This is a genomic window from Enterococcus sp. BWB1-3, from assembly GCF_016745275.1.
In the GTDB taxonomy this organism is placed as follows: Bacteria; Bacillota; Bacilli; order Lactobacillales; family Enterococcaceae; genus Enterococcus_L.
In genome coordinates this window covers 1-49,592 of the sequence record NZ_JADOEP010000030.1, presented here as the reverse complement: position 1 = coordinate 49,592, position 49,592 = coordinate 1, and the positions used below count along the sequence as shown (strand labels likewise).

The following is a 49,592-nucleotide window of genomic DNA, read 5'->3' as shown; positions in this document are numbered from 1 at the left end:
AAGGATACAGAACCGATCCAAGTGGGGCGCAACATGTCTGGTGGGACGCGGGTGCTCTTAGCCGTTTTAATGCTTATTACTCTGTTCCTGTGTATGGTTAGTTTCAGTGGCCGGGCTATTTCCTATGTAGTGATGCACCCCTTTGAAACGATTTTGAATAAGCCGAGTGAACCGGAAAAATCGAAACTTAAGGAGCCAAAAGCTTCTTCTACGCTTGAGACGCATTCCAGCACTCCAGCCAGCACACACAAGGCGACCCAATCTAGTAAGCCTACATCGCCAGCGCAGTCAACTGAGCCAGATGCATCAAGAGGTGTAACGGAAACTGTTTCTTTGTCGGAAGCGCCTCTCACCACTGAAAGCAGCATCACTTCCGAAGGCACCTATACGGTGCAAGAAGGTGACACGCTGGATGGCCTAGCTATGCAGTATCAGACAACAATTGATGCACTGATGTTGGCAAATGGATTGGAATCGACTGCTATCAATGTGGGACAGGTACTGACTATCCCACAAGGGTACTGACAGAAGGAGTAGGGTATGAAAGAAGTAGTCATTATTATCAAAGAACAATTGAATAATCTGGGCATCATATTTCGCATGTCTAAGTACGAAGAGAAAGCCACCTACCAAAGCCATTATCTTGGGCTTATGTGGCAAATTCTCAATCCGATGATTCAAATTGGCATTTACTACATGATTTTTGGGTTGGGTGTCAACGGTGGTCGTCAGATCAGTGGGGTTCCATTCATTGTCTGGATGCTTGTGGGGATAACCGCATGGTTTTTCATAAGTAGAGCCATTTTAGGGGCCTCTAACAGTATCTACCGCAATGTAGGGTTGGTTGCTAAGATGAAGTTTCCAGTTAGCGCATTGCCTTCCATTTCGATGGTCAGTGGCCTAACCAACTTTTTTTGGATGTTGCTTATTACATTTCTATTTTTACTTAGTGCCGGCATCTATCCAACCTTGTATTGGCTGCAAAGCTTATACTACTTTGCGGCAATGATCATCTTTATTTTTTCATTCAGTATCTTAAATGCCACTTTAACAACCTTGGTTCGTGATTACCAAATCATGTTGCAATCGATCTTCCGAGTGTTGTTTTATGTATCAGGTCCTATTTGGAACATTGAAAACCGTAATTTGCCTCTTGGGTTGATCAGAATTATGAAACTGAATCCTTTTTATTATATCATTGAGGGATTTCGCGATAGTTTCCTATCGAGAGGGTGGTTTTGGGAAAAGGGCAATTACACGATGATTTTCTGGCTGATGGCTTTAGTCCTATTGATTGTCGGTTCCCACCTTCACTTGAAGTTTAGAGCCAAGTTCGTTGATTACATTTAAAAGGATGAACGCACATTGAAAAAGATTATTGAGGCAGTCTATCACACCATTGTTGAAATTTTATTTTCAATTCTAGGCTACTTTCCAAAAAAGAACCTGTTTTTCTTTGAAAGCTTTCATGGGAAGCAATACAGCGATAATCCCAGAGCCATTTATGAATATATACAAAAGGCACATCCAGAGTATCATTGTGTCTGGGCGGTGAAAAAAGGCTATGAACAGCCCTTTATCGACGCCAATGTTCCTTATGTTTCTCGTTTAGGTATCCGATGGCTGTGCACCATGCCTAGAGCCCAATATTGGGTTTTTAATACAAGAATGCCTTTGTGGATGAAGAAAGGGAAAGGAACCACGTATATTCAAACGTGGCATGGCACACCGCTAAAAAAATTGGGACTGGATATACAGTCCGTCAAAATGCCAGGTATAGAGACGGAGACCTATAAGGAGGCTTTTGTTAAGGAAACGCAGCGCTGGAATTATTTAATTTCTCCTAATTCGTACAGCAGCAACATTTTTCAAGGAGCTTTTGGCTTTGAAGGAACGATACTTGAAACAGGATACCCAAGAAATGATCTACTGGTAGATGAGAAGAATCTGGAAGAGAATCGTCGGGAAATAAAAAAGAAGCTGAAGATTGATCAACATAAGAAAATTGTTCTCTATGCACCAACTTGGAGGGATGACCACTATTTTGTCAAAGGAGCGTACCGCTTTGACAATCGCTTTCCATTCGAAGAGCTGCTTCAAACAGATGAAAATCTAGTGATTTTGGTACGGTTGCATTACTTGGTGGCTGAGACCTTGGATTTGTCTCAATATGGTGAACGGGTACTTGATTGCTCTTCGTATGAAGATGTTAAGGAACTCCTTGTTATCGCTGATCTCCTGATCACTGATTATTCATCAGTGCTGTTCGACTATGCGATTACAGACAAGCCAATGATTTTTTACATGTATGATTACCAAAAATATAGAGAAGAGATACGGGGGTTCTATTTTGATCCGGTACCCGTTCTGCCGGGACCTGTGGTGAAAACAGAAGTGGAATTAGTAAGTCGAGTTAGCTATTTTCTAAGCACCGGTCACTTGGATTATCTTCAGAGATATATGGCATTCAAAAAGGAGTTTGTCCATCTTTCAGAAGCCGGGGCTTCTCAGGAAATATTGAATAAAATTGCTGATAAAACTTGAGTTCTTTATCAGTTGCTTAGCTGATTCAAAATATAGTTTTTGTAAAGGGGCTTTGTCATTTCAGTTTTAGGTGGTGCTGGATATATGATGTATAGGGTTCCATACCATGTGGTAGCTGGTCAAAAAAGGCTACGAAGTGGTAGTAGTGGATAATCTAGCATTAGGCCACAGGAAAGCTGTTTCATTGGTGCTCACTTTTTACACAGTAGATATAAGGGATCAAGAATGTTTAAGAGGTGTGTTTCAAAAATAAACGATCGATAGTGTGATTCATTTTGCTATCAATTCGTTAGTGGGTGAGTCTTTTGAATACCCATTGAAATATTTCAACAATAATGTGTACGGTATGTAGCTTCTTTTGGAAGTCATGCAGGAATTTCAAGTGAAGAAACTGGTCTTTTCAAGTACTGCAGACATCTATGGCAAACCGGAAGTAACACCAATCCTTTGGATTCCAATGTACACAGATATCAAGCAGATTATGGAACTGGCACAGTTCCCCTGGAGGGTACGAAGACCGAGGATAAGCCTCAGTAAGTAGCGTTCGGATGGGAATTGTCAGGTAATCAATAGAACGGACTGGAATTTTGTAAAGTCAAAAAGAAGGAAGTTGAACGATGAAACGTGTAATTACTTATGGAACATTCGATCTGCTTCATTACGGGCATATTAATTTGTTGCGAAGAGCCAAAGAACAAGGTGAGTATCTGATTGTTGCCCTTTCCACAGATGAGTTTAATTGGAGTGAGAAACAGAAAAAGTGCTACTTTCCCTATGATAAGCGCAAGCACCTTTTGGAAGCCATCCGCTATGTGGATCTGGTGATTCCTGAAAATAGTTGGGAACAAAAGATTACAGATATTAAGGAGTACCATGTAGATACCTTTGTGATGGGGGATGATTGGGCAGGGAAGTTTGACTTTATTGAGGAACAGACAACTGCCCAGGTGATTTATCTACCTAGAACCCCAGAGGTGTCAACGACACAGATAAAAAGGGATTTGACACACTAATTATAGTTTAACCCTGCAGTATAGAACATTTAAATGGAGGAACAAAGTTGGAAAAAGATGTTAGCATTAGAGATGAGTTCAAGGAATATCAGTATCTTTTAGATGACGTTTCATGGAAGGAAGAGCTTCCAGGATTTAAGTTATACGCTTCTAAGATCACTGTCTCCAAGCCGAAAGTTTCAGTGATTATTGCCAATTATAATAACGAGCCTTACTTGGCTAGAATGATGGACTCACTGATGAATCAGACCTTGGGAATTAATAACATACAAGTGATGTTTATTGACGATCGCTCGACAGACAATTCTTTGGCTGTAGTCAAACCTTACGCAGAAAGATACCCTAATGTGGAAATCTATCATTTGTCGAAAAATACTGGTGGAGCCCATGGACCAAGAAATGTAGGTCTGTTGAATGCGCGTGGTGAATATCTTGTTTTCCTGGATGCAGACGATTGGTATGCGCTCGATGGGCTGGAAATGTTGGCGAATCTTCTGGATAAATCAGGGGATGGCATTGCTTTTGGTGGGATTATGCGAAGCACAAATGGGGAATTGTTCCGCGGCGATCCGTCGTATATTGAACTGGATACAATGAATCGCTCCATCGAAGACCTTCCGTATGATTTCTATAGTTGGCTTGGGCCGCAGGCGAACATGGTTCGAGCATCCATAGTTTATGGCAACAACCTTCATTTTATCAATCAGCGTGTGGCGGATGATGTGACATTTTTTCTTCAAGTGTTGCGTTTTTCTAAAACAGTTTCTCAAACAAAGGCCCTCATTACCTATTTGAATCGTGATGATGACAATATGAGTTTGAGTAAGTCGGTGAACGAAACCTTTATGATTTCTTGGTTACGTGCTCTGTCTTATTTGAAGAACACCTATGCAATGGATACTTCTATGGAGAAGTTCATGGCAAGGCGGTTGGAATGGCTAGTTCTGGACTTTGCTCTTCGCTGGGATACAGGCTACGGGTTTAACAAGGAAAAAGTTGCTCACTTTGCTGATATGATTCAAAAATATCTAGGTGAGCTGAGTTTTGATCCTGTAGATTATTTCAAAACAAATGCGCGTAAAATCGTTTGGCAAGCTCTTCAAACACGCGATTTTGATTTTTTAGTTCGTTTTTATGAATGGTATTCCCTTCCATTCTTTGATAAAAGGCTGGAGTTAATTGATGATCATTATTACTATGTTCCCGATAACGCTGACCTTCCCAAGGTTGAAGTTAATACCCGGATTGAAGGTAGCGATGTTTTGGTGGATGATCAGCAGATCATTTTGGATTTTAACATATACACAAATGAACACATGAACTTCTGTGAATTGAGAAGTCTGCACAATCCTTGGGACAGCAGAACTGTTCCTATTCAACACTTGGAGGGAACACATTATCAAGTTGCCATCAGCCGTGAGTTTTATGAGGAACTAGATTATGATGCATATGAAGTGTTTATCCGATCGAATAACTATCATGATAACCCGATCTTGATTAATCAAGTTGAGCAGTTGACAGACAAAGATACGGTTATCCGCAATATCAATAATAGTGTCGCTATCGAAAGAATAAAGGTCGATACAGGTAATTATCTGATTACCAAGGAACTCACCGGAGATCTGATAGACAGTAGTAAAGCTTTCGCAATCGGAGAAGTTGTGACGGTTGTTGACTCATCCTTTTTAACGGGTGGGGAGTATGCCTTCTTGTTGGAAAACGGAGATCGTTTAACAATTGATTTAAAATACACACAGAAATTACCTGCATATGTGAACAACGAGATGGTCAAACGCTTATCCAAAGAGTACCATCTGAAAACGGGGTACCTACGTGTTCTTGACGCAGTGGATATTTATAAATCACCAGAGTTGTTAAAGAACGATAAATTTGACTTTGGCTATGTTAAGGATCAGGTGGTGTTATCGGACCGCATTGTATTTTCAGAAAAACTTCTTCCAGCTTTAGGTGTGGAAGGAGACAAGTTCATCTCTGCATCTATTGATGGAGTTATGCCGGTCACCATCCAACAAGAGGAAGACTATATCTTTGATCTGGGCGCCTATTATGTTATTGTGCGGGAGTTGCCAGTGTATGAAACTCCTTCGTTTAGTAGTTCGGTAACCAAGGTGTTGAATTATCGCGATATTTTGATAGTGGAAATGGTGTTGATGACCGATGACAATCGCTTCATGCTTCAAATAGGTGAGAATCAATACATCTCTGGTATTCGTTCCAATATTCAAAAATATGATGAGCTGCCTGATGATGAGTACTACCATATCGGAAAGAACTTCATTGTCGTAGCAGATGAATTACCAGTATACACATCAGAGGAGATGACGGATGAGATAAAGACGGATGTTGTATTAGCGAAAGGAACGTTATTAGTAGCGACAAGCTTTGATATTTCAAGTTCAGGTGATTACAGTATTGCTATCGCCAAAGACCGATATGTCTCTGCTAAAAAAGCAGGTGTTACTTTATTGAATGATGAGTTGAATATTTCAAGCTATTGCGTGCGTTCAGGCAAGTACCTCGTGATGAGCAAGCAAGAGAAAGGGTATCGTTCACCGAATTTTGGCAATCGCTTTAAGTCAAGAACCTACAAGAAGGAAACAGTGTTAAATGCTGTGGGATTTGCTATCTCAGAAAAAGGTTATCCTCGATTGAAACTTGATGACGGCAATTACGTAACATCAAATCAGAAGTACATCAAATTTAAAGGAGAATAGCTGTGAAAAAAGTTTATGAATTAATCCCTATCCAAATGCCTGTTTTTACTGAGCAAACCATTGAACTCGAATTGCGTGAACCGATCACTGTGTTGGCTATGGGGCTGTATAACTTTGCAAATGAATGTGTTCAAAAAATTGAGCAGACATGTTATAAAATAGAAGGAAACATGGTTCAATTGTTTCCTGGGAAATTGGATGTACCTGCGTTGTCAGAGCTAATTCTAGGCGTTACTACAGAGAGCGGATTGGGTTACTTCCACTTTGCCCAGCGTCAGTCAAAACACCTGTGGGAATGCTATGCTGATTTTGGTATTCCAGAGGGTAGTTTGTTGAATACCTATGGTTTTCTGAATCTAGGGGGAAAGCTAATGTTAATATCTGCTGCAAAGTTTGAAGTGGACACCCATACTTTGAGAATCCCTTATAGCGCAGTTATGAATCAAATTGAGCTTTCAAGAAAAGGATTGCTGTTTTCGATGGATATTACCTTCGATTCAAATCGGTTTGCTCCTGATGACAGTAGCATCAGTCCCTATTTATTTTTGGTAGATCGCGAAAAACAAAACAACCTTGCAATTGACAGCTATAAAGTTGAAAAAGTCGGAGAGCACTTTACAATAAGCGGAACAGTGAATCTGCAAAATATTACGGTGTTCGGAAACTATTGCTTTGGGGTTGAGGTGAACAATCAGCAGCGATGCTACCATCTCGATTGTTATAAAATTTCTGAAGCTCTTTTCATGGATATACACCCCTACACCAATGATCGCTTTGTATACCAATTCTATGATTGCGAGCTGTTCTGGTTTGACCGTGAAGGTGTGATTTTGCGCATTGGTGACGAATCTGAGAAGAAGACGACACTTCCGCTGTTTGGAAACTACTCATTTAGCAAACGTCTTTCAGAAAAGGACAAGAAGAATTGGCTAGAAAGCTACAACCAGTTCAAAAAGGATTGGCTGCACCGCTCTTCGTATAGGGTGTTTGAATAGACGAAATAAATTCGAAAACAGCGAGGTAGGAAAGTGATGAACAAGGATTATGATATCGGTGTACTAGGTTGGTGGTATGGAGAAAACTATGGCTCTATGCTAACCTACTATGCACTTAACCAGACACTTAAAAAAATGGGTTATTCAGTACTGATGATTCACGAAGCACTTGGATACAACGGATGGCGAGTTCACTGGGAAGAGGACATAGCTCCGTTGGAATTTGCACGTCGTGTGGGGTATGACTTCACAGAACAGGTTCACTACTCAGAAATGGGAAAGTTGAACGAAGTTTGTCGTAATTTTATGGTTGGCTCAGACCAACTATGGAATCCATTGATTGGTCGTGTGAACGATGATTTGTTTTTAGATTTTGTCTCTGATGGAAACGGAAGATTTGCGTACGGTACCTCATTTGGAAACAGAGACACGGACAAGTTCTCGTCTGATTTTATTGAGCGTCATCAAAAGGATTTGAGTAAATTTAATGCACTTTCGGTTCGTGAGGATTATGCAGTAGATATCGCTCGAGATATTTTCCATGTTGAAGCGAAACAGGTTGTCGATCCAGTCTTTCTTTTGGAACAAGTTGATTATGTCAAATTAGCAGAAAAATCTGAGTTTAAACTTCCTGAAAAATATTTACTAGCGTTCATCCTAGATCCCAATGAAGGAAAACGGTCAGCAATTGAAGCAGCAGCTAAAAAGCTTAACTTTGATAAGATTGTTGTGCTGGCAAATCCAGAGGATAGAGGGACATCTGAAAAGATATTCGGCGGTGATACGTTTACGATTGTAGAGAACAATATGCCAGAAAATTGGCTGAATGCTTATAAGAATGCAGGCTACGTTATCACAGATAGTTTTCACGGTTCATGTTTTGCATTTATTTTTGAACGTCCGTTTTCAGCATTTTATAACCTGGTTCGAGGAGCTGATCGCTTTGTCAATCTAATGAATCTATTTGGGTTGGGCGAACAGCGAAGGATCTACGAAACAGATACATTGGATGACTTGAATGCAAATAGCAACGTTTCTTTACAAATAGATTTTGAACAAGGCAAAAATAATGTAAGCAAGAGGAAGACAGCATCATTAACATGGTTTGAAAAAGTACTCTCAGAAGCTGTGCCGATAGTTAGCTTGGAGGATCAGGTTGAGGCGTTGAAAAAAGAGAATGAAATTTTGAAACAGACCATTGCGATCTTAAGTCGAGACATTCTAAAATAGGAGGAACCTTTTATGGCAAAAAAGTATGATGTTGGAATTTTGGGATGGTGGTATGGGCAGAACTATGGCTCTATGTTAACCTACTATTCCTTTAATAAGGCCGTGACAAACATGGGTTATTCAGTTGTGATGATTCACGAGGCACTGGGGTACAATGGCTGGCGTGTTAAATGGGGCACAGATATTGAGCCGATGAACTTCGCTCGACGTCAAGGATACAACTTCACTGAACAGCAGCATTTTTCAGAAAATAAAAATTTAAATGAGCTGGCTGACACCTTTATGGTCGGAAGCGATCAGCTGTGGAATCCTCATATCGGACGCGTGAATGATGATCTCTTTTTAGACTTCACCGATGACGATAAGAAAAGAATCGCATACGCGACTTCTTTCGGAAACGCGAACAAAGATAAATTCAAACCAGAATTCATTTCAAAACACAAAGCCAATTTGGAACGATTTGATGCTATTTCCGTACGGGAAAATTACGCTGTTGATATCGCTGAAAATGTTTTTGGTGTCTATACTGATCAAGTTTTAGATCCAGTGTTTCTATTAGACCAGAGTGAATTTAGCCAGTTGGCTGAAGGAGCAACGACTAGACCTGAGGGCGATTACCTTTTGTCATTCATCCTAGATCCGACCGAAGAGAAGAAACGTGTCATAAATGCAAGTGCTTCTAAGCTTGGAATCACAAAAGTTGTAGTTATTACGGATGCCAGTGAGCAGAGCTTGGCTATTGCTAGGAAAGTATTTAACGAAGAGATGTTTGAAGTCATTTCAGAAGTCAAACCAGAAAACTATTTATATGCCTATAAGAATGCAAAGTATGTGATTACAGACAGTTTCCACGGCTCTTGTTTTTCATTTATCTTTAGAAAACCTTTTTCAGTTTTCTTTAATAATAAACGAGGAGCTGACCGCTTTAAAAATTTGATGGATCTCTTTGGCTTAGGTGATTCACGCAGAATTTATGAGACGGCTACGGACGAGGAAATCCAAAAGAATGAGAATGTCAGCTATAGCATTGACTACACTAAAGCTGTAGGACAAGTGGCTGTTGAACGAGAAAAATCATTGAACTGGCTTAAGTTAGCATTAAGTGAACCGAAGAAAAAAGAAAAAATATTGCCAACAAGTTCTACTGCCTCCATCCCGACAACAAAAGCACCTGCTGCAACAAAGGATGTTGTTCAAGAAGATATGGTTGCCAAAGTTTTGAAAAATCCAGATACTGTTAAAGCAAGAATACTTGTTTCATTATTGCACGAATATGGGATAAAGCATATTGTGCTTTCACCGGGGGGACGTGATTTAACGCTGGTTCGTCTTGTGGAAAACAATACAAAACTATTCAAGAGTTATCATGTAACGGATGAACGAAGTGCAGGCTATTTTGCACTGGGACTTGCTGTGAAGCTGGGTGAGCCCGTAGCGATGATCTGCACGAGTGGGACAGCAGCCAGTAATTACCTGCCGGCTATTACCGAAGCATTTTTCCAAGGGGTTCCATTAATTGCAATCACCGCAGATAGATACCCTATGTGGGCATTTCAAGGGGAGGATCAAACGATTCCTCAGAATGATATGTATGGAAAGGTTGTTAAAAAATCAGTTACTACGCCTGTGACCGAAGGTCCAAGAAGCGAGTGGGAAACAAGAAGACTGGTTTCTGAAGCCATTCTGGAAGCTACTCATAACGGCTCTGGACCCGTGCATATTAATATGCCTTTTGACAAAGTTGAAAACATTGCACCTCCAAAAGAAGTTTATGTACTTCCAAAAGTGAAAATGATTCGAAGAGTCACCAGAAATGATGCTGATACAAAATGGCAAGAGTACGTGACTCACTTGAAGAAGAGCAAGCGAATTTTGATTCTTTACGGACAAAATTTCAAGCCGACAGTGAAGCAGCAGGAAAAGATTGATGCTTTTGCTTCAAAATATAATTGTGTGATCTTGGCAGATTGGCTCTCAAACCTTTGGGGTGAAAATGTGGTCCATTCATTCAATTCTTTAAGAGCAATGCAACAGCTTGAGTTTAATAAGGAGCTGCTACCTGATATTGTCATCACAGTTGGTGGTAAGTCAGTGATGAATCATCCAATTAACTTTAAGCTTAGAAGAGCGCCACAATCAATGAGACATTGGAGAGTAGCGCCTGATGGAAACATAGCAGATCTATACTTCCACTTGACGTCTGTTTTGGAATGTACGCAGGATTGGTTCTTTGAATATTTCTCTGATCATACGGGAGATATTTCAAACAACAAAGAGTATTTGAATAAGTGGAAGGAACTGGATCTTAAACATCCAGCTCCTACGCACACCGTGTACAACCAAAAGTATATTACACAGCAGTTAATGTTGAGCATGCCTGAGCATTCGATCTATCATCTAGGCGTAGGTCATACTTTTATGATGGCCCATACAGAGGCGCTTCAACCAGAAAAGCAATTCGAAGTGTATTGTAACATGGGAACAAATGGTATCGACGGATCAAGTTCAAGCTTCATGGGACAAGCGGAATTAGCGTCTGAAGACCAACTGGCTTTCTTGGTGATCGGCGATATGAGTTTCTTTTATGACATGAATTCAGTTTGGAACAAGAAACTGAGAGGGAACTTAAGAATTGTATTGTTGAATAACAGTGGATCAGGATTGCTGAAGCACTATAGGAGCCCTGGCATAACTCAACAGCATGCGACAATTGCTGAAGGATGGGTCAAATCTTTAGGCTTCACCTACCTATCTTCAAAAGATAAAGATGGATTTGATACGAACCTGAAGAGATTTACTTCTAGCGACATAGATGAGTCTATGTTTTTCGAAGTGTTCATCTAAAATCATGGTAGGCTGGGACAAGTGAACTTGTCCCAGCCTCTTAAAAAATAGAGGGTGACAAAAGTAGGCATTGTGGCTGATGAGCGGTCATACATGGGATTTCATTCAAACGGACGTTCATTTTGTAAGTGCCCTTTGCTGTTGCTGTACAATCAACTCGAGAGGAACGTAAAGAATGAATAAAAAGAATGTCTTACTCATTGGAGGTACTGGTGCCATGGGGGTGTATCTTGTTCCTGAATTACTTCAGTCAGGTTACAGAGTTTATGTAACCTCACGAAGAAAAATTGAAAGTGAAAATGAAAATCTTTTTTACATTCAAGGAAACGGGCATGACCTAGAATTTGTTAAAGAAATATGCGATGGCAATACTATTTCAGTAATTATTGACTTTATGGTCTATTCGACTATCGAATTTGAAGAAAGATGTGAATCGTTACTTGAGTTGTCTTCACATTATTTCTTTCTTTCGAGCTATCGCGTTTTTGCGAACCAAGATGAAGTAATTACTGAGCGTTCGCCAAAGCTTCTTGATGTTGTAAAAGATTCAGCATATCTTAAGACAGATGAGTATGCACTTACTAAGGCACGACAGGAAGTCATTCTAAGAAACGCTAGTAAAAGGAATTGGACAATTATTCGTCCTTCAATCACGTATTCAAAGGAACGTTTTCAATTAGGAGCATTGGAAGCGAATTTGACTGTAGGACGAGCCCTTCGTCAAGTACCAACTATTATTGCAGAACCTATGCTAGATAAGAGCACTACAATGACCTGGGCAGGGGATGTCGCCAAAATGATTGTTGGCCTAATTGGAAATAAAAAATCTCTTGGGGAAGATTTTAATGTTGTGACTGCAGAGCATCATACCTGGAAAGAAGTAGCCGACTATTACAATCAAGTTATTCATTTAGATTGTGTGCCAATTAATTTGAATGACTATATGAGGATAACCAAAAGAAAATGGCAAGTCCTGTACGATCGATTGTATGATCGGGTCTTAGATAATTCCAAAATATTAGCATATACAGGCTTACGACAGGAGAATTTCAAGCCTTTGTTAGAAGGTTTGAAGGATGAGTTAGGAAAAATCAATCGATCTCGTTATCTAAATTCTCAAAGAAGTTGGGAATTCCATGCAGCTCTTGATTATCACACAAATTCAAGAGTTAATCTAACAAATGTGGCAGATGGGCCAAAAGGCATCTATTTAGCTGAAATAAAAAGATTAGAAGAATTATCGATAGATGGATCAGAAAAAAGGATAGCAAGGTTCGATATCGCGATTTCTAACTCTTTATGGAAAGCTAGGGCTCTACCTTGGAATGATTATACTGAATTAGTTCGTATTCATACTCATGTACTTGGAAAACCGTCAAAAGGTGAAAATAGATGGGTGAATATTCGGCTAGGTCAGCTTCTCCAGCAATGGAAAAAATATAAGCTGAAATTAGTATTAAAAGTTAGTGGCCCTGATTTTATCAAGCCATTTTTGAGCGGTGGAGGAAACATACAAAAATTAGAGGAAATAAGTGTAGAGACAGATCAATGGAGAACTGTCGAGTATGATATCATTGTTGATCAGGCGGGCTTGGAGTTTCTTTCATTCACGGCTACTGATATCCCTATTTCTGGAAATAGCATTTCTATAAAGAAGTGTTTGGTTAGTAAAGTTGATGTTTAGTGAAATAAATGTATTCTCGAGTCGGCTTGAGTTTTATTAGTTATACCTTAATATAATATTTTATAAACGTGTTCAAATAAAGAATAGTTTTGAATTTCCTTCAAAATTTGGGCGAGTTTGAGATATAATTGTTTCTTATCATTACAAAGTCAGAGGAGAAGAAGAATGAAATATAATACAAAAAGCTATGACTATCTGATCGTTGGAGCGGGGCCCTTCGGAGCAATCTTCGCGCATGAAGCTGCCAAGCGGGGGAAATCATCCCTCATTATCGAAAAGCGTAGCCATATTGGCGGCAATATGTATACGCACAAAGAGCATGGAATTAATGTTCATGACTACGGTGCGCACATTTTTCACACCGACAACAAAGAAGTTTGGGACTACGTTAACAAGTTTACTGAGTTTAATGGGTACATTAATCAGGTAGTCGCCAACTTCAAGGGAGAGCTTTATAATCTGCCATTTAACATGAACACGTTTTATCAAATATGGGGTACTAAAACACCCGCTGAAGCGAAAGCTAAAATTGAGGAACAAAAACAAGCAGCTGGAATCACAGGCGTACCGAAAAACTTGGAGGAGCAAGCCATCAGTTTGATCGGAACAGATATTTATGAAAAACTGATCAGAGGTTATACTGAAAAGCAATGGGGTCGCAAAGCCACTGAGCTTCCAAGCTTTATTATTCGTCGTCTGCCAACACGTTTCATTTTTGATAATAACTATTTCAATCATCGTTACCAAGGGGTTCCCGTTGATGGTTACGCCCCTATCTTCGAAAGGATGCTAGATCATTCATTGATCGACGTCCATTTGGATACTGATTTCCTTGGTGAAAAGGAGCTGTTCCTAGAAGAATTCCCTCGTATTGTGTACACAGGGATGATTGACGCCTTCTTTGATTACAAGTACGGTGAACTGGAATATCGCTCTGTTCGCTTTGAATCTGAAACCTTAGATACAGAGAATGCACAGGGAAATGCAGTGATCAACTATACCGATGCGGAAACCCCTTATACTCGTGTGATGGAATGGCGGCACTTTGATCAAAAAGGGGACGAAGGAAAGACGATCCTTACCCATGAATTTCCTCAAGAATGGGATCGCACTAAAGAAGCCTATTATCCAGTTAACGATCAAAAGAATTCGGAGATTTTTAAGAAATATAAGGATGAAACGAAATCTCAGGATCAAGTGCTTTTTGGCGGTCGTCTTGGGGCCTATCAATACTATGATATGGATCAGGTATTTGGAGCAGCTTTAAAAGCAGTTCAAAAGGAATTTGAGTAATACTAGATACATTGAGAGGATGGAGGAAAGGCATTGTGAGGTCACAAGTGATTTCTAATAAAAAGATAAGACATCTGTATGCACTAGGCTATGAATCTGCTAAGATTGATGATCATCTAGTCTTGTATGAGAGCCGTGATGGGCGATCAATTACCGATTCACCTCTAGCTATTTTTATGAAGCTGGCTGTAGATCCACAATATAACTATCTCAAACATGTTTGGGTTATCAATGAGCATTCCAAAGTATTGTTACAATCAATCCCGGAAAACCTTCGCAGTTCAGTCGAACTCGTACTGCGGAATTCCAAGCGTTATGTGGAGTGTCTGTTACAGGCGAAATATTTGATTAACAATTCGACATTTCCTTCATTTTTTTCTAAGCGCCAAGATCAAATCTATATCAACACTTGGCACGGAACCCCGTTAAAGTCTATGGGATATGATATCCCAGGAGACCCTTCCCATTCTCAAAACGTGGTTAGAAACCTTTTGATGACGGACTATCTATTAACACCGAATGCGCACACCACGGAAGTCTTTTCGGAAAGCTATCGCTTGAAAGGGCTCTACCCAGGGATGATTTTGGAAGGCGGGTATCCAAGAATTGATTTGACTATCGGCACGCATAGAGATGTCTTGGTTGGAGAACTTCTGACAGAGGGAGTTAAGATTGATCCGCAGCTACCGAATATTTTATATATGCCTACATGGCGAGGAGACTCAGTCTCTTCGCCCAAAAATAACATAGAACAGACAATCCAAGAGGTGCTGCATCTTTCAGACTTCTTTCAGGGTAGGTACAATGTGTTGTTGAAAGTGCATCCTTATGTGTTTAACCAAGTCAATCAACGCAGTGAGCTTCGCGGAGTGCTGATCAATGACCGACATGATGCAAATCGTATTCTTTCAATGACGGATGTTTTGATTACTGATTTTTCAAGTGTCTTTTTTGACTATTTAGTTACTGAAAAACCAATCATCTTTTATGCTTGGGATCAGGACTTGTACGAAAATGAACGCGGCATGTATTTTGATATGTCGGAACTGCCTGGCCCGATTCTTTCAACCATTATGGAGGTTGAGGACACCATTGAGAAGATCAAGGAAGTTACCGACGTTTATCAAGAAAAATACTTAGCGATGAAAGACAAGATGACGCCCTATGATGATGGCAAGGTGACCGAGAGAGTGGTCGAACGCATTTTTGGTACACGGAAAGTCGATTCTCAAAAAATGAAGGAGCTATCCCTTCGGCAGCCTGAAAGAAAAAAAATACTCATCTATCCAGGCGGCATGATGAATAATGGGATTACTACAAGCTTCTTAAATTTGGTCAATACGATTGACCACCAGAAGTATGATATCACCGTTTTTACACAAGCACCCAATGGACAAACACTGAACAATATCATGAAGATTCCCAAACAAGTGCGTATCATTTTTAAACCAGGTGCCCCCATTTTTACCAAAAGGGAAGAACTGCGTAACAAAGAAATACAGCAAAATAAGCAAGTGAAAGAGTATCCGGAAGCAGCTTACAAAAGGGAAAGCCGGCGTCTTTTTTCGGGGATTATCTTTGATGTGGTGATTGACTTCAGCGGTTATAGTTTCTATTGGGCTAAATTTTTTGCATTTTCATCCTCCCCAAAAAAGCTAATCTTTCAGCATAATGACTTGTGGGAGGACTCCCATAAGGAAGTGGCTGGGCAGCAGCCCCACCTGAAGAATATGCAGCCGATGTTTTGCTCATACCATTTATTCGATGAAATTGTAAATGTTTCTGAATCCTTAATGCAGATTAATGAGCAAAAACTATCTAAGTATATTGGGACAACTAGAATGAGCTATGTCACCAATCTGCTGGATTTGAAAAAGCTCTTTACCCCTGAAGAGATCTCGTCTGATGGTAATGTTTTGGAGTTTGAAGTAGTCAACAGCCACTTTTTGGTGAGTACACCGATGACAGTCCGCATTGGTAAGAGCCTACAGGATGTGTTGACAGACCAGACAGAAACATATGAATTGAAAGAAAGGGATCAAATAATTTCTGTTGCAAAGTACCAAGAGGAGCAAGCAAGCTTCCACAAGGTATTGATCAATCATATTTATGTTGGTTGGTTAGCCGAGGAGAATCTGCTGGGCTTGGAGAGCAGTTCCATTTTTTCTGAGAAAGAGGTTCATTTGGTCGCAAGTATTCGAAGAAAAGAGAATTGTCTTATCTACTCAGGAATTCCTGGAAGTGATTCTGAGGTGTTTGTGAGAAGCTATTTGAAATATTTATCGAAGCGATATGTCTGGGTGACAAAGCAATGTGAAACTACACGCGGAAAATACTACTTTATCAAAGATGGTAAGACTCCCTTAGGTTGGGTGGAAGAGAAGGCCTTAGCGAATTGGCATGAGATTTCCCCACTTTCCCTAATGCAAGGGTACTTTAAGCTCAAGAATAGAAAGCATCTTTTGACGGTGATGGATCGGCTAGATCAGGAAAAGTACAAAGTGGCTTTCGACGATGAAAAACTGCTAGTCATTTATTCTGAGCCACAAGGACTTGTTGGTAGCTATATTCGATCGAATGGTTATTTACCACAGCCCTTTAAAACATATCATTCGATTGCTCAGGCAGTGGTGAAAAATGTTCAGTGGGATCTATTAGCAGAAAATGAGAAAATTCTAGGATGGATAAAACGAAAGGGTCATATCCTGTTAAAGCAAGCCGATGTTGGTGAAAAGAGACAGAAAGACCCTGTGCTAAACTGGGTCAAGGCCCAAATGGCACCTACTGACGTGAACTATGTAATGATGGGACGTTTTTCTCCTGAAAAGAATCATTCTGGGCTCATTGAGGCGTTCAGTAACATATGTAAAAATATACCTGAGGCAAAACTCTATCTGCTAGGTGAAGGGGTGTTGTTTTCCGCGATTGAAAAAGAAGTAGTATCTATGGATCTAGCCGAACGAGTCGTTTTTCTAGGGCAAGTAGATAATCCCTTTCCTATTTTGAGATTGATGGATGTTTTTATTTTACCTTCTCTGTATGAAGGGCAGCCAATGGTTCTCTTAGAATCTCTGGCACTTGGCTTAAAGGTGGTTGCTACCAATATTCCACAGAATGCCTACGTTTTGGGTGAAGGAAGCACGTATGGCCTCCTGACTGAGGGCACAGATGCTGAAAGTCTCAAACAAGGGATGCTCAATATTTTGAATCCCAATTTGGTTTTTGAAGTATTTGACTATGTTGCCTATAATGAGGCTGCGTTACAGCGTTTTTATACTGTTATCGGATAATGAAGGCTAGGTGATGGTGGTGGCTGAAATGTGAAAAGTAAAGGATGGAGTAAAGTGATTAAAGATTTGGATGTATTGAAGGACTTAATAGTGCTCAATACCATAGGTAGTAGTGTTTTTGACTACTATGTTAATCAAGGTGTTACGGATATTACGTTGTATACAATGACGATTTGGTTCCTACTGTCTGGGCGTAAAGTTTCTGGAGTCCGATAAAAATTGTACATGTTTTTGGTGATAAAGTAAGAAATTATAAGGTGAATACTGGCGAGCGAATAAGGAGTAACATTTTAAAAGGCGTCAAGGAATTACCGGATGAAAATATGCCGGTTGTTATGGTAGCGCAGACTAAGCTTGCTTCAAATAATCTAAAACATATTACCAAACTAATTAATTATTCAAGGATTAAGCATCTACTATTGGATAATGTTTTAGACTACGCCAAAAAAATGAAGAAGAATGTAATTTTTTTAAGGAGTGGGTAACTCTCAGCAAGGAAGAGCACTTAAAGAAAATGTCTGATATCTATGCTTTGGAGCGTGAAAAAGATGAAGAATATGTTTCTGAGATGCTTGAAAAAGGAATATTTAATACAATAAGAAATCAAGAGGGTATTCACTTTTTGGAAGACAGACATGGAAAATATGTAAATGCCGAAAATGGGTATCGTATAGTGAAGAATACTCATGGTTATTCAATTAATCAAATTTACACTTTTGGAAATTCTATCTGCTTAGGATCATACACTGATGATGACCATACTATTCAAAGTGCATTGCAGAATAAACTGAACACCTATTATAATAATATTCCACCCTACGCGGTTATCAATGCTGGTAATGGCGGCCATCCAAATTATGTAAAGATGTGGAAATCAATTAAATATCATGCACCCAAAGGCGGAGACGTCATTGTTCTGATGACATGGTTTTCTGAATTATTTTAGATAACCCAGAATATTTGAGACATTTTACGTTCTTTGATCTTCAATCAGAGTTAGGTGTTTTTGATCGGCCACATACATTTGGCAAATCCGTCTGGATAAATGGATCACATTTGACTGATTTGGGTTATGAAAAATTAGGTGCTCTGTTGGCAGACAAGATAGTGGAGATTGATGAAAAAGAACTTCAAAATGGGAATCTCGAAGACTTTGGCACCGCTTGTTTACCTGACTTGAAAAATAGTCACTATTGGTCAATCCGGAAATTTTATCGAAATAATTTTTACGAGTTTGTTAGGACAGGCGCCTTAAGTCCACAGCACAAAATGCGATGGTTGAGCTTTAAATTAAAGGAAGAAATGAAAAAAGGGAAAACATACAGAATAACGTTTTGTATAAAGTATTCAGAGGATGTAGAAGTTCAGGTTTTTCTACATGGGCCAGGTCAAATTGAAAAATTCCCTAAACAGGAATTGTATGCAGAACAATGGACAAAATTTTCTACTCAATATACAGTAGCATATGAAGATTTACAATATTTTGGAATGACGGCGTCTAGTTTTATAACTGCTGGTAACGCATTGGCGGTTAGTTACATTGAAGTGATTGAAGTGGAAGAATAGATGGAAGCGGGAAATAATCTGACGCATAGATTTAGTAGCATGCGTTGGAGAATACAGAATTCCAAAAGACTAATCTTGATATCTTTACTTTTTAGGCTCTATTAATAATCTAGTGTTGGTGGCATGATTGTCACTGACGCTTTTTTAATTAAAAAAACAGGAAAGACATCTTAAAATCCAGTAGAATTAAAGTCGAAGAAAACCAATTCAAAGGAGTGTTTCAAGATGCCTCATTTAAATCATGTCAAAAAAATCTTAGATATTCTAGACCTTAGCCTAACTTTTGAGGAAAACTATTTTTAAAAGGTACGAATCAATGATCGGATATGCTTTCAATTTAATGCCTGTCTTACTTAATGATGTCAGTCAGTATAAAACGATTCTTTTTATCAAAAAGCAACGCTTCTTTTGTAAAGCTTGTCAACGAACTTTTTTAGCCGTTGACTCGATGAGTGGTCGGCAGGAGCCCCCCCCCCCCAATAGAATCAAGACATAAAACTAAAAACAAGCAGCTAGACAATCTCCTAACTGCTTGACTTTATCCTATTGAATTTCTTGCACCAACACTAGTTGACAATGAGCCCTTTTTTTTATGCTTTAGCCGGTGTTTTAGGTTCTCTCCCAAGAATCGCCTGTAAGACAGTCATTACACCATATGTTGCTAAAATAGCGTAGATCAGACTTGAATAAGTCGTGATATCGAAATCCCATGTTTTATAAATAACCAATACAATTGCTAATACAATACCAGCAAGTACATTGAATAAAGCGAAAGCCCAAAGGTTTCCATTTTCCTTGCGAGACAGATAGAAAACTGAAAAGCCGAGACTTAATACACCCCATGCAATACATACCAGGATTGCTGCCCAGTAAATAATAAATGCTACCACATCATTTCACCTCACTTTGTTCAGTAGTATTTTATCATGTTCTGGATTTTTTGTCATGAAAAGCTGGTGAAAAACTGTTGTTAAATGGAAATAGTTTCAGCAGGTCAACCCTGCTAAACCAATAACAATCATTATAAAAGCTAATTCGAAATATTAGATAGGAAAACATAATGATACGACAATATTTTTATTGACCGTCTCTATCCTTTACCTTACCTTATTAAAGATGAAAATGTTTAAGGGAATGGGGTGTCTGCATGTGGTTTCTACCTGCACTGCTAACAGTTTTGGCATGGCGAGCAGCAGATTTGTTTTACAAAAAAGGAAATAATCAGAGAGACTGATTTACTGCAACAAAAACGACTGTAATGGTTGGTCTGGTCAGGGGGCTTCATGTATTGTTCTACTATGTCATTTATGAGGGGATTGCCTATGATTGACGTAATATAATTCTCTATTTGTCGGTTTCTTTGATGTATATTCTATCAATGGCAATCGGCTATTTTGGTTTGCGCTATATCAAATTATCTATCTCTTCTCCCATAAGCAACTTTTCGGGTGCTGTTTCAACTTTGCTGACTTTCTTTTTACTGGGAGGTACAATGGACGGCATTCAGTTTGGAGCAGTCGTAATTATCTCCATAGGGATTTTTCTACTCTCTTTCTTTGAAAAGCAGGAATTTAACAGAGAGCTGAAAGCGGAAGGTCAAAAAATAGAAAAGAAATACAAGATCAGAGCTGTTGCAATTATTTTTCCAATCCTCCATTGTATCATTGATGGGTTGGGTCCTTTTTTAGACGGCTATTATTTGGAATTTAATCAGCTTATGTCAGAGGATTAGGTGAATGTGAGTTATGAACTCGCCTCCTTTTTTTACTGTCTGTTAAACGTGGGAGACACTTTTTTCTGATAGAAAATATAGGAGAAAACAGCTAAGCAAAAGTTTAGAGTCAAAAAAGGGAATTGTTTCACATTTTATAAGGAATAAATAAAAAAGAAAAGGAGAACATCCCAATTCAAAAAAAGATAGCGGTTACATTTTGTGATGAAAACAGAAAGGATACACCAATTATTCAGTTAAGATAGAATTAGAAAGCGGGTGACAATGATGGATAGTTTGGAAATGGCCTTGATTCAAGATATTCTGCAAAGAGACAACCTAGTGATAGAGAAACTCCTGTCTTCAAATCTTTTATCACAAATGGATTTGATAGAACATTTAAAGACGATCAACCATACTCTCAATTCCGAACTTGGTATTGAAAATCAGCAGATTTATTTATCAGATAAAGATCGGGAAAAATGTTATGGCTATCTTAAAAAGCATAAACAGATACTGTTTACTTATTATGAAGCGGATTATCGAAAAGCCCTTCTCTTTTTGAATTTGCTGTTAAGTGAAGAGGATTTGAATCTTCAGGAACTGGCGGATCAGCTGCTTGTAAGCAAAAATACTGCATTGGCAGATATTAAACGCTTGAAGCAAGACTTGGAGGAAAGTGGAATATTCCTGAAATATTCAAGAAAATCGGGATATACCTTACTTGGATCTGAATTTATCATTCGAAATGAATTAGTTAATATACTGAAAAATTTATTAAAGCAGCCTTCCGGTAAATATTTTTTGCTGGAAACAGGGTTTGTTCAGGAATACGAAGTGTTTTTGCTAAAAAGAAGACTGGCGCATCTTCAGAAAAAAGCGCAGCTTACGTTCACAGAGGAAAGTATGGAAGAATTGCCGCTGGTATTGGCTTTTCTGATTCGAAGGGCGCAATTGTTTACAAGTAACTGGCATTTTAAATTTGAGAAATATGATATCAAGAATACAAAAGAATTTCCGATGTATGCAGATATATTCAGAAATGTTTTCGGCTTAAATGAGAATGATTTGTTGTACCTGGTTCTGCAAATTCTGTCAGCAACAATGATTAACAGAAAATTGAGCCTGTCGGAAAGTGAAGAGCTTGTACGGGCGATGGATAAGTTTATTGTCTTTTTGGAAGAAGAATGCGTGATGCAGTTTCGCAGCAGAGAAGGCTTGAAAGAGAAGCTTCTGCTCCATTTAAGACCGGCAATCTATCGGTGTCTGCTGAGTATGAATATAAAGAATCCTTTGACTGATGTCTTTATCGAAGAATATAAACCGCTGTATTCAAAGATTAAGGAAGGAGTCACCGTATTTAAACAGCTTACAGGAAGAGCGTTCCCGAAAGAAGAAATTGTATTTATTGCAATGATTGTGGTCAGTTCCATGATGCACACTGCTGAAGAAACTGAAGCACCGGTTTTTAAAGCGATGGTGTTATGCCGCAGCGGTATGTCTATTTCCAAGCTTTTACTGGAAAATCTGCGGCTGCTGTTTCCAAAAATAGAATTTGTTGGAGCTTATGCTATTCACGAAGTTTCTCAGAGTGGTTTTGATCCTGATTTTATATTTACAACCATTCCGATTCACACAGAAATTACGACTTTTTTAGTGCCGCCGGTTTTAGACAGAGAGGCAAGGGAGAAAATCAAAATGCAGGTGGAACTTGCTATTAATCAGGACGTAACTAAAAAGACAAAAGAATTGTTTGGCTATCTTAGCGACTTGTTTCCAGAATTTTGTAAGGAAGATGCGTTTATGCGCATCGAAAGCTTTTATACCCAAAATAATCAACAGGAAGTTGCTGTGAAAGAAGATTATTTTCGCTTGACACCGAAACATGTCACAGTCATTGAAACAGCAACTCTGGATGAGGCATTGACTGAGGTCTTCCAGCCTTTAGAGGAGCGCCATTCTGTTACGAAAGAATACATTAGCGAATGTAAAGAAATTTTCCATCAGGACTATCCCTATATGATGATTGCCCATGAATGCTATCTCCCGCATGCAAAGCCTGAATATGGCGTGATAAAGCCGGACTATCAGATTCTTTTGATAAAAGAAAAAGTACAGCTGCCGAATCAAGAGAATATGCAAATAGTGATTGCATTGGCACCATCCATTGAAAATCAACATGTGGAGTGGCTTTTAACAATAAATCAGCTCTTTCTGGAAAAGGAGATACAGAAAGAGTTAAGTAATGTGAGATTGGACGAAGACCTCTTTTCTTTGATTGAACGAGGACTGAGTACAATCACATAAAAGTAAAAAATGTATTATTCAAAAGACATAAAGAGGTGAAAAATATGGTGGGGACAGAACTATTTAGTGAAGAGCTGATTTTTATTGAACAGGAACTGGAAGATCGAACAGCATTGTTTAAATGGTTTAACAATTACATGTTCAAAGAAGGCTATGTGAAAGAGAACTATTATCAAAGTATTTTAAAGAGAGAAGAACAGTTTCCCACGGGGATTCAGACAACAACAGTTGGAGTCGCAATCCCGCATGCTGATCCGGAGAATCTGAACGAACCATTTATTGCAGTGATTATTCCGCAAAAAAGTATTGAATTTGAACCGATGGGCATTGCTGAAGGGAAAATACAGGCAAAGTTAATCTTTATGCTGGGTGTTCTGAAAAACGGTGATCAGGTGATCGCCTTGCAGAAGCTGATGAATCTTTTATCAAATGATGAAGCTGTGCAGCAATTATTAGAGGTGAGAACGTGCAAAGAAGTCATGGCTGTTATTCAAAAGAATTTTGATCAGCCAGAATAATTATCAGGGTAAAAATAGCAGCAGAAATAGATGCATGTGTACGGCAGGAGTCAACAGCTGAAAGAGACAGGAGGAATTTGTTGCAGATTTGGTGGGAATTTTCAGAGTTATTTTAAGAAAAAAATGGCAGTATCAAAAAAAGAAATAATTATCAGACAGATAAAAATGCTGTAAGGCTTATACTTAAAAGCTGTTCAGCAGATCAGGAGGAAGAAGATGAAAAGAATTATTGTAGCATGTGGAAGCGGAGTGGCAACATCTCAGACTGTTGCAAGTAAAGTGAGTCGTCTTTTAAAAGAACGGAAAGTAGATGCTTATGTGGAGGCGGTGGATTTGAAATCAGTAGATCGTTATATGGATTCAAGCGTGGCATATATCACAATTACAAAAACAAAAAAAGAGTATCCGATTCCTGTCATTAATGGTATTGCATTTTTAACAGGGATGGGACAGGAAGCAGAGCTTCAAAAGCTGATTGATATTTGCAGTGAATAACTCATAAGAATGAGGAGGAAAAATGATGGAGATACTGAGTAATATTGTTAACTATCTATTGAGTTTAGGTGCAGCTGTTTTTGTTCCGATTATTATTATTATCGCAGGACTGATTGTAGGAATGAAGGTGAAGGATGCCATCAGTTCAGGCTTGACACTTGGGGTTGCTTTCATGGGAATGACGATGCTGATCAACTTTATGACCGGAGCGATAAGTCCGGCGGCAGAAGCAATGCTGGATACAGCTGGTATTTCACTGCCGATTGTTGATGGCGGCTGGACTACCATGTCAACGATCTCGTGGTCCTGGCCGTATGCATTTTTAATGTTTCCTTTAATGATAGGGATCAATGTCGTTATGCTGGTTATCAATAAAACCAATACCTTTAATGCCGATCTCTGGAATGTTTGGGGGAAAATATTTACGGCTGTTGCTGTTGTAGGGATTACCGGGAGTATTCCGCTTGCATTCGGAGTTGCAGCGATCCAAATTATATTTGAGTTGAAGTGTGCGGATGCACATCAGCACAGGATTGAAATATTATCAGGAATTCCTGGCGTAACCTGTACCCATAAAATGGTCTTTCTTGCAGCGATTTTTTATCCGATTGACAAGCTGTTGAGGAAAATTCCGGCACTAAATAGAGACTTTGATGCAGAAGCATTAAAAGATAAAGTCGGGATTTTTGCTGAGAATCATGTGCTTGGATTCATTTTAGGCTGTCTTTTTGGTGTCCTTGCCCGCTACACAATTGCAGAAACTCTGACTCTGGCTATTCAGGCGGCCACTGCGTTAACGCTGTTTCCAGTAATCACAAAGTATTTTATGCACGCATTGTCCCCTATTTCAGAGGCAGTAAGTGACTTTATGAATAAGAAATTTGAAGGCAGAACCTTACTTGTCGGATTGGATTGGCCGTTTATGGGCGGTTCAAATGAAATCTGGCTGGCTGTTATTTATTCAGTTCCTGTCACCTTGATTTTCTCAATGTTTTTACCGGGAAATGAACTCCTTCCGTTTGCGGGAATTATCAATATAGCTTTGGCAGTGCCTGCTTTCCTTGTAACAGGAGGAAATTTGCTGCGGATGATTATTCTGTGTACAATTGGCTCGCCGATTTTCCTGTGGGTTGGTACTGCATTTGCACCGTTTATGACCGACTTGGCAAATACAACCGGTGCTGTACAGCTGGAAGCTGGGAAAATGATCTCCAATAGTTCAATTGATGGACCTGTATTTACGTATGCATTCTCCCATGTCTTCAAGTTTTTGGAAGGAAACTTTATTCCACTGATTATTCTTGTTGTCTGGGTGATATGCTTCCTCTTCTATTACCATGAACTTCTGGACGAAGCAAAAGCAGCACAGCAGGCAGAGGATGGTGAAATATTTGAAACATCAGAAGCTTAAAATGGCAACTCAAAATAATCTATGAAAACTCTGCTCTAAATAACCAATGCCCTTGATAGTGAGCCTCTAACATTGAGCGTTCTGAGATAAAAAGCGCAATAAGAAAGCGTGTCAGGAGAGTAAACTTAGCTCAATGATGCGCACTGTAAAGTGTTCGCTTCCCCTCTTAGATAACAGGTCTGCGGCATAGGAGGGAAGGAGTGGAAAAACGAGTGTAAATCGTACTGCTGTTAAGTTTTCATAGTATTTTTTAGAATATATTTTAAATACGCTTAAAATAAAAGAGGGAAGTCTATGATTTATACAATTACGTTAAATCCGGCTATTGATCGTCTGGTGTTTCTGGAGAAGCATTTGTCAAAAAGAAAAACCAATCGAGCTGCAAAAGTTGCTTATGATATTGGGGGAAAGGGAACCCATGGCTCTTATGCAATGTCGCGTTTGGGCGTCCCTAATCTAGCATTGGGATTTGCCGGAGAAAAGAATTTAGAGAAATTTGAACAGGTACTGGAACAGAAGAATATCTCACATCTGTTTTTGAAAATACCGAATGAGCAGACACGAGAATCCATAGTTATTATTGAACCCAATAATCAGGGGACGACTATGTTGACAGAACCCGGCTTTTTAGTGCCAGAGAGTATAAAAAACGAGCTGTTGGCTTATTTTGAGGAACAAGTGACCGCTGAAGATGTTGTGCTGATTGCCGGATCATTGCCAGAGAATTTTAATTTGTCTGATTTGGAAAAACTGATCATAGGTTTAAAGGGAAAAAACTGTTTTATTGCCTGTGACTTGTCAGGAGAAGCATTGGTGAGAGCTGTTGATTTAGGTGTGGATTTTATCAAGCCCAATGAATTTGAGCTGACTGAGCTGCTCTTGTCTGAAGAGGGCTCTGCTGACTATGCCTTGAATCAACTGGCACAGAAAATCACCTGCGTTGTTGCTTCCAGGGGAGAGCTGGGAAGCATTTGCTGCTATGAAGGGAAAAGGTATCAGGTAAAAGCACCGAAAGTGAACGAAGTAAACGACACTGGAGCAGGGGATTGTTTTGTGGGGGCTTTTCTGGCAGCTTTTTCCAAAGACTGGGATATTGAAGCGGCGTTGAAAACGGGAAGTGCCTGTGCAGCCAGTAAAGTGCAATATGAAGACAGTTCTTATTTTGATCCTGTTGAAGCAGAACAGCTGATGAGCCAGGTAGAATTGACTGTCTGTCAAAATACAATTTAGGAGGAATTTGATGCTTTATCAAGCAGAAAGAGAAGATTTATGTAAAATTACAAGAAACATTTATCAGCGTTATGGAACAAACGCGGCAGGAGGAAACATTAGTGTACGCCTGAATGATGAACATATTATCATGACGCCGACATTGATGTCTCAGAATCATTTATGTGACTTGTCTCCTTATCAAATTCTTGTTGTGGATATGAACGAAGCGATTATTGAAGGTTATGGTCGGCTGACAAGAGAAATCAATATGCATATGGCCTGTTATCGGGAAAATCGTAAAGTTGGCTGTGTGCTTCATGGTCATGCTAGAGAATCCATGGTTTTTGCTTCCCAGGGAATGGATATGCCGAATTTAACAGAAGCCACCCAAAAATTTGGACAGATCCCCTGCCTGCCTTTTGCACCAGCCTGTTCTCCTGAACTGGCGGAGATTGTCAGCAGTCATGTAAGAAGTTTAGGGGACGATGTACTGTCAAAGGTTATGCTGCTGAATAAACATGGTGTTTTAGTTTTGGAAGAAACACTGCACAAAGCGAATGATATGCTGGAACGACTGGAATACAATGCATATATAGCCTATAAAGCATTGTTGTTTGATAAGTTGGGAATTCAAAAAATCGAAACAGCTGAACATGCGTATAATACAGAAGAATAGAGCAAAAGGAAGCAAAAGAATAAACGATAGGTTATAGTTCATCCATCAAATGCCTTCTAAAAGCAAATAGGAAAGGATCGTAAGGATTTCTGAAGTGCGCCTCTTTAGTTAGACCAAAAAATCTAGCTCAGGGGCGTACTGTATTTCTGTTTTCTTTTTCTTAGTAATAAAACACAAAATTTTACGGGAAAAGATTCCCTTCTTTTTCTTTTATCGTCTATAATAGTAAAGAGCGGGAGTTGACTAAAATGATGGAAAAAAGAAGTATAATTGATGGAAAAAACTGGATTGAAGCGGCACAGTCGATCACTTTCTTAACGGGAGCAGGAGTGTCCACAGCGTCAGGAATTCCTGATTATCGCTCGTTAAAAGGCGTGTATCAGGGATTGGAGCGGCCGGAATATTTGCTTAGCCGAACCTGTCTGCTGAAAGAACCGGAAAAATTTTATCACTTTGTCAAGAAGCTTTATCATCCGAAAGCAAAGCCAAATGTTATTCATCAGGTGATTGCTGATTTGGAAAAGTCGAAAAACTGCTGGACAGTTTCCCAGAATATTGACGGTCTTCATCAAAGAGCCGGGAGTGAAAACAGAATTGATTTTCATGGAAGCTTATATTGCTGTTCCTGCGAAAAATGTTGTCAGGAGGTTGATGTTGCCGCATATTTAAATAGTGACCGACATGATCATTGCGGCGGACAGCTTCGTCCGGATATTGTTTTGTATGAAGAGGGATTTGAAGAACAGATAATAGAGCATGCTGTTGAAGCAGTGGCACAAGCTGAATTGATTGTAATTGTCGGAACAACTTTTCAGGTTCATCCCTTCTGCGACTTGATTTTTTATGCTCAACCCACAGCGAAAATAATGGTTGTCAATCAACAACCGGTTCCAATTCAAAAACAAGCATATTATATAGAAACAGATGCTGTTGAACTATTTAAACAAATTACAGCGAAGGAATGATGGTCAGTGGAGACTTTTAAGACGGAAAAACAAAAAATGATCGATGGAGAATTATATTTTGCTTCAGATCCTGAATTAGTGGCAGGTCGAAAACATGCGAGAGAACAAATGAAGCTGATTAATAATGAAGCAGATCGACAAATTAGAAGGCAGCTGGTAGAAGAGTCATTTGGTTCTACAGGGAGCAATGCTCATATCGAACCCGAGATAAGTTTTGACTATGGCTACAATATCCATGTAGGGAAGAACTTTTACGCCAACTTTAATAGTATATTTTTGGATATATGTCCAATTACAATTGGAGATAACTGCATGTTTGGCCCAAATGTTCAGTTGTATACTGCTTCGCATCCATTAAATCCGGCAAAACGAAACAGCGGATTGGAGTTTGGTAAACCGATTACAATTGGAGATAATGTCTGGCTGGGCGGCGGTGTGATTATCATTCCAGGCGTGACTTTGGGGGATAATGTCGTGGTTGCTGCAGGTTCAGTTGTAACGGAATCTGTCCCGGATAACTATGTAGTTGGAGGAAATCCTGCAAGATTTATCAAGTCTGTTGAGGATGAACCTGCTTCAGAATCAGATGATTTAGACAGCCAAAGAGAAAAAATTGATTTGATTGACCGAAAAATTATTGCTCTTTTAGAACAAAGAATGGATGCTGTTACAGAAATTGCAGCGATTAAAAAGAGCCGTGGTCAAAAAGTATTCGATCCTTCAAGAGAAGAAAAAATTCTGGAAAAAGCTGCTTCTTACGCTAAAAATGAAGCGTACAGAGAGGCCTTAAAAGATACTTATCAGGGAATCATGGATGTTTCCAAAAAATATCAAAAAGACCAGATAGATAAGTAATAAATGAGGTGAAAGTATGGAGGGGACAAAACGACGGACAGAGATTTTAGAAGTACTGAAGGAAGCTGAAAAGCCGGTCAGTGCGAGCAAATTAGCTGGAAAGTTCGTAGTCAGCCGTCAAATTATTGTAGGAGATGTAGCTTTGCTGCGTGCTTCAGGACATGAGATCATCGCAACTGCACGAGGATATATGTTGGAGAAAGAAGAACGGGGATTTTCAGCAAAGATTGTCTGTCAGCATCGGCCGGATCAGACGGAAGAAGAATTATCCTGTATCGTAGAGCTGGGCGGCGAGATTCTTGATGTTATTGTGGAGCACCCAATCTATGGCGAGCTGACCGGAAATTTAAGAATCAGTTCAGAAAGCGAGGTACAGCGTTTTATTAATACACTTAAGCACAGCCGCGCTGCACTTCTGTCAGAACTGACTGGCGGACTTCATTTGCATACAATCCGTTGCAGGGATCAGCAACATTTGGAGATAATCAAACAAGCATTGCTTGAGAAAAAAATTCTTTATCAGAATTAATTTTGTCCAAACTTAAGAAACTGTCATTTAGCTTCTGAGCTTTTTGTCAGTTTTTTTCGTTACTGTTTTAAGGTCCTATATACAAGATGAATGCGTAATATACTTCGAAATAATTCGTTTTGATGATTCTACTGTACTTTTCAAGTTGATCTATTATAATTGTAAGCGTAAACATAAAAAGAAAGGCGGTAATTTTTTGAGTAATTCAACAGATTTTTTTGGAGTTGTGGATGCAAGTTATCAATTGTATATTGATGGAGAATGGACTGCCGGATCAGGAAATAAGAAAAAGACCAGTTATAATCCAAGTAATGGAGAGGCATTGGCAGAATTTATTGATGCAGTCCATGAAGATGTAGACAGAGCGGTTGAAGCGGCTCAAAAAGCATTTATCACTTGGAAGGATGTTGACGTAGTTACCAGAAGTAATATGCTGCTAAAAATTGCTGATTTAATTGATGAAAATGCAGATCGCCTGGCTATGGTTGAAACCTTGGATAACGGCAAACCAATCAGAGAAACGTTAAGTATCGATGTTCCGCTGAGCTCAGATCATTTCCGCTATTTTGCTGGTGTGATTCGCTCAGAGGAAGGAACTTTAAAGGAATTTGATAAAGATACTCTTTCTTTAGTTATTAAAGAACCTATAGGTGTTGTTGGTCAGATTATCCCCTGGAATTTTCCGTTACTAATGGGAGCGTGGAAGCTGGCTCCTGCACTGGCAGCTGGAAATACAGTCGTTATTCACCCTTCTTCAGCAACCTCACTGAGCTTACTGGAGTTATTCAAAATTTTTGATCAGGTTCTTCCTAAAGGTGTCGTGAATTTAATCACAGGTAAAGGCTCTGACTCAGGAAACTATATGCTGGAGCATGAAGGCTTTGACAAGCTGGCATTTACAGGCTCAACGGAAGTCGGTTATACAGTGGCGAAAGCGGCTGCTAAGCGTTTAATTCCTGCTACACTGGAGCTGGGTGGAAAGTCAGCAAATATTATTTTTGATGATGCAAACTGGGAAAGAGCATTGGAAGGCGCACAGATGGGTATTTTATTTAATCAGGGTCAGGTTTGTTGTGCAGGTTCCAGAATTTTTATTCAGGAAGGGATTTATGATCGTTTTCTTGCAGAGCTGAAAATAAAATTTGAAGAGATAAAAGTTGGATTGCCTTGGGAAAAAGATACTCAAATGGGTGCACAGGTGAATGAACGGCAACTGGAAGGTATTCTGAAATATGTGGATATTGGAATTAAAGAAGGTGCCAGACTTGTTACGGGCGGAGCCCGTGTAACTAAAAATGGTCTGGATAAAGGAGCTTTTCTAGCACCGACTCTTCTGGCAGATGCATCAAATGCAATGTGCATTGCACAAGAAGAGATATTTGGTCCGGTTGCCACAGTGATTAAATTTAAAACAGAAGAAGAAGTGATTGAAATGGCTAATCGTTCTGAATACGGTTTGGGGGGAGCTGTCTATTCCCAAAATATTAACACTGCTTTAAGAGTAGCTAAAGGAGTTAGGACAGGCAGGATGTGGATCAATACCTATAATCAGTTGCCGGCAGGTGCACCGTTCGGAGGGTATAAAAAATCGGGAATTGGCAGAGAGACACACAAGTCAATGCTGGATGCTTATACTCAAATGAAAAATATTTACATTGTAACTAAAGAAGGAACAGATGGATTGTATTAGTACAATTGTGTGCGGCAAAATGGAGTGAAATTTTTAAATAATTACAAAAAGTATCTATCCAAACAGGAGGGTGTGATAAAGCTTCTGCAACACTGTTTATTCGGCTCTAGGGGACTCAGACATACTAATGTCACAGTCCCCCTGTTTGTTTGCAAAAAGAACTGTATACCAGCCTCGTTCATCTGATGCACAGTTCCCAATATTTTTTGATATTTTCTTTTGCAGTAATCCGTCGTTTATTTTTTCTCAGCTTCAAACTTTTCAAAAGCGGAATTAATTACTTCTTTAAGTGCCGAAGCAGAAGCATTCATTCGGTCTTTTTCGGAATCCGACAGCGGAATTTCGATAACCTGTTTGACGCCCTGACGATTGATGACTGCAGGAGCCCCGATAAAAATATCTTTTTGATCATATTCGCCATCCAGATAGACTGACAACGGGAAGACAGAATTTTCATCATCCAATATTGCTTTTGTGATTCGGGCGAGAGCAACGGCGATTCCATAGAATGTTGCCCCTTTTTTATCAATAATGGAGTAAGCTGCATCACGTACGTTGAAGAATAGATTGACCATTGCTTCTTCGTCAACCTCAGGATTGTTTTTAATCCATTCATAAATCTGCAAACCGGCAACATTTGCATGTGACCAGACAGGAAATTCAGTATCACCGTGTTCGCCCAGAATATAGGCATGGACGTTACGTGCATCAACCTCTACCAATTCAGCAATTGCCTGACGGAAACGGGCAGAGTCAAGTGAAGTTCCGGAACCAATCACGCGTTCTTTAGGAAATCCTGAGAACTTCCATGTAGAATATGTCAAGATATCAACAGGATTGGCTGCGACTAAAAAGATTCCGTTAAATCCTGAGTCAACGATTTGAGTGACAATTTCCTTATTTATTTTTAAATTTTTATGAACCAGATCAATCCTTGTTTCACCGGGCTTTTGTGGAGCACCCGCTGTCAGTACAACAAGATCTGCATCGTGGCAGTCTTCATAAGAGGCAGCATAAATTTTTTTGGGAGAAGTAAAGGCAAGGGCGTGAGAAAGATCCATTGCATCTCCTTCAGTCTTCTTCGTGTTGATATCAATGATACCAACTTCCTGAGCAATATTTTGAGTAACAAGAGCGAAAGCATAACTGGAGCCGACAGCACCGTCACCCACTAAAATTACTTTTTGATGATCTTTTTTTTCTGCAGCTGCGTTCATGTGTACCATTCCCTTCTTAGGTTTCTTTGCTACAAGAATAGTATCATTACCTGTGCTTTTTGTCACGTGATTACGCTCAAAATTAGTACAGTTTTTGAACCTGTTATAAATGATAACTCTTACATGTTCGATAGTTCACTATTCTTGCTTGTTACATTGTTCTAAGGTTTCAAACTATAAACTATTGAATTTTTAATCTTTAAAATATTAGGAACAGCGGATATTGTGTTATACTATGAAGATAGAATCTGGGCAGTTAATTGACTGCTCGGGTATTTTGTGTTGGACAATTGCTCCCTGATAATATTATTGGCATAGCTTTGGAAGATAGTAGACATGCAGCAGTTTTCGGACATAAAAAATTCAATGAGTTTTATGACGGTAGTCAATGACTCACTGAACAAAGAGATTAAAGGGGAGTCTGTAATGAGAATGATCGTTGGATTGGGAAATCCAGGAAGTAAATACCAGGAAACGAAACATAATATAGGGTTTATTACAGTGGATGAAATTGCTTATCGGCAAAGCGCTGTGTTTAAAAAGTCTCAGTTTGAGGCGGACATTGCAGAGTTCTTTATAGGAACAGAAAAGATCATGCTGGTGAAGCCGCTGACATTTATGAATGAATCCGGTCGTTCAGTGGGACCGTTAATGACTTATTATGGTGTGGAGGATCATGAACTTATCGTAATCTATGATGATCTTGACTTGGAGATTGGCAAGATTCGCCTGAGAGAAAAAGGCGGAGCAGGCGGACATAACGGAATGAAAAGCCTCATCTCACATTTGGGGACAAATGTATTTCCAAGAATTAAAGTAGGAATTGGTCGACCGGCAGGAAATGAAACAGTTGTTCAATATGTGCTGAGTAAATTTCCTAAAGCAGTCCATGAGGATATTCTGCTGGCAGTTAAAAGAGCAGCGGATGCTGCCCTTTTTGCATGCGAAGGGCATACTTTTATAGATACAATGAATCAATTTAATGGGAAATAACAGGAGGTGGTTAGCCAGATGAATATTATTGAACGAATTAGTGAAAGCAGTATTGTTCAAGAGTGGGTTAAAAAACTTACTGGAAATCACCGACAACTGATTACGGGACTTTCCGGCTCTGCGAAAACGCTGGTCATGACCAGCGGCTATCAATATAAAAAGAAGAAAATGATGGTGGCTGTACCCAACCTATACTATGCAAATCAGCTAGTAGAAGACTTGAGAAATGTTCTTTCTGATGATGAAGTCCATCTGTTTCCTGTTGACGAGGTTTTGTCAGCAGAAATGGCCTTTTCTTCGCCAGAAGCCAGGACCGACCGCATTGAAGCACTGAATTTTTTACTTTCTGACAAAACAGGGATTATAGTCGTACCTGCAGCGGGGTTAAGAAAATTTCTTCCTGAAAAAGAAACATGGAGACAAAGACAGCTTCACTGGAAAATTGGTACAGAGGTTGAGTTGGATAAGCTGGCACAAAAACTGGTTCTAATGGGTTACGAAAGACAGTCCTTAGTAGGGAAGCCGGGAGAATTCAGTATCAGAGGGAGTATTGTTGATGTTTATCCCCTTAATTCACAGTATCCGGTAAGAGCAGAGCTGTTTGATGTGGAAATAGATTCTTTACGTTATTTTGAAGCAGATACGCAACGTTCAATTGAAGTAATTGATTCAGTGGATCTATCTCCCGTGACGGATACAGTTTTTTCAGATGAAGATCTGTCCTCTGGAATTGTTCGCTTACAGGATTTACTGGAAAAACGGTTGTCTGTGACTAAGGAAGAAACAGATAAAGTGTTTCTGGAAGAATACTTTGGTCAGATTATTACTTCATGGGAAGAGGGCATTCCTACGGAAAATGCCCGTTACTATGCTGATATTCTGTATAAAGGACCGACAACTATCTTGGATTATCTACCTGAGGACAGTCTTCTGGTTGTGGATGATTATGCCCGCATCTTGGAAACTGAAAGAGAAATTGCGCGTGAAGAAGCCGAATGGCATGTCCTAAAGCTGGAAGAGAAGCGTGTTTTTTCTGAACAAACTTTTGGTATGGGGATTCATGATCAGTTGAGAAAGCAGCGTTTTGCGGCAACATTCTTTTCTCTTTTCCAAAAAGGAATGGGAAATCTTCGTTTTCAGGAGATACACAATTTTCAATATCGGTCCATGCAGCAGTTTTTTGGTCAGATGCCATTATTGAAGGCCGAAATGGACCGTTGGAAAAAACAGGATCAAACAGTTTTAGTGTTCGTACCGACGAAGGAGAGAGCTCAGAAAGTTGAAAGTCTGTTCAGAGATTTTGATATATCCAGTGTGGCAGTTGCCGAAAATCAGCTTTTAGAAGGAAGAATTCAGCTGGTTCCCGGAGAGTTGCAGACAGGCTTTGAATTGCCTTCAGAAAAATTAGTCGTGATAACAGAAAAAGAGATTTTTCATACAGTCACCAAAAAGAAAACCCGGCGTCAGACCATTTCAAATGCTGAACGTTTGAAAAGCTACAGTGATTTGAAAAAGGGAGATTACGTGGTTCATGTGAATCATGGGATTGGTAAATATATAGGCATGGAAACACTGGAAGTTGATGGTGTTCATCAGGACTATATCACTATTCTGTATAAAAATGATGACAAGCTTTTTATTCCCGTCACTCAGCTGAATTTAATTCAGAAATTTGTTGCTGCAGAATCTAAAACACCGAAAATCAACAAGCTTGGCGGAAGCGAATGGACAAAAACGAAAAGTAAAGTTTCTGCGAAAATTGAAGATATTGCAGATGATCTGATTCAATTATACGCTGCCCGGGATTCTGAAAAAGGCTTTGCGTTTCCTCCAGATGACGGCTATCAAAAAGAATTCGAGAATGCCTTTCCTTATTCAGAAACGGAAGATCAACTTCGCAGTTCTGCTGAAATCAAGCATGATATGGAAAAGAGCCGACCAATGGATCGCCTGCTGGTAGGTGACGTTGGTTTTGGTAAAACAGAAGTTGCGCTGCGTGCAGCTTTCAAAGCCATTTCAGCTGGAAAACAGGTGGCATTTCTTGTTCCGACAACCATTTTAGCTCAGCAGCACTATGAAACGATTCAGGACCGATTTGAAGGGTTTCCTGTAGAGGTTGGTTTATTGAGCCGGTTTAGAACAAAAAAGCAGCAAAATGAAACAACCCAGCAGTTACAAAAAGGTCAGGTAGATATCGTAGTGGGAACTCATCGTCTTTTATCAAAGGATATTGTGTTTGGCGATCTGGGACTTTTGATTATAGATGAAGAGCAGCGGTTTGGGGTTAAGCATAAGGAACGGCTGAAGCAGCTGCGGTCCCAGGTGGATGTTCTGACTCTGACAGCTACACCGATTCCAAGAACCCTGCATATGTCGATGCTTGGCGTAAGAGATCTGTCTGTGATTGAAACACCGCCTGAAAACCGATATCCGATTCAAACCTATGTAATGGAAAATAATCTTGGTGCTATTCGTGAAGCGATTGAGCGGGAGCTGGCCAGAGACGGTCAGATTTTCTATTTATATAATCGAGTGGACACAATTGAGAAAAAAGTGGAAGAGCTTCAGGCGCTGGTCCCACAAGCCCGAATTGCCTATGCTCATGGTCAGATGACTGAAATTCAGCTTGAGAACACACTCTTTGATTTCATTGAGCGGCAGTATGATATTTTAGTAACAACAACTATTATTGAAACAGGTGTAGACATTCCAAATGCGAATACATTATTTGTTGAAAATGCTGATTATATGGGATTGTCAACGTTATATCAATTGCGCGGCCGTGTTGGGCGGAGTAATCGTGTCGCCTATGCATATTTCATGTATGAGCAGCAGAAAATTTTGAATGAAGTCAGTGAAAAACGATTGGAAGCTATTAAAGACTTCACTGAACTGGGGTCCGGTTTTAAAATAGCGATGCGGGATTTATCTATCCGTGGAGCCGGCAACCTTTTAGGGGCTCAGCAGCATGGCTTTATTGATTCAGTTGGATTCGACATGTATTCTCAAATGCTGGAGGATGCTGTTGCCCGCAAGCAAGGGAAGAAAGTTCTGGATCAGAAAACATCAGTTGAGATAGACTTGGGAATTGATGCGTATCTTCCAAATGAGTATATTTCAGATGAACGGCAGAAAATTGAAATTTATAAACGTATCCGTCAGCTGGAGAATAAAGAGATGTACGAAGAGCTGGAAGCAGATCTTTTGGATCGATTTGGCGAATACCCAGATGAGGTTGCCTATCTTCTGATGACAGGCCTGATAAAAATGGATGGAGACAGGGCCCTACTTGAAACAATCCGTAAGAACCAGCAGGTAATCAAATTTACGCTGAGTAAAGTTGGGACAAAAACATACACTGTTGAGCAAATATTTGAAGTTTTGGCGGTTACTTCTCTAAAAGCCGATTTGGCTGTGGATAATGAAAAAATGACGATACGGCTGCAACTGTACAATGGAATGAAAGCAGCTGCCTGGCTTCAGGAAGTTTCAGCTTTTGTTTCAGCTTTGCGACAGGAAAAATATAAACAGAAAACGAGTTTGTAGTAAAAAGAGACGGGAGGAATCGAAATGGCGCACAAAGAAATTCGTTTAATGCTTCAGGGGGCACTGGTAATGACTATAGCCTCTTTCATAGCCAAATTACTGAGCGCTGTTTATCGAGTTCCTTTTCAGAATCTGGTTGGGGATGAAGGCTTTTATGTTTATCAGCAGGTTTATCCAATTTATGGTATTGCCATGACACTTGCGTTGTCGGGCCTGCCCCAGTTTATTTCAAAAATCGTTGCAGAGCAGGAAACAACCAGTGAAAAAAAACTGGTCCTGCAGCGACTGTTTCCGTTTGTTTCAGCAGTCGGTCTGGGCTGCTTCCTCTTTTTCTTTTTTGGAAGCGGCTGGCTGGCCTACCTAATGGGAGATATCCAACTGGCTTCTCTTATTCAGGTTGTTTCGATCACTTTTCTGCTGGTTCCTGTTTTGTCTTTTTACAGGGGGAACTTTCAGGGACATCTGCTGATGACGCCAAGTGCAGTCTCTCAGGTACTTGAACAAGTGATTCGTGTAGGTGTAATTCTGCTGGCCGCCGGCTTCTTTAAATCATTTCGCTGGAATGTCTATCAAACCGGCACAATGGCAATGGGCGGGGCAGTATTGGGCGGAGCTGCAGCAGTTTTCAGTCTGTGGTATTATGATCGGAAAATACAGCCTGCAAGCTCAAATTATTTTATTCACTGGAAAATAGATAAAAAAGGCAGACAGTTGTTTCATCGATTGTTTATTGAGGGTGGACTTGTTTCTTTATACAGCGCTTTTTTGATTGTTTTTCAGCTGGTTGATTCATTTTTTATTAAGAATGCTTTAGTTTTATCGGGAATGACCGATAAAGCCGCTAAAATGGACAAAGGGATTTATGACAGAGGTCAGCCTTTAGTTCAGCTGGGACTTGTAGTTGCTCTTGCACTTAGCTCTACATTTCTTCCTGCGCTCACAAAATATTTTATTGGTAAAAAAGATAAGCAGTTTAATGAAGCAGCAAAAATGTTTTTGAGATTGACAACTACAGTGGCTTCGGCGGCTTCAGCAGGACTTCTAATGCTGCTTCCCTATATAAATTTTGCTTTATTTAAAGATTATAAGGGAAACGGTGTACTGGGTCTTTATGTATTTGCCATTGCTTTTATGGCAATTATTCAGGCTTATCAGAGTATTTTACAAAGTAAAAATAATTTTAAAATCTCTTTTCTGGCAGCTTCTGCCGGGATATTGGTAAAGCTTCTGCTGACCAGTATCATGACTCAGAGATTTGGAACAGTTGGTTCAAGTCTTTCAACCATTTTTGCATTACTTGTTACTCAGGGGGTATTGATGAAAATGTCAGACAGGAAGTTGAATCAATTCTGGCAGGAACGAAACTTTTTAAAAAAGCTATTGACTGGCCTTGGGATAATGGTTATAGTCTTATTGATTTACCAAGGAATACTCGGACTGATTTTTGGGATTACAGCGCATAGAGGGCTGGCGCTGATCTTTGCATTAATTGGTGTCGGGCTTGGTCTGACAACATTTTTCTTTGTAATTATACAATTACGACTGTTTACAGTCAGAGAATGGCTGATGGTACCATTTGGTAAGAAAGTTTTAAGAATGAAAAAGAGGTGAGCCTATGCGTTTAGATAAATTTTTAAAAGTCTCTAGAATTATTAAGAGAAGATCTGTTGCTAAGGAAGTTGCGGATAAGGGGAGAATTCAGATCAATGGAATTCTTGCAAAATCTTCCAGCAATGTCAAGCTGGGAGACGTTATCAAAATTCGATTTGGGAATAAGCTGTTGGAATTCTCGGTAAAAGAGCTGCATGATTCAACTAAAAAAGAAGATGCACAGAAAATGTATGAAATTATTTCTGAAACAAGAGTTGAAAATTCCGAAGATTAAGATTAGACAACCTTTGAAGATGTTGGTATAATAAAGCGGACATACAAAAGTGAGTGGAGCGAAAGAAATGGGAAGAAATAAAAAAGAATCAAATAACATTGCTGCACTGAACAATGAATATACCAAGGAACAATATGCGGAGTTTCAGAAACAGCAAAAAAAGTTGATTTTTAAACGTCGTCGGCTCGCAGTCATCTTTTTTATCGCAATCGTTGTTTTTTCCATATCCGGCATTGAACTGCTTAAGGATTATCAGAAACTGCATTCTTTTGAAAAGCAAAAGGAAGAAGTTGTTGCTGAATCGTCGGAAGTGGATAAAAAGTTAAGGCGATTGGAAGAAGACGTAGCCTTGTTGAAGGATCCTAATTATGTCGCAAAACTGGCAAGAAGTCGTTACTACATGTACAAAGAAGGGGAACAGATTTACCATGTTCCTGATTTTGGCTCGGCAATCAGTACAGATAAAGAAACCACTACCGCCACTACTACAACAGAAAGCAGTCAAACACAGTCGCAATCATCCGACGAATAATTGGATGCTGACTGAATATATATATTTAATTACTAGGGTAAAAATAGGAGGAACACATTTTTTATGTCAATCGAAGTAGGAGCAAAGCTGTCTGGAAAAGTGTCAGGAATTACAAATTTTGGGGCCTTCATTGATTTAGGTGAAGGAAAAACTGGTTTAGTCCATATCAGTGAAGTATCGAATGGTTTTGTAAAAGATATCAACGATATTTTATCTGTAGGAGATGAAGTAACAGTAAAGGTTACTTCTGTAGGAGATGATGGTAAGGTAGGTTTATCTATCCGTAAAGCGCAGGATAATCCGGAAGCGCCTAAAAGCAATTTCCAACGTCGTAACAACAGCTCTCAGGATAATCGCAGCAGCCAGCAGGATAATCGCGACAGAGGTCATCACTCGGCGCCCAAAAAACAGTTTAATAAACCAGTGAACAATCATTCTAATAGCGGACAGGATTTTGATTCATTAATGAGTTCCTTTTTAAAAGATAGTGACGATCGCTTATCTTCGCTGCGCAGAAATACAGAGGGCAAGCGAGGCGGACGAGGCGGACGCCGAAATTAATTGAAGTGTGAGGTTATGACATATCTTCATTTGTCTAGAGCTGCCAACGTTTTTCAAATATAGAAGCGTTTGTATCGAAAATCGGGCAATGTAAGACTCGTAGATTTAGTGTAGGAACATCTAGCGAGATTGCCAGACCTGCTTACCCAACAGTAAGTTAACAGGACGGTATGCGAAGCTCTGATGGGGACTGTGACATTAATATGTCTGATATTAGGTTTCTAGGGGATGTGACTTTTTTGTCGCACCCCCTTTTCTTTGCTTTTGGGATGTTTTAAACACCAGAAAATCTTTTATTTGCTTTGAAAGCAGAAGGTCCTTCAATTTTTGGGGGAAAAATGAATAAAGTAATGAAGGTATACTAGAGCGTGAATGAAAAGCTAGTGGAATTCAAATTTTCCAGTGATTTTTGTTGAAGTCAAGGAAGAAAACACAGCTTATGTGGTTCATAAGCGAGTATTTATGACGAGGAGTTCGATAAAAATCATCAAAATATTCATCGCTTGAGTTTTTAGATATACCCTAGATAAGTAAATCGGATTTTTGTCGTTGGAAAAGGGGAAACAGCTTTCGTTATAGGGGTTGATGAATGGGGAGGAGAAACACGTGCTGGAAAAATTTTATCAGGAAGTAAAGCAATTAGACTGCTGGCATCCCGAAGAGCGGATTTTGCTTGCAGTTTCTGGCGGCGTTGACTCTATGATTTTATTGTATGCGATGATGAAAGTATCTGAAATGTCAGGCTGTACAATCGGTGTGGCTCATCTCAATCATAACTTGCGACCGGAATCTAAAAAAGAATCGACCTATATAGAAGAGTTCTGTACAGAACATCAACTCCCTTTCTATTTGGAAGTATGGCAGGAAGAAATACCTGAAAATAATCAGGAGGCAAGATACAGAGAGTTTCGCTATAATTTTTTTAGAAAGCTTATGGCTCAATATAATTATACGACAATCATGACTGCACATCATGCAGATGATCAGGCGGAAACTATTTTGATGAAGTGGGTTCGCGGCAGTCGATTAGTGAATTTAGCCGGAATAAAAAAAGTTCAGGCATTTGGGACTGGCAAATTAGTTCGACCTTTTTTGATTTTTTCTAAAGAAGAGCTGAAAGTATTCGCAAACGAACAGAATATTGTGTATTTTGAAGATAGTTCCAATCAATCAGAGGTCTATTTCAGAAATAGAATACGACATCGTGTTATCCCCTATTTGAAAGAAGAAAACCCCAATTTCCTTAAACATGTTGAAACATTCAGCACACAAGTCTCAATGGCTGATGAATTAATTAATGGGATCATGGAAAAGAAGTATAAACAATGGGTAAGTAAAAATAATTTTGGCTGGGAAGTTGATTTGACGGAGCTGAAAAAAGAAAGCAGCGGTATGAAATATTTCTTTTTGCAGTATCTGCTGCAACAGACATTGATCCGGCAAAATATTGAAATGAATCAAGATCAGCTTGAGTTTATACTAAGCAGTCTGGACAGCAGCAATCCTCAACAAAGAATTTTTCTGAAAAAAGGCTGGTACTTTATAAAAGAATACAATATCGGTTATTTAACGAAAGAAACCATAAGCTCTTCGTTTGTCACACATATTTTAGAAAAGAATCAGGGGCTGTTTTTATCTGAAAATGAATGGATTGGGCTGGAAAGTTCTGAGACAAAGCTGACTGTTCCGGAAAAGGTTCGAGAATGGAAACCGCTGGAGAGACTTCTTTCTTCCGAAGTGATACTGCCATTAAAAATCAGGCATAGGGAAGACGGTGACAGAATCGCATTGTCTGAAACCCTGACAAAACGTTTAAACCGGATATTTATTGATAAAAAAGTGACAAATTCATTCAGAGAAAATGCATGGGTCGTTTTGACTGCCGATGAAGAGGTCATTTGGGTACCTAATTTTGCGAATTCTTATTTGAGTATTCCTAAAGAAACTGATAAAATACACTACAGACTCCTTTATCGGACAAAGGAGTAAAGTTGAGAGGAGAGCGTCATGCTAGACAAAGATATTAAAAGCGTTTTGATTACAAGAGAACAGATTATTGAGAAAACAGCTGAGCTGGGGAAAAGGTTGACTGAAGACTACAAAGATAAAAGTCCATTGGTTGTTGGGATATTAAAAGGTGCAGTTCCTTTTCTTGCTGATGTTATTCGCGAAATCGATACCAATTTGGAAATGGATTTTATGGATGTGTCAAGTTATGGCAATGCCGCTGTTTCTTCCGGTGAGGTAAAAATCATCAAAGATTTGGATACAAATGTAGAGGGACGTCATATCTTAATTGTAGAAGATATCATTGACAGTGGACGTACGCTGGCTTATCTGGTTGACTTGTTCAAGTACAGGAAAGCAGCTTCCGTGAAAATTGTCACATTTCTTGATAAACCAGAGGGCCGTGTCGTAGACATCGAGGCAGACTACGTTGGATTTAACATTCCAAATGAATTTGTAGTAGGCTACGGTCTGGATTATGCAGAGGCTTATCGGAACCTGCCATATGTTGGGGTATTAAAGCCAGAGGTGTATGAAACAAAATAATATCTCTCCTTGAAATAGTTATGTTACAATATAAAGGTCAGAATTGATAAAATAAAAATGTGAATAATTTCTAAAAGACAGGCTAGGTGGACAGATATGAATAAAAAAGGGAACGGCATGAAAAACGGGCTCTACTATGTATTAGTCATTTTAGCGATGATCATGGTTGGGAGCTTTATTTTTGGAAATAACAGCTCGCAATCTCCTGATATCGAGTTTTCTACTTTTAATGAACAATTACAAGATGGAAATATTAAGGAAATGACTATTCAACCAACAAACGGAGTATTTAAAATTGTTGGTGAATACAGGAAAGAACAAAAAGTAGAAAATCAAACAGGTTTGTCATTCTGGGGAACTACTGAGACGACAACCAAAAACTTTTCTACAATTGTACTTCCAAGTGATACAACATTAACAGAAATTCAGAATGCAGCTCAGGAAAATGATGTTACGCTGAGTGTTAAAGAACAATCAACCAGTGGAACTTGGATCTCACTTATTTTCAGCTTCCTTCCTCTGATTTTGCTGTTCTTCATGTTTTACATGATGATGGGACAGCAAGGCGGTGGTGGCGGTGGCGGCGGCCGAGTAATGAATTTCGGAAAATCCAAAGCCAAAGAAGCAGATAAATCTGCGAACCGTGTACGTTTTACAGATGTTGCCGGTGCAGAGGAAGAGAAACAGGAACTTGTTGAAGTGGTTGAATTCTTGAAGGATCCGCGACGATTTGTCGAACTGGGTGCGCGTATCCCAGCCGGTGTATTGCTGGAAGGACCTCCGGGAACTGGTAAAACCTTACTTGCAAAAGCAGTTGCAGGTGAAGCTGGTGTACCATTCTACTCAATCTCAGGTTCTGAATTTGTGGAAATGTTTGTCGGTGTCGGAGCAAGCCGTGTTCGTGATTTATTTGAAACGGCGAAGAAAAATGCACCTGCCATCATTTTCATTGATGAAATTGACGCGGTAGGTCGTCAACGTGGTGCCGGTATGGGCGGCGGACATGACGAGCGAGAACAGACCTTGAATCAGCTGCTGGTTGAAATGGATGGTTTTGATGGTAATGAGGGTGTTATCGTTATTGCTGCAACAAACCGTTCAGATGTACTCGATCAGGCGTTGCTTCGTCCTGGACGTTTTGACCGTCAGATTTTAGTGGGGCGCCCGGATGTTAAAGGTCGTGAAGCAATTTTGCGAGTCCATGCACGAAACAAACCATTATCAGATGATGTAGACTTGAAAGTAGTAGCGCAACAAACTCCTGGCTTTGCCGGAGCCGATTTGGAAAATGTTCTGAATGAAGCTGCTTTAGTTGCTGCAAGAAGAAATAAAAAGAAAATTGATGCTTCTGATATTGATGAAGCAGAAGATCGTGTAATTGCCGGACCAGCTAAGAAGGATCGGGTAATCAACAAAAGAGAACGTGAAATGGTTGCCTACCATGAAGCTGGACATACTATTGTCGGATTGGTATTAAGCCGTGCTCGTGTTGTACACAAGGTAACGATTATTCCTAGAGGCCGCGCCGGCGGGTATATGATTGCTCTGCCAAAAGAAGATCAGTTCCTTATGACAAAAGAAGATATGTTTGAACAACTGGTAGGATTACTGGGTGGACGAACTGCAGAAGAAATTGTCTTTGGGGTTCAGTCTACAGGTGCTTCCAATGACTTTGAGCAGGCAACTGCGTTGGCCCGCAGCATGGTGACTGAATATGGAATGAGTGATAAATTAGGACCTGTTCAATATGAAGGAAATCATCAAGTATTTGTTGGACGTGACTATGGACAAACGAAAGCTTACTCAGAGCAGGTAGCCTTCGAAATAGATCAGGAAGTACGTAAGCTCTTGATGGACGCACATGCGAAAGCACGTGAAATTATTGAAACTCACCGGGACACACACAAGCTGATTGCAGAAAAACTTCTGGAATTTGAAACACTGAATGCGAAAGCAATCAAATCATTGTTTGAAACTGGTGAAATGCCTGCCGGAAAAACTTCTGACTTCCCTAGTGAAAAGGCACAAACATTTGAAGAAGCAAAACGTGCTTTGGAAGAAAAGGATGCAGAAAAACAGGCAGAAGAAAAACAAAGCTTTGATAAAACCAAAGAGGAGCTTCAATCTGAGCAAGAAGAAGTGAAAACTGATTCTGAAGAGACAGAAAAAAAAGTTCAACTCGATAAAAAAGACGATGATGATCCTAATGGAGATTCAACTTCTGACTACAATCGGGAAAAGTTTGAAGACCGTTACAAATAATTAAATGAAACAACCGACAGCTGCAGAGAAACTACTCTGCAGCTGTTTTACGTTTTAGCCCAGTTGACATTGCTTTTAGGAGCTAACAGATCTGAGCTTAAAATGGTGTGCAAAAAAGAATGTTTTCAAAATTTTATTATAAATACTTGAACAGCAAGAAAAGTTCATTTATATCTAAGGGTAAAGAGAAAGTCAAAATTATTTAGTTGAAAAAAAGCGGGTTTCCTAGTATTATCTGATAATGAGTCAAAAAGCACCGAAAGAAGAGGGAATGAAAAATGGAAGATTATTTAGTGAAAGCACTTTGCTATAAAGGATCGATTCGCGCGTATGGAATATGCGCTACTAATACAATTGCAGAAGCTCAAAAAAGACATGATGCATGGAGTACTTCAACTGCAGCTCTTGGCAGAACAATGGTTGGTGCGTTGCTGCTAGGTGCAACATTAAAAGGTGAAGACAAACTAACAGTGAAGGTTCAGGGGAATGGTCCGGCCGGTGCAATTATTGTTGACAGTAATGGAAGCGGTGATGTCAAAGGTTATATAAAGAATCCGCATGTCAGTCTTCCGTTAAACGAAAATGGAAAAATAGACGTTCGGGGAGCAGTTGGTACAGAAGGCATCTTCACTGTTATCAAAGATTTGGGATTAAAAGAGACATTTTCCGGGCAGACACCTATTGTTTCAGGAGAAATTGGTGAAGATTTTACCTACTTCATGGCTGTTTCTGAACAGATTCCTTCAGCAATAGGATTAAGTGTGCTGGTAGAGGCAGATGAAACAGTTAAAGCGGCTGGCGGGTTCATGATTCAGGTGATGCCGGGGGCTGATGAAAAAACGATAGATTTTATTGAACAGCGATTGAAAGAAGTTCCGATGGTCTCACGTTTATTAGATGAAGGAGAAGCGCCGGAACAAATTTTAGAACGTCTGCTTGGTGAAGGAGAAGTAGATATACTGGAAAAAATGCCTGTTCAGTTTAAGTGTGACTGTTCAAAAGAAAAATTCGGCACGGCAATTATTGCTGTAGGATTGGATGAAATAAATGCAATGATCGAAGAAGATCATGGGGCAGAGGCTGTTTGTCAGTTTTGCGGAAACAACTATCAGTACAGTGAAGAAGACTTGATGAAACTTAGAGATGAAGCAATTAAAAATACCCAAAGAAATTAGGAGGAATTGATTGATGTGGAAAATAGGTAATGTAGAGATTCCCAATCGCGTGGTAGTTGCTCCAATGGCTGGTATTTCAAATGCTGCATTTCGGGTAACAGTGAAAGAATTTGGTGCAGGGCTGGTTGTCTGCGAAATGATCAGTGATAAAGGCATCCATTTTAGAAATAAAAAGACATTGGATATGCTGTATATTGACGAGCGGGAACATCCGTTAAGCCTGCAAATATTTGGTGGGAATAAGGATACTCTAGTTGAAGCAGCTCAATTTGTACAAGAGAATACAGAAGCAGATATTATCGATATTAATATGGGCTGCCCGGTAAACAAAGTGATTAAAGCAGAAGCCGGAGCAAAGTGGCTGCTGGATCCAAATAAAGTTTACGAGATGGTTCATGCTGTAGCATCATCTGTTGATTTACCAGTTACTGTAAAAATGAGGATCGGGTGGGATGACGAGCACGTTTTTGCTGTAGATAATGCTTTGGCAGCAGAAAAGGGCGGAGCATCAGCGATTGCCATGCATGGTCGAACACGTATACAGATGTATGAAGGACAGGCAGATTGGGATATTTTGAAAGAAGTAAAAAGCCAACTTACCATCCCTTTTATGGGAAATGGAGATGTACGCACCCCGGAAGATGCAAAACGTATGTTGGATTATGTGGGTGCAGATGGCGTTATGATCGGAAGAGCTGCGTTAGGCAATCCATGGATGATTCATCGGACACAGCATTATTTGGAGACCGGAGAACTTATCCCTGAACCAACTGCTTTTGAAAAAGTTGAAACAGCAAAAATACATCTTCAAAGGCTTGTAGACCTAAAAGGTGAATCTGTCGCAGCCAGAGAATTTCGTCAACATGCCTCTTATTATCTAAAAGGAATTCCAAGAGCGGCAAAAGTAAAAGCAGCAATTAATCAGGCTGATACTCAAAAAGAAATCGTGGAGCTAATGGATCAGTTTGTAGAGAAGTCAACCAGCAACAAAATAGAAGAAGCCATCTAGGCTTTATATGAAAGCTCTAACGGCGACTCTTTCCAAAAATATTAACTGAGCGGACGCCCATTAATGGAATGAATTTTTTCGCATTCACTTAATCAGCATTGCGCATATCATGATTCATCCCCTATAAGCAAAAAAGGAAAAGCTTCAGCTATCTATTTCCAAAACACCTGTACTATTTCGTCAAAAACGGGAAGCTTCTATACAATTATTTGTTGAAAGTTGATAACAACTCCCTATTTTCCTAGTTACTAAAAGTTCCTACACCGACAGAAAATCCCTGTATCTACGAGTCTCACAATGTTCGATTCCTGATACAAACATGTCTATTGGGAAATGCATGGGCAACTCGATTCCTCAATAGCTTTTAGCTAGGTCCTAAAATAAATAATTTCAAGCCGAATAGCAATATTCGGCTTGCTTTTTTTAGAATTACTATGGCATTATTAGTGTATGTTTATTTTAAGAATGGAGGAAGAAAAGTGTCTGAAGAACAACAATCACAAGTCGCAGATTTGAATGACCAAATGTTGGTGCGGCGTGAAAAGATGGAAAAACTGCGTGAAGAAGGAATTGATCCATTCGGTAAACGTTTTGACCGTACACATAATTCTGCAGAATTGCACGAATCTTTTGATGAGCAGACAAAAGAAGAGTTGAATGAAAAAGAGCTGTCAGCGAGCGTTGCCGGCCGTATGATGACAAAACGAGGAAAAGGAAAAGCTGGGTTTGCTCACCTGCAGGATCGTGAGGGGCAAATTCAAATATATGTACGCAAAGATCAAGTCGGCGATGAAGCATACGAGCTTTTTAAACACGCAGATTTGGGTGACTTTTTTGGAGTCACCGGTCAAATTATGAAAACAGACACAGGAGAAGTGACAGTCAAAGCAAAAACAATTGAGCTTTTAACTAAAGCATTACGTCCTCTTCCTGATAAATATCATGGACTGACAAATATTGAGCAGAGGTATCGCCAGCGTTATCTTGATTTAATCAGTAATAAAGAAAGCTTTGACCGATTCATGAAACGCAGTCAGATTATCAGTGAAATTCGCAGATATTTGGATGGACAAGGATATGTTGAAGTTGAAACGCCAGTGCTTCATAATGAAGCCGGCGGAGCAACTGCTCGACCATTTATTACACACCATAATGCTTTGGATATGGATTTATATTTACGAATCGCACTGGAGCTGCATTTAAAACGATTAATTGTAGGCGGCATGGAAAAAGTTTATGAAATTGGTCGTGTCTTCCGTAATGAAGGAATAGATACAACACATAATCCGGAATTTACAATGCTGGAAGCTTATACTGCTTATACAGATTTTAATGACGTAATGGATTTGACGGAAGGAATTATCCGTAATGCGGCTGAAAAAGTGTTGAAAACCACAACTATCAGTTATGATGGAAAACAAATTGACCTAGGCAGTGAGTTCAAACGTCTGCATATGGTGGATGCAATTAAAGAGCAGACAGGTGTTGATTTTTGGAAAGAAATGACTGTAGAGGAAGCTCGTGCATTGGCTGAAGAACATAATGTGGAAATAAATGAAAATATGGCAGTAGGCCATATCTTAAACGAATTCTTTGAGACCTATGCAGAAGAAACACTGCAGCAGCCGACATTTATTTATGGTCATCCGGTAGAAGTATCTCCTCTGGCGAAAAAGAATCCTGAAGATGGTCGCTTTACAGACCGCTTTGAACTCTTTATTGTAGGTAAAGAGTTTGCAAACGCATTTACAGAGCTAAATGACCCAATTGATCAAAGAGAACGATTTGAAGGTCAGGAAAAAGAGCGGGAGCAGGGGAATGATGAAGCACACGGTGTGGATGAAGACTTTATTGAAGCTCTGGAGTATGGACTCCCGCCAACAGGAGGTTTGGGAATCGGTATTGACCGGCTTGTTATGCTGCTGACTGATGCACAGTCAATTAGAGACGTACTGCTATTCCCGACGATGAGATAAAATAGAATCAACCCAATGCTGAAAGCTTCTTTGAGCATTTGGTTGATTTTCTATTTATCAGAAGAGAAGAAAGAAAAATTAGATAGTTAAAGTACGTGCGCATTAAGACCGAAATCGGAACGAAAGAATAACTACTTCAAGTTGAAAGTGCATCAAATGCGAACATTAGGTGAACAAAATAGGATAATGATCGGCAATGAAAAAAAGTTGTAAAAAATGACATATTTTGATTGACCTGAGCGAAGAAACTTGATATATTATTACTTGTCGCAAGACAGGACAACCTCTTTTGAAGCACTGGATAGAATAACAGTGGGAAG

Annotated in this window: 38 protein-coding genes and 2 pseudogenes; 38 read left to right on the top strand and 2 right to left on the bottom strand. The window is 39.6% G+C overall.

The window, feature by feature from the left end:
- The first annotated feature begins 51 nt into the window (after positions 1–51).
- From IW492_RS18455 to IW492_RS18765, 15 genes and pseudogenes are all read left to right on the top strand, one after another.
- A complete protein-coding gene (locus IW492_RS18455; protein WP_202068847.1) occupies positions 52–525 on the top strand; it encodes a LysM peptidoglycan-binding domain-containing protein in 474 nt (157 codons plus the stop codon).
- Positions 526–540: 15 nt separating this feature from the next.
- Complete coding sequence (locus IW492_RS15850; RefSeq protein ID WP_202068845.1) at positions 541–1,350, top strand: ABC transporter permease; 810 nt, start codon at positions 541–543, stop codon at positions 1,348–1,350.
- A 15-nt stretch (positions 1,351–1,365) separates the two neighbouring features.
- Entirely contained in the window at positions 1,366–2,544 is a 1,179-nt protein-coding gene (locus tag IW492_RS15845; RefSeq protein ID WP_202068843.1) for a CDP-glycerol glycerophosphotransferase family protein, read from the top strand.
- 84 nt (positions 2,545–2,628) lie between these two features.
- Positions 2,629–2,989 (top strand): annotated as a pseudogene (locus IW492_RS18170) (NAD-dependent epimerase/dehydratase family protein); the annotation flags it as partial.
- 172 nt (positions 2,990–3,161) lie between these two features.
- Positions 3,162–3,557: a glycerol-3-phosphate cytidylyltransferase gene (gene tagD, locus IW492_RS15840; protein ID WP_202068841.1), complete on the top strand. Its 396-nt coding sequence runs from the start codon at positions 3,162–3,164 to the stop codon at positions 3,555–3,557.
- 47 nt (positions 3,558–3,604) lie between these two features.
- Positions 3,605–6,292, top strand: a complete 2,688-nt coding sequence (locus tag IW492_RS15835) for a glycosyltransferase family 2 protein (RefSeq protein ID WP_202068840.1) — start codon at positions 3,605–3,607, stop codon at positions 6,290–6,292.
- Between the two features lie 2 nt (positions 6,293–6,294).
- Positions 6,295–7,287, top strand: a complete 993-nt coding sequence (locus IW492_RS15830) for a hypothetical protein (protein ID WP_202068839.1) — start codon at positions 6,295–6,297, stop codon at positions 7,285–7,287.
- A 36-nt stretch (positions 7,288–7,323) separates the two neighbouring features.
- Complete coding sequence (locus IW492_RS15825) at positions 7,324–8,517, top strand: polysaccharide pyruvyl transferase family protein (RefSeq protein WP_202068838.1); 1,194 nt, start codon at positions 7,324–7,326, stop codon at positions 8,515–8,517.
- 12 nt (positions 8,518–8,529) lie between these two features.
- Positions 8,530–11,361, top strand: a complete 2,832-nt coding sequence (gene menD, locus IW492_RS15820) for a 2-succinyl-5-enolpyruvyl-6-hydroxy-3-cyclohexene-1-carboxylic-acid synthase (RefSeq protein ID WP_202068837.1) — start codon at positions 8,530–8,532, stop codon at positions 11,359–11,361.
- Positions 11,362–11,536: 175 nt separating this feature from the next.
- Positions 11,537–13,045 carry an NAD-dependent epimerase/dehydratase family protein gene (locus IW492_RS15815; protein ID WP_202068836.1) on the top strand — a complete coding sequence of 503 codons (1,509 nt, stop codon included), beginning with the start codon at positions 11,537–11,539 and terminating at the stop codon, positions 13,043–13,045.
- Positions 13,046–13,210: 165 nt separating this feature from the next.
- Positions 13,211–14,338 carry a UDP-galactopyranose mutase gene (glf, locus tag IW492_RS15810; RefSeq protein ID WP_202068835.1) on the top strand — a complete coding sequence of 376 codons (1,128 nt, stop codon included), beginning with the start codon at positions 13,211–13,213 and terminating at the stop codon, positions 14,336–14,338.
- Between the two features lie 35 nt (positions 14,339–14,373).
- The gene (locus IW492_RS15805) at positions 14,374–17,628 is read left to right on the top strand and encodes a CDP-glycerol glycerophosphotransferase family protein (RefSeq protein WP_202068834.1); all 3,255 of its coding nucleotides are present in this window, start codon (positions 14,374–14,376) and stop codon (positions 17,626–17,628) included.
- A 514-nt stretch (positions 17,629–18,142) separates the two neighbouring features.
- Positions 18,143–18,574 (top strand): hypothetical protein, encoded by a 432-nt coding sequence (locus IW492_RS15800; protein ID WP_202068833.1) that lies wholly within the window; start codon positions 18,143–18,145, stop codon positions 18,572–18,574.
- Positions 18,575–18,693: 119 nt separating this feature from the next.
- A complete protein-coding gene (locus tag IW492_RS15795; RefSeq protein WP_202068832.1) occupies positions 18,694–19,194 on the top strand; it encodes a hypothetical protein in 501 nt (166 codons plus the stop codon).
- Positions 19,195–19,543: 349 nt separating this feature from the next.
- Positions 19,544–19,648 (top strand): annotated as a pseudogene (locus IW492_RS18765) (transposase family protein); the annotation flags it as partial.
- Between the two features lie 136 nt (positions 19,649–19,784).
- On the opposite strand, the gene IW492_RS15785 reads toward IW492_RS18765, so the two are convergent.
- Positions 19,785–20,084, bottom strand: a complete 300-nt coding sequence (locus tag IW492_RS15785; RefSeq protein ID WP_202068830.1) for a hypothetical protein — start codon at positions 20,082–20,084, stop codon at positions 19,785–19,787.
- A gap of 473 nt (positions 20,085–20,557) precedes the next feature.
- Here IW492_RS15785 and IW492_RS15780 point away from each other — a divergent pair, with 473 nt between their 5' ends.
- The 11 genes from IW492_RS15780 to IW492_RS15730 all read left to right on the top strand — a co-directional run bounded on the left by IW492_RS15780 (position 20,558) and on the right by IW492_RS15730 (position 31,563).
- Positions 20,558–20,926: a hypothetical protein gene (locus IW492_RS15780; RefSeq protein ID WP_202068828.1), complete on the top strand. Its 369-nt coding sequence runs from the start codon at positions 20,558–20,560 to the stop codon at positions 20,924–20,926.
- A gap of 267 nt (positions 20,927–21,193) precedes the next feature.
- Positions 21,194–23,212 (top strand): BglG family transcription antiterminator, encoded by a 2,019-nt coding sequence (locus tag IW492_RS15775; RefSeq protein WP_202068827.1) that lies wholly within the window; start codon positions 21,194–21,196, stop codon positions 23,210–23,212.
- A gap of 44 nt (positions 23,213–23,256) precedes the next feature.
- The gene (locus IW492_RS15770) at positions 23,257–23,730 is read left to right on the top strand and encodes a PTS sugar transporter subunit IIA (RefSeq protein WP_202068826.1); all 474 of its coding nucleotides are present in this window, start codon (positions 23,257–23,259) and stop codon (positions 23,728–23,730) included.
- 216 nt (positions 23,731–23,946) lie between these two features.
- A complete protein-coding gene (locus tag IW492_RS15765; RefSeq protein WP_202068825.1) occupies positions 23,947–24,225 on the top strand; it encodes a PTS sugar transporter subunit IIB in 279 nt (92 codons plus the stop codon).
- A 25-nt stretch (positions 24,226–24,250) separates the two neighbouring features.
- Entirely contained in the window at positions 24,251–25,636 is a 1,386-nt protein-coding gene (locus IW492_RS15760) for a PTS galactitol transporter subunit IIC (protein WP_202068824.1), read from the top strand.
- A gap of 294 nt (positions 25,637–25,930) precedes the next feature.
- Positions 25,931–26,866 carry a 1-phosphofructokinase family hexose kinase gene (locus IW492_RS15755; RefSeq protein ID WP_202068823.1) on the top strand — a complete coding sequence of 312 codons (936 nt, stop codon included), beginning with the start codon at positions 25,931–25,933 and terminating at the stop codon, positions 26,864–26,866.
- A gap of 10 nt (positions 26,867–26,876) precedes the next feature.
- Positions 26,877–27,524: a class II aldolase/adducin family protein gene (locus tag IW492_RS15750; protein ID WP_202068822.1), complete on the top strand. Its 648-nt coding sequence runs from the start codon at positions 26,877–26,879 to the stop codon at positions 27,522–27,524.
- Between the two features lie 251 nt (positions 27,525–27,775).
- Complete coding sequence (locus IW492_RS15745; protein WP_202068856.1) at positions 27,776–28,489, top strand: NAD-dependent protein deacylase; 714 nt, start codon at positions 27,776–27,778, stop codon at positions 28,487–28,489.
- Between the two features lie 6 nt (positions 28,490–28,495).
- On the top strand, positions 28,496–29,344 hold the full coding sequence (locus tag IW492_RS15740; protein WP_330928288.1) for a chorismate mutase: 849 nt from the start codon (positions 28,496–28,498) through the stop codon (positions 29,342–29,344).
- 16 nt (positions 29,345–29,360) lie between these two features.
- Positions 29,361–29,873 (top strand): transcription repressor NadR, encoded by a 513-nt coding sequence (locus IW492_RS15735; protein WP_202068821.1) that lies wholly within the window; start codon positions 29,361–29,363, stop codon positions 29,871–29,873.
- A gap of 196 nt (positions 29,874–30,069) precedes the next feature.
- Positions 30,070–31,563, top strand: coding sequence for an aldehyde dehydrogenase family protein (locus IW492_RS15730; protein WP_202068819.1), 1,494 nt, complete (start codon positions 30,070–30,072; stop codon positions 31,561–31,563).
- Positions 31,564–31,799: 236 nt separating this feature from the next.
- On the opposite strand, the gene IW492_RS15725 is transcribed toward IW492_RS15730, so the two are convergent.
- Positions 31,800–32,780, bottom strand: a complete 981-nt coding sequence (locus tag IW492_RS15725; RefSeq protein ID WP_202068852.1) for an L-lactate dehydrogenase — start codon at positions 32,778–32,780, stop codon at positions 31,800–31,802.
- Between the two features lie 426 nt (positions 32,781–33,206).
- Here IW492_RS15725 and pth point away from each other — a divergent pair, with 426 nt between their 5' ends.
- The 12 genes from pth (at position 33,207) to lysS (ending at position 49,272) form a co-directional block, all read left to right on the top strand.
- A complete protein-coding gene (gene pth, locus IW492_RS15720; RefSeq protein ID WP_202068849.1) occupies positions 33,207–33,773 on the top strand; it encodes an aminoacyl-tRNA hydrolase in 567 nt (188 codons plus the stop codon).
- Between the two features lie 18 nt (positions 33,774–33,791).
- Complete coding sequence (mfd, locus tag IW492_RS15715) at positions 33,792–37,319, top strand: transcription-repair coupling factor (RefSeq protein ID WP_202068818.1); 3,528 nt, start codon at positions 33,792–33,794, stop codon at positions 37,317–37,319.
- Positions 37,320–37,343: 24 nt separating this feature from the next.
- Positions 37,344–38,930 (top strand): putative polysaccharide biosynthesis protein, encoded by a 1,587-nt coding sequence (locus IW492_RS15710; protein WP_202068817.1) that lies wholly within the window; start codon positions 37,344–37,346, stop codon positions 38,928–38,930.
- Between the two features lie 4 nt (positions 38,931–38,934).
- Complete coding sequence (locus IW492_RS15705; protein ID WP_202068816.1) at positions 38,935–39,204, top strand: RNA-binding S4 domain-containing protein; 270 nt, start codon at positions 38,935–38,937, stop codon at positions 39,202–39,204.
- A gap of 67 nt (positions 39,205–39,271) precedes the next feature.
- On the top strand, positions 39,272–39,736 hold the full coding sequence (locus tag IW492_RS15700; RefSeq protein WP_202068815.1) for an FtsB family cell division protein: 465 nt from the start codon (positions 39,272–39,274) through the stop codon (positions 39,734–39,736).
- Between the two features lie 63 nt (positions 39,737–39,799).
- Positions 39,800–40,297, top strand: coding sequence for a S1 domain-containing RNA-binding protein (locus IW492_RS15695; RefSeq protein WP_202068814.1), 498 nt, complete (start codon positions 39,800–39,802; stop codon positions 40,295–40,297).
- A gap of 606 nt (positions 40,298–40,903) precedes the next feature.
- Complete coding sequence (tilS, locus tag IW492_RS15690) at positions 40,904–42,286, top strand: tRNA lysidine(34) synthetase TilS (RefSeq protein ID WP_202068813.1); 1,383 nt, start codon at positions 40,904–40,906, stop codon at positions 42,284–42,286.
- 18 nt (positions 42,287–42,304) lie between these two features.
- A complete protein-coding gene (gene hpt, locus IW492_RS15685) occupies positions 42,305–42,850 on the top strand; it encodes a hypoxanthine phosphoribosyltransferase (RefSeq protein WP_202068811.1) in 546 nt (181 codons plus the stop codon).
- Positions 42,851–42,946: 96 nt separating this feature from the next.
- Positions 42,947–45,112: an ATP-dependent zinc metalloprotease FtsH gene (gene ftsH, locus IW492_RS15680; protein ID WP_202068809.1), complete on the top strand. Its 2,166-nt coding sequence runs from the start codon at positions 42,947–42,949 to the stop codon at positions 45,110–45,112.
- Between the two features lie 278 nt (positions 45,113–45,390).
- Positions 45,391–46,287: an Hsp33 family molecular chaperone HslO gene (gene hslO, locus IW492_RS15675; protein ID WP_202068807.1), complete on the top strand. Its 897-nt coding sequence runs from the start codon at positions 45,391–45,393 to the stop codon at positions 46,285–46,287.
- Positions 46,288–46,300: 13 nt separating this feature from the next.
- A complete protein-coding gene (gene dusB / locus IW492_RS15670) occupies positions 46,301–47,296 on the top strand; it encodes a tRNA dihydrouridine synthase DusB (RefSeq protein WP_202068805.1) in 996 nt (331 codons plus the stop codon).
- A 479-nt stretch (positions 47,297–47,775) separates the two neighbouring features.
- On the top strand, positions 47,776–49,272 hold the full coding sequence (gene lysS / locus IW492_RS15665; protein ID WP_202068803.1) for a lysine--tRNA ligase: 1,497 nt from the start codon (positions 47,776–47,778) through the stop codon (positions 49,270–49,272).
- Positions 49,273–49,592: the final 320 nt, after the last annotated feature.

What these genes read in the sequence shown, in the direction of transcription:
- IW492_RS15850 (WP_202068845.1), top strand. Translation starts at nt 541, where the DNA reads ATGAAAGAAGTAGTCATTATTATCAAAGAACAATTGAATAATCTGGGC.
- tagD (WP_202068841.1), top strand. Translation starts at nt 3,162, where the DNA reads ATGAAACGTGTAATTACTTATGGAACATTCGATCTGCTTCATTACGGG.
- IW492_RS15825 (WP_202068838.1), top strand. Translation starts at nt 7,324, where the DNA reads ATGAACAAGGATTATGATATCGGTGTACTAGGTTGGTGGTATGGAGAA.
- menD (WP_202068837.1), top strand. Translation starts at nt 8,530, where the DNA reads ATGGCAAAAAAGTATGATGTTGGAATTTTGGGATGGTGGTATGGGCAG.
- IW492_RS15815 (WP_202068836.1), top strand. Translation starts at nt 11,537, where the DNA reads ATGAATAAAAAGAATGTCTTACTCATTGGAGGTACTGGTGCCATGGGG.
- glf (WP_202068835.1), top strand. Translation starts at nt 13,211, where the DNA reads ATGAAATATAATACAAAAAGCTATGACTATCTGATCGTTGGAGCGGGG.
- IW492_RS15800 (WP_202068833.1), top strand. Translation starts at nt 18,143, where the DNA reads ATGTCTGATATCTATGCTTTGGAGCGTGAAAAAGATGAAGAATATGTT.
- IW492_RS15780 (WP_202068828.1), top strand. Translation starts at nt 20,558, where the DNA reads ATGTATATTCTATCAATGGCAATCGGCTATTTTGGTTTGCGCTATATC.
- IW492_RS15775 (WP_202068827.1), top strand. Translation starts at nt 21,194, where the DNA reads ATGGATAGTTTGGAAATGGCCTTGATTCAAGATATTCTGCAAAGAGAC.
- IW492_RS15770 (WP_202068826.1), top strand. Translation starts at nt 23,257, where the DNA reads ATGGTGGGGACAGAACTATTTAGTGAAGAGCTGATTTTTATTGAACAG.
- IW492_RS15765 (WP_202068825.1), top strand. Translation starts at nt 23,947, where the DNA reads ATGAAAAGAATTATTGTAGCATGTGGAAGCGGAGTGGCAACATCTCAG.
- IW492_RS15760 (WP_202068824.1), top strand. Translation starts at nt 24,251, where the DNA reads ATGGAGATACTGAGTAATATTGTTAACTATCTATTGAGTTTAGGTGCA.
- IW492_RS15755 (WP_202068823.1), top strand. Translation starts at nt 25,931, where the DNA reads ATGATTTATACAATTACGTTAAATCCGGCTATTGATCGTCTGGTGTTT.
- IW492_RS15750 (WP_202068822.1), top strand. Translation starts at nt 26,877, where the DNA reads ATGCTTTATCAAGCAGAAAGAGAAGATTTATGTAAAATTACAAGAAAC.
- IW492_RS15745 (WP_202068856.1), top strand. Translation starts at nt 27,776, where the DNA reads ATGGAAAAAAGAAGTATAATTGATGGAAAAAACTGGATTGAAGCGGCA.
- IW492_RS15735 (WP_202068821.1), top strand. Translation starts at nt 29,361, where the DNA reads ATGGAGGGGACAAAACGACGGACAGAGATTTTAGAAGTACTGAAGGAA.
- IW492_RS15725 (WP_202068852.1), bottom strand. Translation starts at nt 32,780, where the DNA reads ATGAACGCAGCTGCAGAAAAAAAAGATCATCAAAAAGTAATTTTAGTG.
- pth (WP_202068849.1), top strand. Translation starts at nt 33,207, where the DNA reads ATGAGAATGATCGTTGGATTGGGAAATCCAGGAAGTAAATACCAGGAA.
- mfd (WP_202068818.1), top strand. Translation starts at nt 33,792, where the DNA reads ATGAATATTATTGAACGAATTAGTGAAAGCAGTATTGTTCAAGAGTGG.
- IW492_RS15710 (WP_202068817.1), top strand. Translation starts at nt 37,344, where the DNA reads ATGGCGCACAAAGAAATTCGTTTAATGCTTCAGGGGGCACTGGTAATG.
- IW492_RS15705 (WP_202068816.1), top strand. Translation starts at nt 38,935, where the DNA reads ATGCGTTTAGATAAATTTTTAAAAGTCTCTAGAATTATTAAGAGAAGA.
- IW492_RS15700 (WP_202068815.1), top strand. Translation starts at nt 39,272, where the DNA reads ATGGGAAGAAATAAAAAAGAATCAAATAACATTGCTGCACTGAACAAT.
- IW492_RS15695 (WP_202068814.1), top strand. Translation starts at nt 39,800, where the DNA reads ATGTCAATCGAAGTAGGAGCAAAGCTGTCTGGAAAAGTGTCAGGAATT.
- hpt (WP_202068811.1), top strand. Translation starts at nt 42,305, where the DNA reads ATGCTAGACAAAGATATTAAAAGCGTTTTGATTACAAGAGAACAGATT.
- ftsH (WP_202068809.1), top strand. Translation starts at nt 42,947, where the DNA reads ATGAATAAAAAAGGGAACGGCATGAAAAACGGGCTCTACTATGTATTA.
- hslO (WP_202068807.1), top strand. Translation starts at nt 45,391, where the DNA reads ATGGAAGATTATTTAGTGAAAGCACTTTGCTATAAAGGATCGATTCGC.
- dusB (WP_202068805.1), top strand. Translation starts at nt 46,301, where the DNA reads ATGTGGAAAATAGGTAATGTAGAGATTCCCAATCGCGTGGTAGTTGCT.